At 73.6% G+C, this 55,621-nt stretch carries 51 protein-coding genes and 2 riboswitches (1 of these 53 cut by a window edge); of the genes, 22 read left to right on the top strand and 29 right to left on the bottom strand.

Going from position 1 to position 55,621, the window contains the following annotated elements:
• On the bottom strand, window positions 1-35 hold the 5' end (the start) of the coding sequence (locus ACGFZF_RS09360; RefSeq protein ID WP_393552442.1) for a SpoIIE family protein phosphatase. Its footprint begins 2,116 nt before the window's first position; 35 of the gene's 2,151 nt are visible here — the first part of the coding sequence; its start codon is at window positions 33-35; its stop codon lies beyond the left edge, outside the window.
• Window positions 36-169: 134 nt separating this feature from the next.
• Between ACGFZF_RS09360 and aspS the strand changes: the two genes are divergently transcribed.
• Window positions 170-1,990 carry an aspartate--tRNA ligase gene (aspS, locus tag ACGFZF_RS09355; RefSeq protein ID WP_393552439.1) on the top strand — a complete coding sequence of 607 codons (1,821 nt, stop codon included), beginning with the start codon at window positions 170-172 and terminating at the stop codon, window positions 1,988-1,990.
• Window positions 1,991-2,707: 717 nt separating this feature from the next.
• Here the strand turns inward: aspS and metG are convergent.
• Window positions 2,708-4,327, bottom strand: coding sequence for a methionine--tRNA ligase (gene metG / locus ACGFZF_RS09350; RefSeq protein ID WP_393552436.1), 1,620 nt, complete (start codon window positions 4,325-4,327; stop codon window positions 2,708-2,710).
• Between the two features lie 133 nt (window positions 4,328-4,460).
• Between metG and ACGFZF_RS09345 the strand changes: the two genes are divergently transcribed.
• Together ACGFZF_RS09345 and ACGFZF_RS09340 are read left to right on the top strand one after the other, a co-directional pair.
• Complete coding sequence (locus ACGFZF_RS09345; protein ID WP_393552433.1) at window positions 4,461-5,117, top strand: response regulator transcription factor; 657 nt, start codon at window positions 4,461-4,463, stop codon at window positions 5,115-5,117.
• Window positions 5,114-6,325, top strand: a complete 1,212-nt coding sequence (locus ACGFZF_RS09340; protein WP_393552430.1) for a sensor histidine kinase — start codon at window positions 5,114-5,116, stop codon at window positions 6,323-6,325. Before ACGFZF_RS09345 ends, ACGFZF_RS09340 begins: the two co-directional genes overlap by 4 nt.
• On the opposite strand, the gene ACGFZF_RS09335 is transcribed toward ACGFZF_RS09340, so the two are convergent.
• Window positions 6,322-7,776 carry a VWA domain-containing protein gene (locus ACGFZF_RS09335; protein ID WP_393552427.1) on the bottom strand — a complete coding sequence of 485 codons (1,455 nt, stop codon included), beginning with the start codon at window positions 7,774-7,776 and terminating at the stop codon, window positions 6,322-6,324. The two genes, ACGFZF_RS09340 and ACGFZF_RS09335, sit on opposite strands and share 4 nt — an antisense overlap.
• Window positions 7,777-8,139: 363 nt before the next feature.
• Between ACGFZF_RS09335 and ACGFZF_RS09330 the strand changes: the two genes are divergently transcribed.
• Window positions 8,140-10,179 (top strand): PhoX family protein, encoded by a 2,040-nt coding sequence (locus tag ACGFZF_RS09330; protein ID WP_393552424.1) that lies wholly within the window; start codon window positions 8,140-8,142, stop codon window positions 10,177-10,179.
• Window positions 10,180-10,219: 40 nt separating this feature from the next.
• On the opposite strand, the gene ACGFZF_RS09325 is transcribed toward ACGFZF_RS09330, so the two are convergent.
• From ACGFZF_RS09325 to ACGFZF_RS09295, 7 genes are all read right to left on the bottom strand, one after another.
• A complete protein-coding gene (locus tag ACGFZF_RS09325; protein WP_393552421.1) occupies window positions 10,220-11,200 on the bottom strand; it encodes a hypothetical protein in 981 nt (326 codons plus the stop codon).
• A 165-nt stretch (window positions 11,201-11,365) separates the two neighbouring features.
• Window positions 11,366-12,838 (bottom strand): APC family permease, encoded by a 1,473-nt coding sequence (locus tag ACGFZF_RS09320; protein ID WP_393552418.1) that lies wholly within the window; start codon window positions 12,836-12,838, stop codon window positions 11,366-11,368.
• Window positions 12,839-13,037: 199 nt separating this feature from the next.
• Entirely contained in the window at window positions 13,038-15,005 is a 1,968-nt protein-coding gene (locus ACGFZF_RS09315; RefSeq protein ID WP_393552415.1) for an FUSC family protein, read from the bottom strand.
• A gap of 40 nt (window positions 15,006-15,045) precedes the next feature.
• The gene (locus tag ACGFZF_RS09310) at window positions 15,046-15,285 is read right to left on the bottom strand and encodes a DUF2630 family protein (protein WP_147979735.1); all 240 of its coding nucleotides are present in this window, start codon (window positions 15,283-15,285) and stop codon (window positions 15,046-15,048) included.
• A 296-nt stretch (window positions 15,286-15,581) separates the two neighbouring features.
• Window positions 15,582-16,016 carry a hypothetical protein gene (locus tag ACGFZF_RS09305; protein WP_393552412.1) on the bottom strand — a complete coding sequence of 145 codons (435 nt, stop codon included), beginning with the start codon at window positions 16,014-16,016 and terminating at the stop codon, window positions 15,582-15,584.
• A gap of 7 nt (window positions 16,017-16,023) precedes the next feature.
• The gene (locus ACGFZF_RS09300; protein ID WP_393552409.1) at window positions 16,024-16,449 is read right to left on the bottom strand and encodes a hypothetical protein; all 426 of its coding nucleotides are present in this window, start codon (window positions 16,447-16,449) and stop codon (window positions 16,024-16,026) included.
• A gap of 75 nt (window positions 16,450-16,524) precedes the next feature.
• Complete coding sequence (locus ACGFZF_RS09295; protein ID WP_393552406.1) at window positions 16,525-17,319, bottom strand: alpha/beta fold hydrolase; 795 nt, start codon at window positions 17,317-17,319, stop codon at window positions 16,525-16,527.
• 81 nt (window positions 17,320-17,400) lie between these two features.
• On the opposite strand from ACGFZF_RS09295, the gene ACGFZF_RS09290 reads away from it, so the two are divergent.
• Together ACGFZF_RS09290 and ACGFZF_RS09285 are read left to right on the top strand one after the other, a co-directional pair.
• Window positions 17,401-18,729, top strand: coding sequence for a PLP-dependent aminotransferase family protein (locus tag ACGFZF_RS09290; RefSeq protein ID WP_393552403.1), 1,329 nt, complete (start codon window positions 17,401-17,403; stop codon window positions 18,727-18,729).
• A 137-nt stretch (window positions 18,730-18,866) separates the two neighbouring features.
• On the top strand, window positions 18,867-19,277 hold the full coding sequence (locus ACGFZF_RS09285; protein ID WP_393552400.1) for a hypothetical protein: 411 nt from the start codon (window positions 18,867-18,869) through the stop codon (window positions 19,275-19,277).
• Window positions 19,278-20,245: 968 nt separating this feature from the next.
• Here the strand turns inward: ACGFZF_RS09285 and ACGFZF_RS09280 are convergent.
• Complete coding sequence (locus ACGFZF_RS09280; RefSeq protein ID WP_393552397.1) at window positions 20,246-20,974, bottom strand: DUF4232 domain-containing protein; 729 nt, start codon at window positions 20,972-20,974, stop codon at window positions 20,246-20,248.
• 376 nt (window positions 20,975-21,350) lie between these two features.
• On the opposite strand from ACGFZF_RS09280, the gene ACGFZF_RS09275 reads away from it, so the two are divergent.
• The 3 genes from ACGFZF_RS09275 (at window position 21,351) to ACGFZF_RS09265 (ending at window position 25,119) form a co-directional block, all read left to right on the top strand.
• Window positions 21,351-23,063: an FAD-dependent monooxygenase gene (locus ACGFZF_RS09275; RefSeq protein WP_393552394.1), complete on the top strand. Its 1,713-nt coding sequence runs from the start codon at window positions 21,351-21,353 to the stop codon at window positions 23,061-23,063.
• Window positions 23,064-23,194: 131 nt separating this feature from the next.
• Window positions 23,195-24,256: an ATP-binding cassette domain-containing protein gene (locus ACGFZF_RS09270; protein WP_393552390.1), complete on the top strand. Its 1,062-nt coding sequence runs from the start codon at window positions 23,195-23,197 to the stop codon at window positions 24,254-24,256.
• Window positions 24,253-25,119, top strand: a complete 867-nt coding sequence (locus ACGFZF_RS09265; protein WP_393552386.1) for an ABC transporter permease — start codon at window positions 24,253-24,255, stop codon at window positions 25,117-25,119. Before ACGFZF_RS09270 ends, ACGFZF_RS09265 begins: the two co-directional genes overlap by 4 nt.
• Window positions 25,120-25,180: 61 nt before the next feature.
• Here ACGFZF_RS09265 and ACGFZF_RS09260 read toward each other — a convergent pair whose 3' ends face one another.
• From ACGFZF_RS09260 to ACGFZF_RS09245, 4 genes are all read right to left on the bottom strand, one after another.
• The gene (locus ACGFZF_RS09260) at window positions 25,181-25,552 is read right to left on the bottom strand and encodes a VOC family protein (protein WP_393552383.1); all 372 of its coding nucleotides are present in this window, start codon (window positions 25,550-25,552) and stop codon (window positions 25,181-25,183) included.
• Between the two features lie 107 nt (window positions 25,553-25,659).
• Window positions 25,660-26,085: a universal stress protein gene (locus ACGFZF_RS09255; protein WP_393552380.1), complete on the bottom strand. Its 426-nt coding sequence runs from the start codon at window positions 26,083-26,085 to the stop codon at window positions 25,660-25,662.
• Between the two features lie 67 nt (window positions 26,086-26,152).
• Complete coding sequence (locus ACGFZF_RS09250; RefSeq protein WP_393552376.1) at window positions 26,153-26,776, bottom strand: FMN reductase; 624 nt, start codon at window positions 26,774-26,776, stop codon at window positions 26,153-26,155.
• Window positions 26,777-26,779: 3 nt separating this feature from the next.
• On the bottom strand, window positions 26,780-27,871 hold the full coding sequence (locus ACGFZF_RS09245; protein WP_393552959.1) for an LLM class flavin-dependent oxidoreductase: 1,092 nt from the start codon (window positions 27,869-27,871) through the stop codon (window positions 26,780-26,782).
• Between the two features lie 196 nt (window positions 27,872-28,067).
• Between ACGFZF_RS09245 and cbiE the strand changes: the two genes are divergently transcribed.
• A complete protein-coding gene (gene cbiE, locus ACGFZF_RS09240; protein ID WP_393552373.1) occupies window positions 28,068-29,300 on the top strand; it encodes a precorrin-6y C5,15-methyltransferase (decarboxylating) subunit CbiE in 1,233 nt (410 codons plus the stop codon).
• Between the two features lie 19 nt (window positions 29,301-29,319).
• Window positions 29,320-30,069, top strand: coding sequence for a precorrin-4 C(11)-methyltransferase (gene cobM / locus ACGFZF_RS09235; protein WP_393552370.1), 750 nt, complete (start codon window positions 29,320-29,322; stop codon window positions 30,067-30,069).
• Window positions 30,070-30,219: 150 nt separating this feature from the next.
• On the opposite strand, the gene ACGFZF_RS09230 is transcribed toward cobM, so the two are convergent.
• A complete protein-coding gene (locus tag ACGFZF_RS09230) occupies window positions 30,220-30,294 on the bottom strand; it encodes a 50S ribosomal protein bL37 (protein ID WP_371657075.1) in 75 nt (24 codons plus the stop codon).
• 126 nt (window positions 30,295-30,420) lie between these two features.
• Between ACGFZF_RS09230 and ACGFZF_RS09225 the strand changes: the two genes are divergently transcribed.
• Window positions 30,421-31,095, top strand: a complete 675-nt coding sequence (locus ACGFZF_RS09225) for a hypothetical protein (RefSeq protein WP_393552367.1) — start codon at window positions 30,421-30,423, stop codon at window positions 31,093-31,095.
• Between the two features lie 63 nt (window positions 31,096-31,158).
• On the opposite strand, the gene ACGFZF_RS09220 is transcribed toward ACGFZF_RS09225, so the two are convergent.
• Window positions 31,159-32,286 carry a cobalt-precorrin-5B (C(1))-methyltransferase gene (locus ACGFZF_RS09220; RefSeq protein WP_393552364.1) on the bottom strand — a complete coding sequence of 376 codons (1,128 nt, stop codon included), beginning with the start codon at window positions 32,284-32,286 and terminating at the stop codon, window positions 31,159-31,161.
• 12 nt (window positions 32,287-32,298) lie between these two features.
• On the opposite strand from ACGFZF_RS09220, the gene ACGFZF_RS09215 reads away from it, so the two are divergent.
• Complete coding sequence (locus ACGFZF_RS09215; protein WP_393552361.1) at window positions 32,299-33,036, top strand: cobalt-precorrin-6A reductase; 738 nt, start codon at window positions 32,299-32,301, stop codon at window positions 33,034-33,036.
• A gap of 61 nt (window positions 33,037-33,097) precedes the next feature.
• Here ACGFZF_RS09215 and ACGFZF_RS09210 read toward each other — a convergent pair whose 3' ends face one another.
• Genes ACGFZF_RS09210 through ACGFZF_RS09200 form a run of 3 tightly spaced genes read right to left on the bottom strand, consistent with a single transcriptional unit; the run spans window position 33,098 to window position 36,677 of the window.
• Window positions 33,098-34,600, bottom strand: a complete 1,503-nt coding sequence (locus ACGFZF_RS09210) for a precorrin-2 C(20)-methyltransferase (RefSeq protein ID WP_393552358.1) — start codon at window positions 34,598-34,600, stop codon at window positions 33,098-33,100.
• Window positions 34,597-35,232 (bottom strand): precorrin-8X methylmutase, encoded by a 636-nt coding sequence (locus ACGFZF_RS09205; RefSeq protein WP_356609023.1) that lies wholly within the window; start codon window positions 35,230-35,232, stop codon window positions 34,597-34,599. Before ACGFZF_RS09205 ends, ACGFZF_RS09210 begins: the two co-directional genes overlap by 4 nt.
• Before the next feature lie 14 nt (window positions 35,233-35,246).
• Window positions 35,247-36,677, bottom strand: coding sequence for a cobalamin biosynthesis protein CobG (locus ACGFZF_RS09200; protein ID WP_393552356.1), 1,431 nt, complete (start codon window positions 36,675-36,677; stop codon window positions 35,247-35,249).
• A 52-nt stretch (window positions 36,678-36,729) separates the two neighbouring features.
• Window positions 36,730-36,873, top strand: a riboswitch (cobalamin riboswitch).
• A gap of 33 nt (window positions 36,874-36,906) precedes the next feature.
• Here ACGFZF_RS09200 and cobN point away from each other — a divergent pair.
• The gene (gene cobN, locus ACGFZF_RS09195) at window positions 36,907-40,521 is read left to right on the top strand and encodes a cobaltochelatase subunit CobN (RefSeq protein WP_393552353.1); all 3,615 of its coding nucleotides are present in this window, start codon (window positions 36,907-36,909) and stop codon (window positions 40,519-40,521) included.
• A 198-nt stretch (window positions 40,522-40,719) separates the two neighbouring features.
• On the opposite strand, the gene ACGFZF_RS09190 is transcribed toward cobN, so the two are convergent.
• Both ACGFZF_RS09190 and ACGFZF_RS09185 read right to left on the bottom strand, forming a co-directional pair.
• A complete protein-coding gene (locus ACGFZF_RS09190) occupies window positions 40,720-41,676 on the bottom strand; it encodes a nucleoside hydrolase (RefSeq protein ID WP_393552350.1) in 957 nt (318 codons plus the stop codon).
• A 204-nt stretch (window positions 41,677-41,880) separates the two neighbouring features.
• The gene (locus ACGFZF_RS09185; RefSeq protein ID WP_393552347.1) at window positions 41,881-42,483 is read right to left on the bottom strand and encodes a histidine phosphatase family protein; all 603 of its coding nucleotides are present in this window, start codon (window positions 42,481-42,483) and stop codon (window positions 41,881-41,883) included.
• Between the two features lie 95 nt (window positions 42,484-42,578).
• A riboswitch (cobalamin riboswitch) is annotated at window positions 42,579-42,660 on the top strand.
• Window positions 42,661-42,718: 58 nt separating this feature from the next.
• Here ACGFZF_RS09185 and ACGFZF_RS09180 point away from each other — a divergent pair.
• Window positions 42,719-42,949 carry a CbtB-domain containing protein gene (locus ACGFZF_RS09180; protein ID WP_147980660.1) on the top strand — a complete coding sequence of 77 codons (231 nt, stop codon included), beginning with the start codon at window positions 42,719-42,721 and terminating at the stop codon, window positions 42,947-42,949.
• Between the two features lie 14 nt (window positions 42,950-42,963).
• Window positions 42,964-43,785: a CbtA family protein gene (locus ACGFZF_RS09175; protein WP_393552344.1), complete on the top strand. Its 822-nt coding sequence runs from the start codon at window positions 42,964-42,966 to the stop codon at window positions 43,783-43,785.
• 82 nt (window positions 43,786-43,867) lie between these two features.
• Here ACGFZF_RS09175 and ACGFZF_RS09170 read toward each other — a convergent pair whose 3' ends face one another.
• Window positions 43,868-44,827 (bottom strand): D-2-hydroxyacid dehydrogenase family protein, encoded by a 960-nt coding sequence (locus tag ACGFZF_RS09170; RefSeq protein WP_393552342.1) that lies wholly within the window; start codon window positions 44,825-44,827, stop codon window positions 43,868-43,870.
• 168 nt (window positions 44,828-44,995) lie between these two features.
• Between ACGFZF_RS09170 and ACGFZF_RS09165 the strand changes: the two genes are divergently transcribed.
• On the top strand, window positions 44,996-46,462 hold the full coding sequence (locus ACGFZF_RS09165) for an APC family permease (RefSeq protein WP_393552339.1): 1,467 nt from the start codon (window positions 44,996-44,998) through the stop codon (window positions 46,460-46,462).
• Window positions 46,459-46,899 (top strand): hypothetical protein, encoded by a 441-nt coding sequence (locus tag ACGFZF_RS09160; RefSeq protein ID WP_393552336.1) that lies wholly within the window; start codon window positions 46,459-46,461, stop codon window positions 46,897-46,899. The genes ACGFZF_RS09165 and ACGFZF_RS09160 overlap by 4 nt, the downstream gene beginning before the upstream one ends.
• A gap of 60 nt (window positions 46,900-46,959) precedes the next feature.
• On the opposite strand, the gene ACGFZF_RS09155 is transcribed toward ACGFZF_RS09160, so the two are convergent.
• Entirely contained in the window at window positions 46,960-47,700 is a 741-nt protein-coding gene (locus ACGFZF_RS09155; RefSeq protein ID WP_393552333.1) for a PP2C family protein-serine/threonine phosphatase, read from the bottom strand.
• 144 nt (window positions 47,701-47,844) lie between these two features.
• Here ACGFZF_RS09155 and ACGFZF_RS09150 point away from each other — a divergent pair, with 144 nt between their 5' ends.
• The 4 genes from ACGFZF_RS09150 to ACGFZF_RS09135 all read left to right on the top strand — a co-directional run bounded on the left by ACGFZF_RS09150 (window position 47,845) and on the right by ACGFZF_RS09135 (window position 51,230).
• A complete protein-coding gene (locus ACGFZF_RS09150; protein WP_393552330.1) occupies window positions 47,845-48,144 on the top strand; it encodes a hypothetical protein in 300 nt (99 codons plus the stop codon).
• Window positions 48,145-48,331: 187 nt separating this feature from the next.
• The gene (locus ACGFZF_RS09145) at window positions 48,332-48,814 is read left to right on the top strand and encodes an SAM-dependent methyltransferase (protein ID WP_393552327.1); all 483 of its coding nucleotides are present in this window, start codon (window positions 48,332-48,334) and stop codon (window positions 48,812-48,814) included.
• Window positions 48,815-48,972: 158 nt separating this feature from the next.
• The gene (locus ACGFZF_RS09140) at window positions 48,973-49,749 is read left to right on the top strand and encodes a hypothetical protein (protein WP_393552324.1); all 777 of its coding nucleotides are present in this window, start codon (window positions 48,973-48,975) and stop codon (window positions 49,747-49,749) included.
• 110 nt (window positions 49,750-49,859) lie between these two features.
• Entirely contained in the window at window positions 49,860-51,230 is a 1,371-nt protein-coding gene (locus tag ACGFZF_RS09135) for an FAD-binding oxidoreductase (RefSeq protein WP_393552321.1), read from the top strand.
• 81 nt (window positions 51,231-51,311) lie between these two features.
• Here the strand turns inward: ACGFZF_RS09135 and ACGFZF_RS09130 are convergent, their stop codons facing one another.
• The 5 genes from ACGFZF_RS09130 to ACGFZF_RS09110 all read right to left on the bottom strand — a co-directional run bounded on the left by ACGFZF_RS09130 (window position 51,312) and on the right by ACGFZF_RS09110 (window position 55,426).
• A complete protein-coding gene (locus ACGFZF_RS09130; protein ID WP_393552318.1) occupies window positions 51,312-52,511 on the bottom strand; it encodes a PP2C family protein-serine/threonine phosphatase in 1,200 nt (399 codons plus the stop codon).
• 98 nt (window positions 52,512-52,609) lie between these two features.
• Window positions 52,610-52,846: a hypothetical protein gene (locus ACGFZF_RS09125; protein WP_393552956.1), complete on the bottom strand. Its 237-nt coding sequence runs from the start codon at window positions 52,844-52,846 to the stop codon at window positions 52,610-52,612.
• Window positions 52,847-53,112: 266 nt separating this feature from the next.
• The gene (locus ACGFZF_RS09120) at window positions 53,113-53,463 is read right to left on the bottom strand and encodes a MerR family transcriptional regulator (RefSeq protein ID WP_393552315.1); all 351 of its coding nucleotides are present in this window, start codon (window positions 53,461-53,463) and stop codon (window positions 53,113-53,115) included.
• Window positions 53,464-53,651: 188 nt separating this feature from the next.
• A complete protein-coding gene (locus ACGFZF_RS09115; protein ID WP_393552312.1) occupies window positions 53,652-53,897 on the bottom strand; it encodes a CBS domain-containing protein in 246 nt (81 codons plus the stop codon).
• Between the two features lie 41 nt (window positions 53,898-53,938).
• The gene (locus tag ACGFZF_RS09110; protein ID WP_393552309.1) at window positions 53,939-55,426 is read right to left on the bottom strand and encodes a DEAD/DEAH box helicase; all 1,488 of its coding nucleotides are present in this window, start codon (window positions 55,424-55,426) and stop codon (window positions 53,939-53,941) included.
• Window positions 55,427-55,621 lie beyond the last annotated feature (195 nt).

Here is a 55,621-nt window from a genome sequence, read left to right as displayed (position 1 = left end):
GTCGCGATCGCGGCCAGGACGTCCTCGGTGCGCATTGCCCCACTTTATGGAGAGCGGGCCGCCGGTCGCCACTGAGAGTATTCGGAGGCCGATCCCGGGTGGCCCGGTACCCTTGACGGGCCTGGATCCTTCCGGGCTCCCACAGATTCCGAAGACTGGATGAACGACGATGCATCGGTACAGGTCCCACACCTGCGGCGAGCTCCGCGCCTCTGACGTCGGCACCGACGTCCGGCTGAGCGGCTGGCTGCACAATCGGCGCGACCTGGGCGGCATCCTCTTCATCGATCTGCGCGACCACTACGGCATCACGCAGCTCGTCGCCCGGCCGGGCACCGCGGCCGCCGAGACCCTGGACAAGCTGACGAAGGAGACCGTCGTCCGCGTCGACGGCAAGGTCGTCTCCCGCGGCGCCGACAACGTCAACCCGGAGCTGGCGACCGGCGAGATCGAGATCGAGGCCGCCGAGATCGAGGTCCTCGGCGCGTCCAAGCAGATCCCCTTCACCATCAACGCCGACGACGGCGTCAACGAGGAGCGGCGCCTGGAGTACCGCTTCCTCGACCTGCGCCGCGAGCGCATGCACCGCAACATCATGCTGCGCTCCGCCGTCATCGCCTCCATCCGCTCCAAGATGGTGGCCCTCGGCTTCAACGAGATGGCGACCCCGATCCTGGCCGCGACCTCCCCCGAGGGCGCGCGCGACTTCGTGGTCCCGTCCCGTCTGAACCCGGGCAAGTTCTACGCGCTGCCGCAGGCGCCGCAGCAGTTCAAGCAGCTGCTGATGATCTCCGGCTTCGACCGCTACTTCCAGATCGCGCCCTGCTTCCGCGACGAGGACGCCCGCGCCGACCGCTCGCCGGGCGAGTTCTACCAGCTCGACGTCGAGATGAGCTTCGTCGAGCAGGAGGACGTCTTCCAGCCGATCGAGAAGCTCATGACCGAGATCTTCGAGGAGTTCGGCGGCGGGCGTCACGTCACCTCGCCGTTCCCGCGGATCCCGTTCCGCGAGTCGATGCTGAAGTACGGCAACGACAAGCCGGACCTGCGCACCGACCTGGAGCTCGTCGACATCTCGGACGTCTTCGAGAACTCCGAGTTCAAGGCGTTCGCGGGCAAGCACGTCCGTGCCCTGGCCGTGCCGGACACCGGCGACCAGCCGCGCAAGTTCTTCGACTCCCTGGGCGACTTCGCCGTCTCCCTCGGCGCCAAGGGCCTGGCCTGGGTCCGCGTCGGCGAGGGCAACGCCCTGACCGGCCCGATCGCCAAGTTCCTCACCGAGGAGAACGTCAAGGTCCTCGCCGAGCGTCTCGGCCTGGAGCCGGGCCACGCGATCTTCTTCGGCGCGGGCGAGTTCGACGAGGTCTCCAAGATCATGGGCCCGGTCCGGGTCGAGGCCGCCAAGCGCGCCGGCCGGTTCGAGGAGAACGTCTTCCGCTTCGCCTGGATCGTCGACTTCCCGATGTACGAGCGGGACGAGGAGACCGGCAAGATCGACTTCTCGCACAACCCGTTCTCGATGCCGCAGGGCGGCCTGCAGGCCCTGGAGACCCAGGACCCGCTGGACGTCCTCGGCTGGCAGTACGACATCGTCTGCAACGGCATCGAGCTGTCCTCGGGCGCGATCCGGAACCACGAGCCCGAGATCATGTTCAAGGCGTTCGAGATCGCGGGCTACTCCCGCGAGACGGTCGAGCAGGAGTTCGCGGGCATGCTCCGCGCCTTCGAGTACGGCGCCCCGCCGCACGGCGGCATCGCCCCGGGCGTCGACCGCATCGTGATGCTGCTGGCCGACGAGCCCAACATCCGCGAGACCATCGCCTTCCCGCTCAACGGCAACGCCCAGGACCTCCTGATGGGCGCCCCGACGGAACTGGACGAGGCGCGCCTGCGCGAGCTGAACATCCAGCTGCGCAAGCCGGTCGCGAAGGAGAAGCCGGCCGACGAGCGCCCGGTCACGGACGCGGTCCACCCGGACGCGGCGCGGTAGGACCTGCCTCTGCCTTCGAAGCAGCGCCGGCAGGGCCCGGAATCCACTCGGATTCCGGGCCCTTTCGTGTGTGTGGGGGAGGTGGGGGTGGGAGGGGGTGGGGTGAGGTGGGGTGGGGTCTTGGGGCTCGGGTGCCTCGGGTGCCGCGGGTGCCGCGGGTGCCGCGGGTGCCGCGGGTGCCGCGGGTGCCGCGGGTGCCGCGGGTGCCGCGGGCGGTGGCCGCCCTCTCTCCGAGTGTGGCGGGTTGCGGCGCCGCATCAAGGGCGCTCCTTCGTCGCGTCGGCTTCGCCGATTCCGCTTCGCTCCACCCTTGACCCGTCGCCTCCACCCGCCTTTTCACACTCGGAGGGCGGCCCGGGGGATGGGCCCAAGCGGGGGGCCGGTGGGGCGCGCAGCGCCGTCGGCGGCCGTCTGTCTTGGGGTGGTTCAGCGCGGCCATGGAATGGGGCGGTCGGGCGCGGCTTGGCGGGTGCCGCTCGGTTCCTGGCGGGGGTTCATGCCCCGCTGGTCGATGTCCGGTGGGGGTGAAGCCGAATCCGCCCGCAGGGGGCCGGCGTGGCGGTCGTCGGCGCTGGGATGACGCCAGGGCGTACGTACTCGCGGTAACGCGTCGCGTGAAGCCGTGCATACGGTGCATATCGGGCTTCGGGAGGGCTTGAGGTACGCGGGAACGCGGAAGGAGGGGGTCCCGGGTGGGGCCCCCTCCTTCCGCGTGACTCACTGGTCCTTCTTCGGCTCCTCCAGACGCGGGAAGAGCACCGCGCCCTTCGTGACCGTCGCGCCCGCGGGGAGCGTGCCCCACGTGCCGGCGTCCTGGACCGGCTGGGCGGCCAGGGTGCCCAGGGCGGGCTCGGCGCCGAGGGACTCCCAGAGCTTCTGGGAGGTCTCCGGCATGATCGGGTTGAGCAGGACCGCGACCGCGCGGAGCGACTCGGCGGCCGTGTACAGGATCGTCGCCAGGCGGGCGCGGCCCGCCTCGCTGTCGTCCTTCGCGACCTTCCAGGGCTCCTGCTCCGTGATGTAGCCGTTGACCTGCTTCACGAAGTCGAAGATCGCCAGGATGCCGCCCTGGAAGTCCAGCTCCTCGCCGATCTTCCGGTCGGCCGTGGCGACGGCAGCGGTCAGACCCTCGTGGATCGCCTTCTCCGCGTCGCCGTCGGCCGTCGCGGCCGGCAGGGCGCCCTCGAAGTACTTGCCGACCATGGCCGCCACGCGCGAGGCGAGGTTGCCGTAGTCGTTGGCGAGCTCGGAGGTGTAGCGGGCGGCGAAGTCCTCCCAGGAGAACGAGCCGTCCTGGCCGAACGCGATCGCGCGCAGGAAGTACCAGCGGTACGCGTCCACGCCGAAGTGCGAGGTCAGGTCCTGCGGCTTGATGCCGGTCAGGTTCGACTTCGACATCTTCTCGCCGCCGACCATCAGCCAGCCGTTGGCCGCGATCCGGCCCGGGACGGGCAGGCCCTGCGCCATCAGCATCGCCGGCCAGATCACCGCGTGGAAGCGCAGGATGTCCTTGCCGATGAGGTGGACGTTCGCCGGGAAGGTCTCGTCGAACTTCTGCTGGTTCGTGCCGTAGCCCACGGCCGTCGCGTAGTTCAGCAGCGCGTCGATCCACACGTAGATCACGTGCTTCTCGTCCCACGGCACGGGGACGCCCCAGTCGAAGGTGGAGCGCGAGATCGAGAGGTCCTGCAGGCCCTGCTTCACGAAGTTCAGGACCTCGTTGCGGGCCGACTCCGGCTGGATGAAGTCCGGGTTCGCCTCGTAGAACTCGACGAGGCGCGGGCCGTACTCGCTCAGCTTGAAGAAGTAGTTCTCCTCCTTGAGGATCTCCACCGGCTTCTTGTGGACCGGACACAGCTTCGTGCCGTCCTCGGCCTCGATGAGATCACCGGGGAGCTTGTACTCCTCGCAGCCCACGCAGTACGGGCCCTCGTACCCGCCCTTGTAGATCTCGCCCTTGTCGTACAGGTCCTGCACGAACTCCTGCACGCGGTCGGTGTGACGCTTCTCCGTCGTCCGGATGAAGTCGTCGTTCGCGATGTTCAGGTGCTCCCAGAGAGGCTTCCACGCCTCCTGGACGAGCTTGTCGCACCACTCCTGCGGGGTGACCCCGTTCGCCTCCGCGGTGCGCATGATCTTCTGACCGTGCTCGTCCGTGCCGGTGAGGTACCACACCTTCTCGCCGCGCTGACGGTGCCAGCGCGTGAGCACGTCGCCTGCGACGGTCGTGTAGGCGTGGCCCAGGTGAGGAGCGTCGTTGACGTAGTAGATGGGGGTCGACACGTAGTACGACTTCACGTCGTTCGCCCCCTGCTTCTCGGATCCAGTGGCCGCCATGGTCGAAATCCTAACGGCCTGGCGAAGATCCACTCACATCGTTAAGCGGCCGCGGGAGCACGGAGACGTCCGCGAAACGTTCCCCGGCGTAGAAAGCCCCATGCGGAGCATCGAGGAAACGGACACGCGAGACATGCGAGTACTGGTCGCCGAGGACGAGGTGGTCCTCGCGGAGCTGGTCGCCACCGGACTGCGGCGGGCCGGGTTCGCCGTCGACACCGTCTACAGCGGCGACGCCGCCCTCGCCTACCTGGGGCTGCACGACTACGACGTGGTCGTCCTCGACCGTGACCTGCCGCGTGTCCACGGCGACGACGTGGCCCGCCGGCTGGTCGCCGGGGCGTCCCGGACCAGGATCCTGATGCTGACGGCGGCCGCCGGCCTGGAGGACCGGGTCGAGGGTCTCGACCTGGGCGCCGACGACTACCTGGGCAAGCCCTTCGAGTTCCCGGAGCTGGTGTCCCGGGTACGGGCCCTGCGGCGCCGGGCCGCCCGGCCGCCGGTGCCGCCGCTCCTGGAGAGGGGCGGGCTGCGGATGGACACCGTCCGCCGGACGGCCGCGCGGGACGGGCGGGACCTCGACCTGTCGCCCAAGGAGTTCTCGGTGCTCCAGATCCTGCTGGAGGCGGACGGCGCCCCCGTGTCGGCCGAGGAGCTGCTCGAACGGGCCTGGGACCTGCACGCCGACCCCTTCACGGCCGCGGTGCGGGTCTGCATGAGCAAGCTGCGCGCCAAGCTGGGCGAGCCGGGCCTGATCCGCACGGTGCAGGGTGTGGGGTACGTGCTGTGAGCGGCGGACCGATCGGTTCGGGGTCGACCATCCGCACCCGGATCGCGCTCGTCTACGGCGCCGTCTTCGTGGTCCTCGGCGGCTGCCTGCTCGGCGTGGTCAACCTGCTCTCCCGGGCCGGTACGGAGGGGGAGGCGGAGGCCATCGCGGCGCGCGTCCGGGTGGTGCGGGCGGTGCCCCTCTCCGAGGCGCCCGTGCAGAGCGTCTCCGCGTACCAGCTCAGCGACGACGTCAGCCGGGCCGCCGGCGAGCAGATGCTGATGTGGTCGTGCCTGGCCCTCGTCGTCATGGCGATGTGCGCGGTGGTCGTCGGGTGGTGGACGGCCGGGCGGGTGCTGCGCCCGGTGCACGAGATGACCGCGCGGGCGCGGCGGCTGGCCGAGCGGGACCTGCGGGTGGGGGTCGCGGCCCCGGACGGCGCCGGGGGCAGAATTGCGGCGAGCGGGCCCGACGACGAGCTGAAGGAGCTCGGCGACACCATCGACGCGCTTCTCGGCCGGCTGGAGGGCGCCCTCGACAGCCAGCGGCGGTTCATCGCGAACGCCTCGCACGAGCTGCGTACCCCGCTGGCCACCCAGCGCACCGCGATCCAGGTGGGGATCGACGACTCGTCCGAGGTCAAGCAGGTGCTGCTCGACAGCAACCGGCGCAGCGAGCGGCTCATCGACGGGCTGCTGGTGCTCGCGCGGAGCGAGCGCGGTCTGGAGGAGCGCGAGGACGTGCGGCTGGCGGAGGTCGTCGCGGAGGAGTGCGAGGCGTACGGGGTGACCGTGGACGGCGACGTCGGCGACGGCGACGGCGATGGCGATGGCGATGGCGTGACCGCGGTCGGGGGCGGGGGCGTCGTGCGGGGCAGCCGGGTGCTGATCGGGCAGCTCGTACGCAATCTCGTCGCGAACGCGGTCGTGCACAACGTGCCCGGCGGGTCGGTCGCGGTGCGGGTCGCCGACGGCAGGGTCCGCGTCACCAACACGGGGCCGGTGGTCGCCCAGGGCGACGTGGCGGGGCTCTTCGAGCCGTTCCGGAGAGGGGAGGGGCGCGACCGGATGGGGCCGGGTGCGGGCCTCGGCCTGTCGATCGTCCGGTCGATCGCCGCCGCGCACGGCGGGACCGTGGCGGCGGTGGCCCGTACGGCGGAGGACGGGGGCGGCCTGGCGGTGACGGTGACCTTGCCGGTCACCGCCACCGTCGGGGCGTCGGCGTCCTAGCCGGCGTTCTCGGCCTGCCAGCCGGCGAGCAGACCGCGGTAGAAGGCGGGGTGCGCCGTCTCGACCGGAGCCGGGCCGGCCGGGAAGTGGCCGGTGTGCGGGGCGTCGAGCTTCCGGAGGAAGTCGAAGGCCTTGCCGTCCTCCTCGCCCCAGGCCACGAACTGCCAGTGGATCGGGCGCTCGGCGGCGGCGGCCAGCGCCTGGGCGGCGGCGGTCTTCGACTCCGGGGCGCCGTCGGTCTGGAAGACGACGAACGCGGGCCGCGTCGGGTCGCCCTTCTCGTGGTGGGCGAGGACCTCCTCGATCGCGCGGTGGTAGTTCGTGCGGCCCAGCCGGCCGAGACCCGCGTTGATCGTGTCGATGCGGTTCTCGTCGAGGGTCGCCGGGGTGAGCTCCGCCGTGCCGTCGATGTCGGTGGAGAAGAACACCGCGGTGACGGCCGCGTCCGCGTCGAGGTGCGCCGCGAGGGCGACGGTCTGCTCGGCGAGGCGCTGTACGGAGCCGTCCTTGAAGTACCCGCGCATCGAACCGGACCGGTCGACGACGAGGTACACGGCGGCCCGCGCTCCGGTGAGCCCCTGCTTCTTGAGCGCGGCCCCGGCGGCCTTGTAGGCGTCGACGAGATGGGGCGCCGCGGCCTTGACCCTGGCGAGCGAGAGAGCGGGGGTACCGGTGGCGACGACCACTGCCTCTTCGGTCGCGGCCTCTTCGGCGACGGGCTGTGCCTCGACGGCGATGGGCTGTGCCTCGACGGCGACGGGCTCGGCGGCCTCCGGCTCCGGCTCGGCGGCCTCCGGCTCCGGCTCGGCGGCCTCCGGCTCGGCGGCCTCCGGCTGGGTGGCCTCGGGCTCCGGCTGGGTGTCCTCCGGCTCGACCGCGACCTCGGGCTGGACGGCCTCGGTGGCGTCCTGCTCGGCCTCGGTGGGCTCGGTGGCGTCCTGCTCGGCCTCGACGACGAGCTCAGGCTCCGCCTCCGGCTCGGCCTCGACGACGAGCTCAGGCTCCGCCTCCGGCTCGGGCTCGGCGACGACCTTCGCCTCGACGGCGACCTCAGGCTCGACGGCCTCGGGCTTCGCCTCCGCCTCGACGACCTCCGCCTCGACGACCTCGGGTTCGGGCTCGACGACGACCTCAGGCTCGACGGCGACCTCCGCCTCCGCCTCCGCTTCGACGACCTCGGGGTCGGCCTCGACGGCAGCCTCCGGCTTCGCCTCGACGACCTTCGGTTCCGCTTCCGCCGAACGTGCCTGCGGGATCTGCGGGTTGTCGAAGGCCGCCGCCACCAGGTCCGCGGCGGCGCGCTCGGACGCGCTCTCCCGGCCGGCCGGGGACGGGAGTGTGACCTCCGGGTCCTGCGTGGCGGCCGGCTTCGGCGCCTCTTCCTTCGTCTCCTCGGCCGCCTCGACGTCCGCCTCGGCGGTCTCCGCAACCTCCGCCGCAGGCGGTGTCACACGTTCCGTCTGGGGCGGGACGGAGGTTGCCGGGGTTTCGTTCTGTTCGGCACTGTCGCGTCCGAACACCTTGCGCAGCAAGCTCCGAATGCCCATGGGCGAACCCTTTCGCATGAGTTGGGTGCGGTGTATGTCCGTACTGGGTGCTTCGGGACGTTCATCCCTGGCCAGGGCGGACACGTAAGGTTAGCGGTCTGCCCGGCGCCGCCCACGGCACCCCGCCCCTGGCCGTCGCCCACGGTCGCTCCGGATTCATCCGCCGTTCATTCCCGCGCCGCCGCAGTGCAGATGTGCGCACATAACGTCACCGCCGAACGGATTCCCGACACCATGTCGGCGCGGTGTGCGCCGGAGGAGGACGAAGTGCGCAAACTGCTGCCGCTGATCGGTACCAACCCGCACGGAGGCGGTCGTTCCGCCCTCACCTGCCGGTTCCGCTGTGGCGACGCCTGCTTCCACGAGGTGCCCAACACCAGCGACAACGAGTACGTCGGTGACGTCATAGCCGGTGTCCTCTCCCGTCGTTCGATGATGCGCGCCGCCGCCGTCGTCACCGTGGCCACCGCGGCCGGGACCGGTCTCGCGGTCGGCAACGCGCCGGTGGCCGAGGCCCACCCGCACCGGCCCGGACGCCCCGACGGTGCCCGCGGCCTGCGGTTCGAGGCCGTCGCGCCCAACAAGGCCGACCAGGTCACCGTCCCCTCCGGCTACGCGCAGAACGTCGTCATCCGCTGGGGTGAGCCGATCCTCCGCGGTGCTCCGGCCTTCGACGCCGACAAGCAGACGGCCAAGGCGCAGGCGGGCCAGTTCGGCTACAACAACGACTTCCTCTCGCTGCTCCCCCTCCGGGGCGAGCACGGCCGCCAGGTCCTCGTCGCCAACCACGAGTACACCGACGAGATCCTGATGTTCCGCGGCTACGACGCCGAGAACCCGACCCGCGAGCAGGTCGAGATCGCCTGGGCCGCCCACGGTCTGTCCGTCGTCGTGGTCCAGGAGGAGCACCGCTCCGGCCGGCTCACCCCGGTCACCCGCCACCCGCTCAACCGCCGACTCACGGCCACCAGCGAGTTCCGGCTCACCGGTCCCGCCGCCGGTTCGCCGCTGCTGCGGACCTCCGCCGACCCCGCCGGGCGCAAGGTGCTCGGCACGCTCAACAACTGCGCGGGCGGCACCACCCCGTGGGGCACCACCCTCCACGGCGAGGAGAACTTCAACCAGTACTTCGCCAACGGGTCGAGCGCCACCGACAAGCGGTACGGCATCGGCACCGGTGCCACCGAGCGCAAGTGGGAGCGGTTCGACAAGCGGTTCGACCTCAAGCAGGAGCCGAACGAGGTCCACCGCTTCGGCTGGGTCGTCGAGCTCGACCCGTACGACCCCGACGCCACCCCGCGCAAGCGCACCGCGCTCGGCCGTTTCAAGCACGAGGCCGCGCAGCCGCGTCTGACCGAGGACGGCCGTCCGGTGGTCTACATGGGCGACGACGAGCGCTTCGACTACTTCTACAAGTTCGTCTCCTCGAAGCGGATGAAGAAGGGCGGCTCGCGGGCGGCCCGCGAGCACAACCTCACCCTGCTCGACGAGGGCACCCTCTACGTCGCGAAGCTCACCGGCGATTCGCCCGGCGAGGTCGACGGCACCGGCCGGCTGCCGAACGACGGTGAGTTCGACGGCTCCGGTGTGTGGATCCCGCTGGCCACCGGCGACGTCTCGCACGTGCCGGGCATGACCGCCGAGGAGGTGTACGTCTTCACCCGGCTCGCCGGGGACAAGGTCGGCGCCACCAAGATGGACCGCCCCGAGGACGTCGAGCCGTCCCCGCGCACCGGCCGCGTCTACGTCGCGCTCACCAACAACAGCGACCGCGGCAAGGCGGGCAAGGCCGCCGCCGACGAGGCCAACCCGCGCAACCTGAACAAGCACGGGCAGATCCTCGAACTGGCCGAGCACTGGGACGACCCCGCCGGCGACGGCTTCGCCTGGCGTCTCTTCCTGGTCGCCGGCGACCCGAACGACCCGGCCACCTACTTCGCGGGCTTCCCCAAGGAGAAGGTCTCCCCCATCTCCTGCCCGGACAACGTCGCGTTCGACCCGCACGGCAACCTGTGGATCTCGACCGACGGCAACCAGCTCGGCTCGCACGACGGCCTGTTCGGGGTCGCCACGCAGGGCGAGCGGCGCGGTGAGCTCAAGCAGTTCCTGACCGTCCCGTCCGGTGCCGAGACCTGCGGTCCGATCATCCAGGACCGCCGGGTCCTGGTCGCGGTCCAGCACCCGGGCGAGATCGACGGGGCATCCGTCGAGAAGCCGGCGTCCGTCTGGCCCGACGGCCCGGGCCGGATCGTCCGCCCGGCGGTCGTCGCGGTCTGGCGCAAGGACGGCGGGGACATCGGCGTCTGATCCGGTGCGGGGGTGGTGTGAGAGGCGCGGGGGGCGCCGCTCACACCACCCCCAGACCCTCGCGGAACCGGACGAACTGTTCCTCGGGTTCGCCGGTGTACGCCCAGGGCACCCAGGAGGCCCGGGCGCCGAGCATGCCCAGGAGTTCTCGCGCCACCTCGATCTGGCCCGCGTAGCAGGCCGCGTGCGCCAGGCAGTTGAGGTCCGCGATCTCCTCGGGGGAGACCGGCCGGCCCGGTTCCCGGCCGCCGATCCAGCGTTCGTGGGTCCGGCGCAGTTCGGTGACCGCGAGTTCGTGCTTCCAGTGCTGGTCGAACCCGCGCACCGGGCCCCGGCCGAGCGCTCCGTCGGCGATGTAGCGGTACTCCTCCACCCGGGCGACCTGCACCAGGACCGGCAGGGGCGAGCCGGGCGGGGCCACGCCCGCGGCGTCGCGCGCGAAGTCGTACATCGCGCCGTGCGTGCCGTGCCAGCGGGCGGACCAGTAGCGCAGGAGCTGGGTGTGGCCTTCGGTGTTGTACGGGTCCCGGCGGCGCAGTTCGTCGAACCAGCCGCGCAGTTCACGGCGCGGTACCCCGCCCTCGTAGAGGCGGGCCACGGAGAGCAGCGACACCCAGGGCATCGGGTCGGCGGGGGCGGCGTCCGCGGCGAAGAGGCAGGCCTCCACGGTCGCGTCGAGCTGGGCGCGGTTCACGGGGGAGCCGCGGCCCGCGGCGATGGCCGTGTCGAAGACCCGGACGACCTCGGTGGCCGCCCGGAGCACGGCCGCGTCCGGGTTGTGCGGCTCGGCGGCCCACCACGCCTCGGCCGTGGAGCTGCCGGCGGCGGCGTGCGAGAGGAGCCGCAGCCGGTGGGTGCGCCGTACCCAGTCGTCGCCGGTGGCCCGCAGCAGGTCCCGTACCCCCTGCCAGCGGCCGATGACGATGTCGTGCCGGGCGTCGGTGAGGGCGCGGTCACCGAAGTCGGGGTCGAAGTCGGGTGTGAAGCGGGACGGGCGGGACGGTCGGCGGCGTACGGCCATCGGTCTTCCTCCCTCGGGAGCTTCGGACGGGCGGGCGAGCTTCGGGGTACGGCGGCGGTGTACGGCTCGGGGGCGGGACGTTCCTGCGGGGGCGGTCGTGGTGCTGAGTACGTCGCCGGCGGGCCGGCGGTTCGGTGAAGTGGGCGGTCGGCGGCGGGGTGGTGGTCAGAAGTCGGTGGCGAGGGTCTCGTCCGGACGGCGGGCGCGCGGGCTGCTCGGCGCGAACGGCTCCGCCGCGGCGAGGGCCCGGGCGGCGTCCAGCCGGGCGGGGCGGTAGTACGAACTGCCCTTGCGCCAGTACACGATCATCGGGACCACGCCGACGAGGAGTCCGCCGAGACCGATGACCAGCGAGGGCGTGGACAGTTCGCCGAGCGACTCGGCGAACGCCCAGAACATGAAGGCGGACCCGAGCAGCGGCCAGACGCCGCCGAGGAGGAGGTTGCGCACCGAGCCGAGGAGCATCCCGCGGTAGGCGACGACGGCGGCGAGTCCCGCCAGCCCGTAGTAGAAGGCGATCTGGAGGCCGATCGCGGCGACGGCGTGTTCGAGGATCTGCCCCATCGAGCCGGCGGCGGCCGCCGCACCGAACATCAGGAGCGCCGCCCCGCCGACCGCGACGATCGCCACCCACGGCGTGTTCCAGCGGCGGTGGACCGTCCCGAGCGCGGCCGGCATCGTCCGGTCCCGGCCCATCGCGAACAGGGAGCGGGTGACCTGGATCAGGGTGGTCTCCAGGGTGGCGATCGTGGACAGCAGCACGGCCACGATCAGCAGTTTGCCGCCGACACCGGGCCAGATCTCCTGGCCGAGCACGGCCAGGACGCCCGCGCCGCCGGCCTCGATCTGCTCCGCGGTCAGCAGGATGTTGACGGCGATGGTGAACGCCTCGAAGAGCAGGAAGACCACGCCGACGCCGACGAGCGCGGCCAGCCCGGCGGTGCGCCGGCTGTCGCGGGTCTCCTCGCTGAGGTTGCTGGTGACGTCCCAGCCCCAGTAGTAGTACGCGGCGATCAGCGCGCCGGAGGCGAAGCCGGCGGGGCCGTCGAAGTGGCCGAGGCCCAGCCAGGACCAGTCGAAGGCGACGGCGTGCCCGCGGTGCAGCAGCGCGGCCAGGACGAAGCCGACGAGGATGAGCATCTCGACGCCCGACATGAGCAGTTGGGCGCGGACGGTCAGCCGGGCGCCGCCGAGGACGACCAGCAGCATGAGCAGGAACCAGCCGAAGCCGACGGCGGCCGCCAGCGGTGTGTTCTCGGCGAGGCCGGCGTCGAAGAGGGAGAGGGTGAGTGCTCCGGCGGGCAGCGATCCGGCGACCATGAAGACGGTCGCGGCGACCACCAGGGCCCAGCCGGAGAGGAAGCCGAGGAAGGGGTGCAGCGTGCGGCCCACCCAGGAGTAGCCGGCACCCGCGTTGACGTCGATCCGGCCCAGGCGGGCGTAGGCGAGGACGATGCCGAGCATCGGTATCGCGCAGTAGAGCAGCGCCGCGGGTCCGGCCAGGCCGACCGCCCCGAACAGGACGGCGGTGGTGGCGGCCAGCGAGTAGGCGGGTGCGCTGCCCGCGACCGCCATGACGATGGTGTCGAACGTCCCGAGGACATTGGGCTGGAGCCCTCTGCCGGTGGTGGTGCGCATGGCGGATGTCCTTGGGTGGCACGGGAGGTGGTGCAGGACGAAATGACCGTGTCATCGGGTCGGTTGACCGCTCCGGTGAGCGCGGATCAAGGTGAATCGAGCGCATCGTAGTCGCCCCGATGGAATCCGGTAACGGCGGCGGGGAGGGTTCTCGTGGGTGACCGCCGGTAAGGGCATCCGTACGCCCCATGCGGCGGGTTTAGGTTCCGTCCGGGCCGTTCTCGCCGCGGGGAGTGGCGATCGCGCGGGCCGCCCGGACCTCCTGGCGCAGGGGTGCGAGCACCCCTTCCTCGTCGCCCAGGAGCTCGGCCCGCACTTCCACCAGGACGCTGCTGCTGCGCAGTCCGTCCGCGAGTTCGCGCAACTGCCGTTCGACGGCGGTGACCTCGGAGGGATCCGGTGGCGCGGCGCCGTGCTCGACGCGGACCCGGGCGGCGGTCGTCGCGTCGACGATCCGCTCCACGGCGACGACCAGGGGCCACCAGGCGGCGGCGAGGGTGCCGGTCGGCGGCGGCTCGGTCAGGGCCCGCTGGAACTCCGAGCGCACGGCCGACAGGTCCCGGTACAGGGCGCGCCGGGCCCGGACCCGGACCGCCTGGCTCTGTTGCACCGGATCGAAGGCGCAGGTCACGTATGTGGCCGTGTCGGCGACCGCGTCGGCGAGCCGGTCGCCGATCCGGGTGTGCCAGGACTCCGGCCACAGCAGGTAACCGGCGATCAGGGCGATGGCGCAGCCGATGAGGGAGTCGTAGAGCCGGGGCAGGACCAGGTCGACGCCCTGTTCGTTGAGCAGGTCGGAGAGCAGCAGGATGACCGGGGTGATCGCCGCGGTCTGGAAGGCGTACCCCTTCGCGGAGAAGGCCGGGATCAGTCCCCCGAGCACCAGCATCACCGGCACGTCCCACCAGCCGCGTTCCAGCTCGGCCAGCAGCAGCGCGGCGACGGCGAGCCCGGCCGCGGTGCCGAGGGCGCGGAGCACGGCGCGGGAGAACACGGAGCCGAAGTCGGGCTTCATCACGAACGTGACGGTGAGGGCGACCCAGTACGAGCGGGGCACGGGCACCAGGGAGACCAGCGACTGGGCGAGGCCGATGCAGAGCGCGAGCCGCAGGCCGTAGCGCCAGGAGGGTTCGGACAGCAGGACGGCGCGGGTCGTGCGGCGGACCCGGATGCGCAGGGCGGCGGGGCGGCCGAGCCGGTCGTCGACGTTGTACGGGTCGGGCTCGGCCTCGTGGACGACGGTCGCCGCGTGGCGGAGGGCCTGGTCGACGGCCCTTTCGGAGGGGCGCGCGGCGTCGGGCAGGTCCAGGACGGGAGTGCCGGTGCGGCCCTCCTCGACGGCGTCGGCCAGGTCGCGGACCGCGGCCGGGATCTCCGGGGGCACCGGCCGGTGGAAGCGGCGTGCCGCCAGGTGCGCGGCCGGCGCGGCCTCCACCAGCGGGATCACCACGTTCAGCTGCGCGAGCAGGCGCACCAGGACGGGGGTGCGGCCGTGCTGGCGGGTGCGGCGGGCCAGGACGAGGTCGTAGGACTGGTCGAGCGAGGTGGTGACGGCCCGGCGCTTCTCGTCGTACGTGTCCGAGCCCGCGGCCTCGAACAGCACGGCGACCGCGCGGTAGGTGCCGGCGACCGCCGTGCGTTCGGGGACCCCGCCGCGCAGCGGCCAGCCGAGCAGGGTCAGCGCGAGGACGACGACGCCGCCGAGGGTGAGCAGGAAGGGGGCCTTCCACCAGGGGTCGGGCAGGGGCAGGCCGGCGCCGACGACGGCGTTCAGGAGGAGCAGCAGGCCCGAGACGGAGGCCACCGCGCCGATCGAGGAGATCATCCCGGAGACCAGCGCGATGACGGTGAGGACGGCGACGGCGAGCCAGCCCTGGCCGTGGACCAGGGATCCGAGGGTGACGCCGAGGGCGCCGAAGAGCTGGGGGACGGCGATGTTGTAGAAGCGCATCCGGTACGCGTCGGCGGTGTCGCCGATGACGCCGGACAGGGCGCCCATCGAGACCAGGGCCCCGGACACGGGCTGGTCCAGGGCGAAGCCGACGGCGAGCGGCGCGGCGAGCGCGACCGAGGCGCGGGCGACGGCGGCCCAGGGGACGGGTGCGGGTTGCGGGCGCAGGCCCGCGGTGAGCCAGGGTGGCGGGCTGAGTCCCGCGGGTCGTGCCATTCCTCCCCCTACGGGTCCCGGTCCCTGCCGGTCCTCCACGTCAGTTGCGGTATCCCTCCACCTCCGCCGCCGGGCGGACGGCCGCCGTGTCCGGGTCCTCGCCGAACTCCGCCTTCGCGCGACGCTGGCGCAACAGGTCCCAGCACTGGTCCAGTTGCACTTCCAGCTCGGCGAGCCGGGACCGCTCCTCCGCGAGCAGGCCGCCCACCCGCTCGCGCAGGGCGCGCTCCTCCTCGACGAGGGAGCCGATGTTCCCGAGGATCTGCGCGTCGTCGTACATGGGGTCCATGTACTCAAGCGTGGCCGATCGGCGCCCGGCGTGCAGGTCGAGCACGTCCTCCCCTGCACGGCCGGGCCCGCGCGTCCGGCTCGGCGGGCCGGGGGCGGCTCGTCCCGAGCCGGCGGGACCGGCTCTGACCAGCGGGTCCCCCGGCACGGTGGCTCCCCGGCACCCGCCCCCTCCCGTACGGCCGGTGTGGCGGGGCGGGTGCCGGGGCTGCACGGAGCGGGAGACGGTCTCCTGGAATCCGGCACGGGACGGCGGGCGGCCGGGCCGCCCGCCGTCCCGTCGCGGCGTCAGTGCCGCAGGGCCTGGCCGATCTCGGCCTTCGTGGTGCCGGAGAGCGTCCGGTTGCTGCGCGCGGTGCCGTTCTTCGACGCGCCCGGCGCGACGCCGTCGATGTTCAGGACGACCGCGTCGAGCAGGTTCCCTTCGTCGTCACGGAAGTTGACCCAGACCGTGTAGTCGGCCTGCGTGTCCGTGGGGTTGGTCGCGGTGATCTCGGAGACGGTCCGGTCGCCGTCGGGCTTCGTGGCCCCGGCCTTGACGTCGCCGGTGGCGTTCACCCCGTCCTTGACCTCGTTCATCTTCTCCTGGGCGGCCGAGGCCGCCGCGGCCGTCGCGGTGGCCACGATGTCCCCGGCCGTCTCCTTGACCTCGTCGCATCCGGTGAGGGTGACGACGAGGAGCGCGGACGCGGCGGCGAGGGCCCCGGCTCGGGTGCGGTTCACCGGAGGCTCAGCCCTTCGTCCGTCCGAAGGACTGCGTGTCCGTGGCCAGCGCCCAGATCACGAAGATCGAGATGGCCATGGTGAACAGCGACCACCAGGGCTGGTAGGGCAGCGAGAGGAAGTGGGCGATCGTGTTCAGGGCGGCGAGCGTGATGCCCGCGGCCCGTCCCCATTCCGTGCCCTTGAGGATTCCGTAGGCGGCGAGGACCACGATGATCCCGAGGATCAGGTGGATCCAGCCCCAGGACGTCAGGTCGAACTTGAAGGTGTAGTCGCCGACACGCGTGTAGACGTCGTCCTCGGCGATCCCGGCGATGCCCCAGATGATGTCCATGATGCCGATGACCAGCATGAGGACACCCGCGAACAGCGTGCCGCCGGAGGCCCACGCGCTCTTGGTGCTCGGCTCGGGGGATGCTGTGTTGTGGCTCATGAGCCTCATGGTCCGGCCGGCGGCCCGGGATCACCTGTCAACTGAGCCGAACGGGTGAACGGATCCCGTGCGGGGTCACCGCTCCGAGGGGCTGAGGGTGGCCAGGAACGCCGCCAGGGCCGCGTCGAACTCCTCGGGCCGCTCCAGGTTCGGCAGGTGCGCCGCCCGCTCGACGACCACGAGCGTGGAGTCCGGCAGCGCCGCGTGCATGGCCTCGGCGTCCGCGACCGGGGTGTACGCGTCGTCGCGGCCGACGATCACCAGGGCCGGTACGGAGACGGTGGCGAGCAGGGCGCGGTAGTCGGGGCGTTCGGTCCGGCCGCGCAGGGCGGCCGCCGCGCCTTCCGGGTCGGTCGCGCACATCATCCGGTGGACGTGCGGAGCCGCGTGGGTGTTGTACGGGGCGACCATCCTGTCCAGGACCTCGTCGGCGTATCCGCGCATGCCCTCGGCGAGCAGCCGGTCGGCCAGGGCGTTGCGGGCGGCCTTGCCCTCCGGGGTCTCGGCGCCCGGGAAGGTGTCGGCGAGGACGAGCCCACGGATGCGTTCGGGGAAGAGGCGGTAGCACTCCATGACGATCTGGCCTCCCATGGAGAGCCCGCCGAGGACGAACCGGCCGATCCCGAGACGGTCGAGGAGGGCGGCGAGGTCCTCGGCGAAGGCGGACAGCGGGGTGGTGCCGGGGACGACCGTGGTCGCCCCGTAGCCGCGCAGGTCGGGCACGACGACCCGGTGCGAGGCGGCGAAGCGCTCGGTCTGCGGGCGCCACATGGTGCGGTCGAAGGGATGGCCGTGGACGAGGACGAGCGCGGGGCCCGTGCCCTTGTCGTCGTAGCCGATCGTGAGTCCGTCGATCTCTGCGGAAGGCATGGTCAGAGGCTAGGCAGGGCGCTCGTGTCGGTGCAATAGAATCTTTGCTCTCGGTGCAATGTGACGGGAGAGTGGGTCGCGATGGAGGACTACCGCCGGATCGCCGACCGGGTGGCGGAGCGGATCGCCGACGGCCGGCTGCGGCCCGGCGACCGGCTCCCGCCGCAACGGGTGTTCGCCAGGCGCCACGGCATCGCCGGCTCGACCGCGATCCGGGTGTACGGAGAGCTGGCCCGCCGGGGCCTGGTCGTCGGCGAGGTGGGACGCGGCACCTTCGTCCGGGCGGCTCCGCCGCTGCCGGGCCCCGCGCTCGCCGAGGCCACCGGCGCCGCGCCCGTCGACCTCCAGCTCAACTACCCGGCGGTGCCCGGCCAGTCGGAGCTGATGGGTCCGGCACTCGCGTCGCTCGCGCGGGCCGACGTGCTGCGGGAGGCGACGGGGCGCCCTGCGGCCGCCGCCGGTACGGCTCCGGCCCGGGAGGCCGCGGCAGGCGTCCTCGCCCGCGCGGGCTGGGCGCCCGGACCCGACCGGGTGCTCTTCGCCGGAAACGGCCGCCAGGCCATCGCGGCGGCGGTCTCCTGCCTCGTGCCGCCCGGAGGCCGGCTGGGCGTCGAGGAACTGACGTATCCGCTGGTCAAGGCGGTGGCCGAGCGGCTCGGTGTCCGGCTGGTGCCGATCGCCACCGACGCCGAGGGGATGTGCCCGGACGCCCTGGCCGCGGCGCACCGGGCGACCCCGCTCGCCGCCGTGTACGTCCAGCCGACCCTGCACAACCCGACGGGGACGACGGCGAGTTCGCGTCGCCGATCCGAACTCGCCGACGTACTGGAGGAGTCGGGCCTCACGGCGGTCGAGGACACCACCTGGGCGTTCCTGGAGCCGGACGCCCCGGCGCCGTTGGCCGCACACGCGCCGGATCGGGTGATCCTCGTCGACAGCCTCTCCAAGCGGCTCGCCCCCGGGCTCACGGTCGGCTATCTGGTGGCGCCCGCCCCTCGGCGGGAGGCGCTGGCCGCGGTGTTGCGCTCCGGGGCGTGGACGGCCGGCGGCCTCGCGCTGGCGGCGGCGACGCGCTGGGCCGGGGACGGGACGGTCGCGCGGGTCGCGGCGGCCAAGCGGGCCGACGCGGCGGCCCGCGGGGAATCGGTCCGGCGCCACCTGGGCGCGTACGCGATCCGCACCGCCCCGCACGCCTACTTCTGCTGGTGGGACCTTCCCCGCCCGTGGCGCGCGGAGACCTTCGTCGCGGCCGCCGCCCGTGCGGGCGTGGCGGTGACACCCGGCAGCGCCTTCGCGGTGGGCGGGGCCACGGCGCCCGACGCGGTCAGGGTCGGCCTCGCCTCTCCGCCGCCGGAGATCCTGGACCGGGCGCTGGCCCGCTTGGCGTCGCTGGCCGCCGCGGGGCCCTGAGCGAGACCGGCGGCGGTCCGGGACGTGGCTCCGCGGCGCTGAGCGGTCCGCACGGCCGGCCCTCGGGCCGGGTTGCGCGGGAGGTGGCCCGGGTGTGCCCTTGAGGGTGGAGGGGGCGAGAGGGAAGGAGCCCTGCCATGGCCGCACACGCAGCGGTGCCCGCACGACGGCACCTGAGCACACACGGTTTCGGTCTGCCGGTCACCCTGGGCCTCGCCTACGGCATCTACGCGGCGGCCATCCCGCGCGACGGCGGCGTCCTCACCTGGCAACTGGTCCTGCTCGGAGTGGTCTCCGGACTCGTGCTGGCCGCCGGCGTGTACGCGCTGCGGAGGTGGGGCCACGCGATCCCGCGCGAACCGCACGCGGCGGCATGGGGAGCGCTCGCGGGCATGTCGATCGGCTTCCTCTTCAGCCTCTCCGACGCGAGCATCTGGTCCGCGACCGTCCTCGGCCTGGTCGTGGGGGCGTGCATCACGCTCGCCGCGTTCTACCTCCTCTACACGCACGAGGACGTGCCCCGGCGGCCCGTGCGGCGCACACCGTAGCCACGGCGGCTTCGGCCGTGGGGGGGGCCCCCCGGGGGGGGGGGGGGGGCCCCCCCCCCGGCGGCGGGGGGGGGGGGGGCCCGGGCCGGGGGGGGGGGGGGGGGCCCCCCCCCCGGGCCCCCGGGGGGGGCCCCCCCCGCGCGCGGCGAACCCCCCCCACCCCCCCCCGGCGGCGGCCCCGGGGCCCCGGGGGGGCCCCCCCCCGCCCCCCCGGGGGGGGGGGGGGGGGGCGCCCCCGGGGGGGGGGGGGGCCCCCCCCCACGCCGGTGCGCGTCGCGGTACGGGCTCCGGTCCGGCGGCGGTGGTAGGCGACCGCCACGGCGGCCAGCAGCGGGGCCCAGGCGACGAGCGGCAGGTAGCAGACCAGGAACAGGGCCTCCTGGACCGGGCCTTCCGTGTGCGTGCCGGCCGCGCCCTGCCCGAGCCCCGCGCACGCCACGTAGGTGAACCAGCCCGTCAGCGCGAGGAGTCCGAGCGCCCCGGCCAGCGCAGCCGCGGTCGCCCCGGTCGCGCCGACCCGGCGACCGCCGAGGAACGGCAGCCGCTTCGGGAACACCTCGCCCCAGGGCCGGACCAGGCCGAGGGTGAGGAAGGCCAACAGCTCGCCGACGACCGTGAGCCCGATCTGGAACGTGGCCTGCCCGAGCCCCGTCGCGTCGGTGTGCGCGACGGGCAGGCCGAGCGTGAGGGCGATCCGCCACAGCCCGGAGGGCAGCACGATCAGCGGCACGGAGTGGGCGGCGAGCACGGCCCAGCGGGGTACGTCCGGAAGGGCATTCATCGTCATCGGCATGGCTCAAGACTCGCGCCGGGGGCGGGGTCCGGACGTCGTCCTGCCGTGCGGACCGTCTCCGCCGCCCGGCGGACACGGCCTCGTCCGCGCAGCGGCGACCGGGGCCGTCCGGCCACACCCGTGAGGTGCGGCCGGACGGCCCCGGTCCTGCTTCGGAGCGTCTTTCCTGCGCGGCTCAGAACTCGTCGGCGCCGTTGCGCAGCTCGTAGGTCCAGTAGCCGGTCTTCCACTGCGCCGGGTCGACGGCGATGCCGCCGGCGCCCGGGGCGCGGACCGCGATCACGTCGTCGCTGCCCCGGAGCGTGACGGAGAAGTCCGACACCGGCTCGTTGTCCTCGTGGACGCCGCCGTCCGAGAGCCGCACGAGCGCGTAGGCCGGGTCGCCCGCGGCGAGGACGACCGGGGTCGGGGGCTTGCTCTTGGCGACGGCCGGCACGTTCTCGCGGTGGCTCTCCAGGAACTGGATCTCGGGGAAGCCGTCCAGCCGGCAGGTGCGGCCCGAGGTGTTCTTCGCCGTGAGCACGATGTGGGTGTAGGGAGGCCCGTCCTGACGGTCGGCGCGCAGGGTCACGTCCTTCGGGGTGCACGCCGGCGTGGTCGCGACCTTCGGCCTGGCGGCGGCCTTCGAGGCGCCCGTACCGCCGGACGTGCCCGTGGCGCCGGAGGTGCCGGAGCCGCCGGAGGCGCTCGTGCCCGACGTGCCGGAGCCGCCGGTACCGGACGTGCCCGAGGCGGCGGCCCCGGTGCCCGGCGTGGCGGAGGCGGCCGGTGCGCCGCCGTCCTGCGTGCCGGCGGACCGGGAGGCGCCGGATCCGTCCTCTCCGCCGCAGGCGGTCAGCGTGAGGGCGAGAGCGGCGGTGGCCGCGGCGGCGAGGACGGTGGTGCGGTGACGGAACGTACGCATGGGAACTCCCCCGTGACGTGGTGCGATCGGTGTGGAGGGCGGTGCGCCGGTCGGCCCGGGCTGCCCTGGGCCACACACTGGCCCGGCCGCCGACCCCACCGCCAGGGCAGCCCGCCGATCTGGGACGCGGGAACGTTCCAGGGCACTTGACCTGCGAGAACGGTCGACCCTGGAACGGTGGAACGGGACGGCCGGACGGCTTCCCCGCGGCCCCGCGGGCCCATCCGCGGGGCTCCGCGCCGGCGTTCTCCGGCATCCGTCGCCGCCTCCCCCGCCGTCTCCCGCCCGCTCGCCGGGCGCGCCCCGCCGGGTGACCATGGGTTACGGGACCGGCCGGGGCCGGCCACCGCCAGGGGGAGAGCACTGGGAGGCACCCGTGGCGCACACCCGAGGAACCGACGTACTCGACGTGCTGGTCGTGGGCGCCGGCCCCGTCGGACTGAGCGCGGCCGCCGAGCTCCGCCGCCGCGGGGTGGGCTGCCGGCTCGTCGACCGGCTGCCGGCCCGCCTCCCGTACGCCAAGGCCGTCGGCATCCAGCCGCGCACCCTGGAGATCTGGGACCGGATGGGACTGGTCCGGGCGGTGCTGGAGGCCGCCGTGCCGATGCGCGGCCAGCTGATGTACCTCAACGGGCAGGAGGCGGGCCGGATCGACCTCGTGCTGCCGCCCGAGGTGCCGTACACCTTCGCCGCGCTGCCGCAGTACGAGACCGAACGCCTCCTGGAGGAGTACGTCGCGGGCCTGGGGACGGTCATCGAGCGCGGCACCGAACTCCTCTCGTTCGCCCAGGACGAGGACGGCGTGACGGCGCGGCTGCGCACCGCGGCGGGTGTCGAGGAGGAGGTCCGGGCCCGCTACCTGGTGGGCTGCGACGGCGCCCACAGCAGTGTCCGCAAAGGGCTGGGGCTGTCCTTCGAGGGCGGGGCGTTCCCGGAGGAGTACATGCTCGCCGACGTCGAGACGGACTGGGACCTGCCGGCCGGATACGGCGTGCGCTCGCTGCACCGGACCGACGACGGCGCCACGGACGACCTGCTGGTCTGCATCCCGCTGCCGGGCGTCCGCCGCTACCGCATGTCGATGCTGGTCCCGCCCGAGCTCGCCGCCGGGGCCGCGGACGGGGCGCCGGCCCGGGGCGACGGCGTGGCCCACGGCCTGGAGGGCGCCCGGCGCCCGGAACTGGGACACATCCAGGCCGTCGTCGACCGGCTGGCCCCCCGCCCGGCCGTGGTGTCCCGCATGCGGTGGTCGTCCGTCTTCCGCATCAGCCACCGGATCGTCGACCGCTACGGCGACGGCCGGGTCTTCGTCGCGGGCGACGCCGCGCACATCCACCCGCCCACCGGCGCCCAGGGCATGAACACCGGCATCCAGGACGCCTGCAACCTGGCCTGGAAGCTCGCCCTCGTCCTGCGCGGGGAGGCCGGGCCGGCCCTGCTCGCCGGCTACGACGCCGAACGCCGCCCGATCGGCGAGGAGGTCGTCGGCCGGACCGTGCGGCACGCCCACCAGGGCGTCCAGGCCGACCCCGACGACCCGCGGACGGTGATGCTGCGCGAGGCCCAGCTGCTCGTGACCTATCGAGGCGGGCCGCTCGCCGGACCGCCGTACGGACCGCCCGACGCCCCCCAGCCCGGCGACCGGGCCCCCGACTGCGGCGGTCTGACCACGGCCCTCGCCACCTTCCCGCTGCGCCTGCTGGACGTCCTGCGCGGCCGCACGGGCCACGTGCTGATCCTGTACGGACCCGACACGACCGGACCGGCCGAGGCATCGGCCGCCGCGGCGGGCGGGGCCGCCGGAACGGCCCCGGTGACCGTCACGCTCCTCCCCCGAGAGGCCCCGCGGTCCGACGCCGACGCGGCACCGGCCACCGCACCGCCGGTCACCGCCCCGGCCGCCTCGTCCGTCGCCGCGTACCGCGACGCCGCGGGGGAGTTCGCCCGCCTCTACCGCCCCGACGGGCCGACCGGGTTCCTGGTCCGCCCGGACGGTCATCTCGCCGCCCGCTTCCCCCTCGGCGACACCGCCCAGGCCGTCGCCGCCTACCACGCGGCCCTGTGGGGCGTGGCCGTGGCCCGTCCGTGAGCCCCGGGCCGGACGGCCGGCGCGCCGCCCCGGGTGCGCCCCGGTGAGCCGGCCCCGTCCGCCGTCTGGCGCCGGACGCGAGGGCGGCGGAGACTGGTCGGAGCGGCCCCGCCCCCATCCGGAGGAGACGCATGACCGACCTCGCCATCGAGACCGAGGGCCTGGTCAAGGTCTTCGGTACGAACCGTGCCGTCGACGGCATCGATCTGCGCGTCCCGGCCGGCACCGTCTACGGCGTCCTCGGCCCCAACGGCGCGGGCAAGACGACCACCGTGCGGATGCTCGCCACCCTCCTGCGCCCGGACGCCGGCCGCGCCCGGGTCTTCGGCAAGGACGTGGTGCGCGACGCCGACACCGTACGGAGCCGGGTGAGCCTCACCGGCCAGTACGCCTCCGTCGACGAGGACCTGACCGGCACCGAGAACCTGGTGCTCCTCGGCCGGCTCCTCGGCCGCTCCCGCGCCGGCGCCCGGGAGTCCTCGGAGCGGCTGCTCGCCGCGTTCGGCCTCGCCGAGGCCGCCGGCCGGCAGGTCAAGAACTACTCGGGCGGCATGCGGCGGCGCATCGACATCGCCGCGTCCCTCCTCAACATCCCCGACCTGCTCTTCCTCGACGAGCCGACCACCGGCCTCGACCCGCGCAGCCGCAACCAGGTGTGGGACATCATCCGCACGGTCGTCGCACAGGGCACCACCGTGCTGCTCACCACGCAGTACCTCGACGAGGCGGACCAGCTGGCCTCCCGGATCGCCGTGATCGACCACGGGAAGGTGATCGCGGAGGGCACGAAGGGGGAGCTGAAGGCATCGGTGGGCTCCGGATCGGTGCACGTGCGGCTGCGGGATCCCGAGCAGCGCCCGGCCGCCGAGCGGATCCTCGCGAGCGCTCTGCGGGCCTCGGTCCAGCTCGACCCCGACCCCGTGGCCCTCACCGCCACCGTCGACGGCCACGGCACGGATCTGGGCGCCGCGGAACAGGCCGCCCGGGCCCTGGCGGAGCTGGCGAGGGCCGGGATCACGGTCGACAACTTCGGCCTCGGCCAGCCCAGCCTGGACGAGGTGTTCCTCGCGCTCACCGAGTCCGGGCCGACGGGCACGGCGCCCCCCGCCGCCCCCGCCGCCCCCGCCGCCCCCGCCGCCACCGACGACACGGATCCCGCCGACCCGACCGGCACGAAGGGAACGCCGGCATGAGCACCGTCACCACCGCCAAGGACACCCGGCAGACCGACGCCCTCGCCTTCGAGGCCCCGCGCGCCGACGAACTCGCCGCGCTCCTCGTCGGCCACGAGCGCCCGCCACGGCCCGGCGCGCTGTCCGCCTCCTTGACCTTCGGCTGGCGCGCCCTGCTGAAGATCAAGCACGTGCCGGAGCAGCTCTTCGACGTGACGGCGTTCCCGATCATGCTGGTGCTGATGTACGCGTACCTCTTCGGGGGCGCGCTGGCCGGGTCGGTCTCGGAGTACGTCCAGTTCCTGCTGCCCGGCATCCTGGTGATGAGCGTCGTGATGATCACGATGTACACCGGGGTCTCCGTCAACACCGACATCCAGAAGGGCGTCTTCGACCGTTTCCGCTCGCTGCCGATCTGGCGGCCGGCACCGATGGTCGGCTATCTCCTGGGTGACGTGGTCCGGTACCTGATCGCCTCGGTCGTGATGCTCACGGTCGGCGTGATCATCGGCTACCGGCCGGACGGCGGGGCGCTCGGCGTCCTGCTGGGAGTGGCCCTGCTGCTGGTGTTCGCCTTCGCGTTCTCGTGGATCTGGACCATGTGCGGACTGCTGCTGCGCAGCGAGAAGTCGGTCATGGGCGTCTCGATGATGGTGATCTTCCCCGTGACGTTCCTGTCCAACGTCTTCGTGGACCCGACGACCATGCCGGGATGGCTCCAGGCCTTCGTGAACAACAACCCGGTGACGCATCTGGCGACGGCGGTGCGGGATTTGATGGCGGGCGAGTGGCCGGCGGCGGCGATCGCCTGGTCGCTGGGCTGGTCGGCCCTGCTCGTGCTGGTCTTCGGACCGCTGACGATGCGGCTCTACAACCGCAGGTGACACCCGTGCGGCCCGGTCCGGTCCGCCGGCAGTCGGGCGGACCGGTCGTCCCGTCGGCCGGTCAGGTCCGGCGGGGTGTGGTCTGCTGGACCGACCAGCGGTTGCCGTCGGGGTCGGCGAAGTAGACGAAGGAGCCCCAGGGCTGGTCGTCGATGTCGCTGACCTCGATGCCCCGGGCGCTGAGGTCGCGATGGGCCTCCTCGATGTCGGCGACGACGACCTGCATGTTGTCGAGCGAGCCCGGCGCCATGTCCGTGATGCCCTTGCCGAGGGCGATCGAGCAGGCCGATCCGGGCGGGGTGAGCTGGACGAAGCGGATCTCGTCGCTCACCGGGATGTCGTGGTCGGCGTGGAAACCGACCTTCTCGTAGAAGGCCTTGGCCCGGTCGATGTCGGTGACCGGGACGCCGATCAGTTCCAGCTTGATGTCCATGGGGGCTCCTGGGTGCGCGCGGACTCCCCGCCATCATGCGCCCGAGGGGCGCCCCGCGTCCCACGGACGCGCGGCGCCCCTCGGGCGTGTCCGGCGAACCCGCCGGATCATCCGCCCCGGACGACCACCACGGGGCAGGGCGCGTGCTGGGCGACGTTCGTGGAGACCGAGCCGAGCACCGCGGCCTTGAAGCCGCTGTGTCCCCGGTCGCCGACGACCAGCAGCGAGGCGCCCGCGGCCTGGTCGACGAGGGCCTGGGCCGCGTTGCCGCCCACGACCGTCCGGGTGACCGCGGCGGCGACCTCCGGAGCGAGGGCCTGCTCCAGGGACTCGTCCAGGATCTGCTTCGCGAGCTGCTCGGGGTCGAACTCCGGCGGCACCCCCGGCATCAGCGTCGCCCAGGACGCCGGGTACTCCCAGCCGATCACCGCCTGCAGCGAGTCACCGGTGAGGGCCGCCTGCGCGGCCGCCCATGCGAGTGCCTTCAGGGACTGCTCCGAGCCGTCCACGCCCACCACGATCCTGCCGGCCATCGTCGGCCTCCGTTCCGTTCGTCGTCCGGTACGCCTGCCCCCGATGTCCCCAACGTAACAAAGGGCCTCAATCCAGGCGCAGGTCGGCGAGCTGCCGCTCGAAGGGGACGATCTCGTCGTCCTCCGCCGCGGCGGCCGGGCGGGCCGCCACGGCGTCCGCCAGTTCCTGGCCGGCCCGGAGGATGCGGGACGGCAGGCCGTCCGTGTACTCGTCGCCGCCCGAGCCCCAGTCCTCCGAGGCCGCGTAGACCGCGGTCGGCAGGACGAGGGCCCGCAGGTAGGCGAAGAGCGGCCGCAGGGCGTGGTCGAGCACCAGCGAGTGGCGTGCGGTGCCGCCGGTGGCCCCGATCAGGACCGGCTTCCCGGTGAGCGCCGCCGGGTCGATCAGGTCGAAGAAGGACTTGAACAGCCCGCTGTAGGAGGCGGTGAAGACCGGGGTCACCGCGATGACCCCGTCCGCGCCGGTCACCGCGTCGATCGCGGCCTGGAGCTCGCCCGAGGGGAAGCCGGAGACGAAGTTCTTCGCGATGTCCAGGGCGAGGTCGCGCAGTTCGACCACCTGGACCTCGACGATGTACTCCTGCTCGGTCAGGCGCCGTTCGGCGGCGGTGGCAAGCCGGTCGGCGAGCAGGCGGGTGGACGACGGGCTGCTGAGCCCGGCGGACACGGCGACCAGCTTCAGGGTCTGCATGGCTCACGCCTCCTGGGCGTCGGTGCGGGTGCGGGTGACGGCGGGGTGGAGCGGGGCGGTCTCCGGGACGCCGGCCGGCCGCAGGTTCGCGAACTCCTTGCGCAGCACCGGGACGACCTCCTCGCCGAGCAGGTCGAGCTGCTCCAGGACGGTCTTCAGCGGCAGACCGGCGTGGTCGACCAGGAACAGCTGGCGCTGGTAGTCGCCCACGTACTCGCGGAAGGACAGAGTCCGTTCGATGACCTCCTGGGGGGACCCGACGGTCAGCGGGGTCTCGCGGGTGAACTCCTCCAGGGACGGGCCGTGGCCGTAGACGGGCGCGTTGTCGAAGTACGGGCGGAACTCCCGTACCGCGTCCTGGGAGTTCTTCCGCAGGAACACCTGGCCGCCGAGGCCGACGATCGCCTGCTCGGCGGTGCCGTGGCCGTAGTGCGCGTACCGCCGGCGGTAGAGGCGGACCATCTTCTCGGTGTGCTGCTTGGGCCAGAAGATGTGGTTGGCGAAGAATCCGTCACCGTAGTACGCGGCCTGCTCGGCGATCTCGGGGGAGCGGATCGAGCCGTGCCAGACGAACGGCGGGACGTCCTCCAGCGGGCGCGGGGTCGAGGTGAAGCCCTGGAGGGCGCTGCGGAACTTGCCCTCCCAGTCGACCACGTCCTCCCTCCACAGCCTGTGGAGGAGCGCGTAGTTCTCGATGGCGAGCGGGATGCCCTGGCGGATGTCCTGGCCGAACCACGGGTAGACCGGTCCGGTGTTGCCTCGGCCCATCATCAGGTCCACGCGGCCGTCGGCGAGGTGCTGGAGGGTGGCGTAGTCCTCGGCGATCTTCACCGGGTCGTTGGTGGTGATCAGCGTCGTGGAGGTGGACAGGATCAGGTTCTCGGTCCGCGCCGCGATGTGCCCGAGGAGGGTGGTGGGCGACGAGGGGACGAACGGCGGGTTGTGGTGCTCGCCGGTGGCGAAGACGTCGAGCCCGACCTCTTCCGCCTTGAGCGCGATGGCGACGGTGTTCTTGATCCGCTCGTGCTCGGTCTGGGTGCGGCCGGTGGTGGGGTCGGTGGTGACGTCCCCGACGGTGAAGATCCCGAACTGCATCGTGCTCACCTCTCGCGTTCCTGCATCTGCGTTGTGGTTGAATCTTAAACCATCCGGTCCAACCGCGCACCCCCACGTCCTATTCCGGGACCGCCGGACCGGTTCCGGGCACGGTGCCGCTCCCGGACCCGGGCGGGAACGGGCGGGCCGTGCCCAGCAGGGGGCGCCCGGAAGGGCTCCCGTAGAGTTCGGCGACGTGAGCACCGTTCCCCCACCTGCGATATCGGTCGTCGGAATCGGCGCGGACGGCTGGGACGGACTCCCCGAGAACTCCCGCCGCACCCTGCGCACCGCCGAGGTCCTGATCGGCGGCCCCCGCCAGCTCGACCTGCTGCCCACGGCCGAGTGCCCCGGCGAGCGCGTCGCCTGGCCCTCCCCGCTGCGGCCCGCCGTGCCCGGGCTGCTCGCGGCCCACGAAGGGCGGCGGGTGGCGGTCCTCGCCAGCGGTGACCCGATGTTCCACGGGATCGGCCGCACCCTCACCGAGACCGTGGGCGCCGACCGGCTGCACGTCCTGCCCCACCCGTCCTCGGTCTCCCACGCCTGCGCCCGCCTCGGCTGGCCCCTGGAGGCCGTGGAGACGGTCTCCCTGGTGACCGGCCCGCTCGACACCCTGTCCGCCGCCCTGCACGACGGCCGCCGGCTGCTCGTCCTCAGCGCCGGCGCCCGGACCCCGGCACAGGTCGCGGACCTCCTGCGGCGCAAGGGCTACGGCGCCAGCCGGCTGCGGGTCCTGGAACGGCTCGGCTCCCCGCACGAACGGATCGTGGAGACCACCGCGGACGGCTGGGCCCCGGACGAGGCCGCCGACCCGCTCAACATCGTCGCGCTCGACTGCGTCCGGTCCGCCGGCGCGCCGCGGCTCGGGCTGACGCCCGGCCTCCCCGACGAGGTCTTCGAGCACGACGGCCAGCTCACCAAGCGGCACGTCCGGGCGGCGACGCTGGCCGCGCTGGCCCCCGCACCCGGCGAGCTGCTCTGGGACGTCGGCGGCGGCTCCGGCTCGATCGGCATCGAATGGCTGCGGGCACACCGCTCGTGCCGGGCGGTCGCGGTGGAGCGGTCCGCCGAGCGGGCCGCCCGCATCACCCGCAACGCGGCGTCCCTCGGCGTACCGGCCCTGCGCGTGGTCACCGGCCCGGCACCCGCCGCGCTGGCCGGGCTGCCCACCCCCGACGCGGTGTTCATCGGCGGCGGTTTGACCGCGCCCGGCCTGCTCCAAGCCTGCTGGGAGGCACTGCCGCCCGGCGGCCGGCTCGTCGCCAACACGGTGACGCTGGAGTCCGAGGCGCTGCTGGCGGACCACTACCGCCGGCACGGCGGCGAGCTGGTCCGGCTCGCGGTCGCCCAGGCCGTGCCGGTGGGCGGCTTCACGGGCTGGCGCCAGGCCATGCCGGTCACGCAGTGGTCCGTCACCAAGGGTCCGTAACCAAGGGAGAAGCAGCACCATGACCGTCTACTTCATCGGCGCCGGACCCGGGGCCGCCGACCTGATCACCGTGCGCGGTGCGCGGACGCTCGCGTCCTGCGGGGTCTGCCTCTACGCCGGGTCCCTGGTCCCCCGCGAGCTGCTCGCCGAGTGCCCGCCGGACGCGCGTCTCGTCGACACCGCCGACCTGGACCTGGACCGGATCGTCGCCGAGATCGTCGCCGCCCACGAGGCCGGCCAGGACGTGGCCCGGCTGCACTCGGGCGACCCGTCCGTCTTCTCCGCGGTCGCCGAGCAGATGCGCCGGCTCGACGCGGTGGGCATCCCCTACGAGGTCGTCCCCGGCGTCCCGGCCTTCGCCGCCGCGGCGGCCGCGCTCAAGCGGGAGCTCACGGTCCCGACCGTCGGCCAGACCGTCGTCCTCACCCGCATCGCCCAGCAGGCCACCCCCATGCCGGAGGGCGAGGACCTGGCGACGCTGGGCCGCAGCGGAGCCCTCCTCGTGCTGCACCTGGCCGCGCGCTACGTCGACCGCGTGGTCGACGAGCTGCTGCCGCACTACGGCGCGGACTGCCCGGCGGCGGTCGTGGCCATGGCCAGCCGCCCGGACGAGATCGTGCTGCGCGGCACCCTGGCGGACATCGCCGCGCAGACGAAGGAGGCCGGCATCACGAAGACGGCGGTCATCCTGGTCGGGCGCACGCTCGCGGCCTCCCAGTTCCGCGACAGCCACCTCTACGACCCGGCGCGGGAGCGGCACGTCTGCTGAGCCGGCGTTCCCGGAGGCCCCGGACATCCGGGGCGCCCGTGCCGTCCCCGGTGGTGACGGCGGCCCGTGACGGCGCCCCCGTACGCGCCGGGGCCGGCACGTCGGCGTACGACGTGCCGGCCCCGTGCGGACAGCGGCTCGGGGACCTGCTCAGGTGTTGGGCCGCTTGCCGTGGTTCGCGCTCTTCTTCTTGCGGGCCCGGCGCTTGTTGCCTCGCTTCGACATGGGAGTACCTCTCCGTCGGGGGCATTGCCCTGGCAAGCCTAGGTTCGACGGGTGCGGGCCGCATCCGGTGTCCGCGTCCGCACCGGCGGCCCGGTGACTGTCAGTGCCGTGGGCTTGAATCGGCGCGTGACCGTACACGACGTGGCCCGGCGGCTTCCGGGCATCGGGGTCCTGCGCGACCACTGCCGAGGGCTGGCCATGCTGGAGGCCGTCCTGAGCCCCGAGTGGGCCGACCGTTACTACTCCTTCGACTGCGGCTGGTCGGGCGACGAGGAGATGGCGTCGATGCGGGACGGACAGGGGGACGACTGGTTCCTCGTCTTCTCCCCCGACGGCGCCTACCTGCGCGGCTTCGCCCACGAGTCCCCGATGAGCCCCTACGCCCGGCACACGGAGCCGCGGCCCTGGCCGGGCGTGCTCGACGAGGTGCCCGGGGTGTTCCGGCGGCACCTGGAGGAGCCGGCGTTCGCGGACGAGGACGGGCGGCCGCTCGCCACGGCGTGCCTGTGGCGGGAGACCGGTGACACGGCCTGGCGGGCGGGCGAGGTCGACTTCCCCGCCGAGGCGGACGAACCGGCCGACGGCGCGGACGACCTGTTCGAGCTGCTGGTGGACCGGTCGGCGGAGGCGTACCGCGACTGGGCGGAGGCGTACTACGAGGTCCGGGTCGACCTGGCGGCGGTCCGCCACGTCCTGGCCCTGCGCCCGCTGACGGACGAGGTGGTCGCGGCGCTCAACGCGGACGTGACACTGCCCGGCCTGGCCGGCGAGATCGAGGAGATCGGCTACCCGGTCGGCTGAGCGCGCCCCGCCCCGGCACGCCTGCCCCGGGTCCGCCCCGGCCGCGGGCGGTCCGCCGGTGCGTCAGTCCCGGCCGGGCCCTCTGGTGCCGGACCGCCCCACCACCGTGCCCGCGCGGTCGATGCAGACGACGTCCACCGCGACCGGGGCGCCGCGCAGCACCGCGAGGGCCTCGTCGCGGGCCGTCGTGGCCACCAGGTCGCCGAGCGGGACCCCGGCCGCCTCGCACAGGCGCAGCGCCGCGAGGCCCGTGTTCGCCGTGGAGATCTCCGCGGCCAGGGCTTCGGACGCGCCGCCCGAACGGGCCAGCTCCGCGAGGAACGGCTTGTCGACCTGCGAGCGGGCCGAGTGCAGGTCCAGATGGCCCGCCGCAAGCTTGGAGAGCTTGGCGAAGCCGCCGCAGATCGTGAGGCGGTCGACGGGGTGGCGGCGGATGTACTTGAGCACGGCGCCCGCGAAGTCGCCCATGTCGAGCAGGGCGATCTCCGGCAGTTCGTGGAGCGTGGCGACGGTCTTCTCCGACGTGGAGCCGGTGCAGCCGGCCACGTGGCGCAGCCCGGCCGCGCGGGCCACGTCCACACCGCGGCGGATGGAGTCGATCCACGCCGAGCAGGAGTAGGGGACGACGATGCCGGTCGTGCCGAGGATGGACAGCCCGCCGAGGATGCCGATCCGCGGGTTCCAGGTCGAGCGGGCGATCTCCTCGCCGTGGTCGACGGAGACCGTGATCTCGACGTCGCCCGGGGCGCCGTGCAGGGCGGCGACCTCGGCGACGTGCTCGGTCATCATGCGGCGCGGCACGGGGTTGATCGCCGGCTCGCCGACCTCCAGGGGCAGGCCGGGCAGGGTCACCGTCCCGACGCCCGGGCCGGCCCGGAAGACGACGCCGGAGCCGGGCGGCAGGAGCCGTACCGTCGAGCGGACCAGCGCGCCGTGCGTCACGTCCGGGTCGTCGCCCGCGTCCTTGACGACCGCCGCCATGGCCTGTCCCGCCGTGCGCTCCTCCGCCGCCAGGGCGAAGGCCGGGCGCCCGCCGCGCGGCAGCGTGATGGTGACCGGGTCCGGGAAGTCGCCGGTCAGCAGCGCCGTGTACGCGGCCGTGGTCGCCGCCGTCGCGCAGGCACCGGTCGTCCAGCCCGGGCGCAGACCCGTGTGCTTGAGTTGGGCGTCGCGCCCGCCGCCTGAGCTCATGGATGGACTCCCATGCACGTACTGATACTCGGAGGGACCACCGAGGGGCGGGTCCTGGCCGAGGCGCTCCACCCGGGCGTCCGCGTCACCAGCTCCCTGGCCGGCCGGGTCGCCCGTCCCCGGATGCCGGTGGGCGAGGTGCGGGTCGGCGGGTTCGGCGGCACGGAGGGGCTGGCGGCGTGGCTGGCCGAGCAGCGTGTGGACGCGGTCATCGACGCCACCCATCCCTTCGCGGAGCACATCAGCTTCAACGCGGCCGGTGCGGCCGCCTCCGCCCATGTTCCCCTGCTGGCGCTCCGCCGGCCCGGCTGGGTCCCGGTGGCGGGCGACGACTGGCACGAGGCCGCGTCGCTCGACGACGCGGCCTCCCGGCTGGCCGGTCTCGGCGAGCGGGTGTTCCTGACGACGGGACGCCTGGGTTTGGCGGCCTTCGCCGCGTGCCCCCAGTGGTTCCTGGTCCGCTCGGTGGACGCCCCCGACACCCCGATGCCGGCCCGCGCGGAACTGCTGCTGGATCGGGGCCCGTTCACCCTCGGCGGGGAACGCGAGCTGCTGCGCCGCCACCACGTCGACGTCCTGGTGACGAAGGACAGCGGCGGCGCCGCGACGGCGCCGAAGCTGACCGCGGCCCGCGAGGCGGGGATCCCGGTCGTGATCGTCCGCCGCCCCCCGGTCCCGCACGGCGTCCCGACGGCGGCGACCCCCGGGGAGGCCGCCGCCTGGGTGCTCGGCCGGACCGGGACGGCGTAGGCCCCGGAGCCCCGGGAGGCGTGCCGGCCGACGCGCCTCGGAGACCCGGCGCGCGGGCGCCTCAGCCCTGCGCCGGCTCCGGGTAGCGGCGCGGGGTCCAGGCGATCGTCCGGCCGTCGCCGCGGTCCACGGCGCGCGTCTGCGACGAGCCGATCAGCAGCAGCGTGCGCATGTCGACCTCCGACGGATCCAGCGTCTTCAGCGTGACCACCCGGACCGACTGCTCCGGGCCGCCCACGTCACGCGCCACGACCACCGGCGTCTCGGGGGAGCGCAGGTCGAGCAGCAGCTCGCGGGCCGCCGCCACCTGGTGCGTGCGGGAACGGGAGCCCGGGTTGTACAGCGCCAGGACCAGGTCGGCGGAGGCCGCCGCGCGCAGCCGCTCCGCGATGACGTCCCAGGGCTTGAGGCGGTCGGACAGCGAGATCGTCGCGTAGTCGTGGCCGAGCGGGGCGCCCGCCGCCGCTGCCGCCGCGTTCGCCGCGGTCACGCCGGGCAGGACCCGCACGGGCACGTCCGCGTACCGGGGCTCCGAGGCGACCTCCAGGACGGCCGTCGCCATGGCGAAGACGCCCGGGTCGCCGCCCGAGACGACCGCGACGCGCCGGCCGCGCCGGGCCAGGTCGAGGGCGAACTCGGCGCGCTCGGACTCGACCTTGTTGTCGGAGCCGTGGCGCCGCTGGTCGGGCCGCAGGACCGGCACCCGGTCCAGGTAGGTCGTGTAGCCGACGAGGTCGTCGGCGTTGACCAGCGCGCCGCGCGACTCCGGCGTCAGCCACGGCGCGCCCGCCGGGCCGGTGCCGACCACGACGACCTCGCCCCGCTCCCGGGACTCGGGTGCCACGGCGTCGATCCGCGAGGGCAGCACGGCCACCGAGAAGTACGGGACGGAGTCCGGGTCGATGTCCGCCAGGGCGCCCGTCCGCTCGCCCGCCATCGTCGCGCGCTCCACGTACCGCGCGTCGTCGATGCGGCCGGCCCGCTGCAGGGCCCGGCGCACGGTCGGGAAGGTCCGGCCCAGCTTCATCACGACCGCCGAGTCCGTGGCCGCGAGACGGGCCGTCAGCTCGTCCTCCGGCAGCGTGCCGGGGATGATCGTCAGGACCTCCTCGGCCTCGCACAGCGGCTCGCCGAGCCGCGCCGCCGCCGCGCTGACCGAGGTCACGCCGGGGATCACCTCGGTCTCGTAGCGGTGCGCGAGGCGCTTGTGCATGTGCTGGTACGAGCCGTAGAAGAGGGGGTCTCCCTCGGCGAGGACGGCGACCGTGCGGCCCGCGTCGAGGTGCGCGGCGAGCAGCGCCGACGCCTCCTCGTAGAAGTCGTCCAGGGCGCCCCGGTAGCCGCCGGGGTGGTCCGTGGTCTCCACCGTGAGCGGATACATCAGCCGCTCCTCGATGTGGTCCTCCCGGATGTGCTCCGCCGCGATCGACCGGGCGATGGAGCGGCCGTGGCGCGCCGAGTGGTACGCGACCACGTCCGCCTCGGCGATGGCCTGCGCGGCGCGCAGCGTCATCAGGTTCGGGTCGCCGGGGCCGAGGCCCACGCCGTACAGCTTGCCGCTCATGCCTGGATCTCCTCCTCGGTCGCGATCGCGTTGACGGCGGCCGCGGTCATCGCGCTGCCGCCGCGCCGGCCCCGGACGACGAGGTAGTCGAGGCCGAGGTCCTGGGCCGCCAGCGCGTCCTTCGACTCGGCGGCGCCGATGAAGCCGACGGGTATGCCGAGCACCGCCGCGGGCCGGCCCGCGCCCTTCTCCACCATCTCCAGGAGCCGGAAGAGGGCGGTGGGCGCGTTGCCGATGGCGACGACCGAGCCTTCGAGGCGGTCGCGCCACAGCTCCATGGCCGCCGCGCTGCGGGTCGTGCCCAGTTCGGCCGCGAGCGCGGGCACCGAAGGGTCGGAGAGGGTGCAGACCACGTCGTTGCCGGCGGGCAGGCGCTTGCGGGTGACCCCGCTCGCCACCATCTGCGCGTCGCAGAGGATCGGCGCCCCGGCGCGCAGGGCGGCGCGGGCACGCGAGACGACCTGCGGCGAGTACGCGAGGTCCCGGACGAGGTCGACCATGCCGCAGGCGTGGATCATCCGCACCGCGACCTGGCTGACGTCGGCGGGCAGACCCGCGAGATCCGCCTCGGCACGGATCGTGGCAAAGGACTGGCGGTAGATCTCCGCCCCGTCCTTCTCGTAGTCGAACATCCTGTTGCTCTCGCTCATCTCGTGGGTGTGGACGGGCCGCGGGCCGCAGCGACGGCGTCGGGGAGGTCTGTACGAGGGGTGGGGCGCCCGTCCACCAGGTAGTGGCCGTCGGCGGTGGCGACGACGTCCACCCAGGTGCGCGGGAGGGCGCCGCCGGCCGTGCCGTGCGGGTGCCCGCAGCGCCGCTCGCACCCGGAGAACTGGACGGGGAGTCCGCCGGCGCCCCGGCCCGGGGTCGCGTCCGCGCGGACGTCGGCGAGGGACTTGGCGCACCCGGGACGGCCGGTGCACGCGCCGACGCCGAGCCAGGGCGAGTCCGCCCGCGTGAGCAGACCGGTCTCGGCGAGCGAGGCGAGGCGGGCCTCGGCGGCGGCCCGGTCGGCGAAGCCGGTCACCACGGCGCCCCGCCAGGGGGTGAGCCGCAACTCGCCGACGGCGCCTCCGGCGGGGGCCGGCCCGGGAGCGAGTGCCCTCAACTGCGCGGCGGTCAGACGTCCCAGGTGCAGGGAGACGGAGACGGCGTGGGCGCCGGAGACCGGATGCCCGAAGACTCCGGGCAGCGGCCCGGCGAAGGCGGGGCGGGTGGTGCCGACGGGTCCGGTCCGCGTGGTCGGGGGTCCGGTGGGGGCGTGCGGAGGTGCGGCGGCGGCCCGTCCCGTTGTCCGGACGGCGTCCGCGGGCCGCGCGGGGACGCCCGCGCGGCGCAGGGCGTCCGCGAGGTCGGGCTCGACCCCCTCGGGGAGTTCCTTCACGCGCCAGGCACCCGTGCCCGCCGCCCGCGCGGCGACGAGGAAGGCGTCCGCCGCGGCGAGCGCCGCACGGGCCGCGTCGGCCCGCGCGACGCGGAAGGTCCGGCGTCCCACCCGCACGAGGACGTCGTCCGCCGGGGGAGCCGTCCCGTCGTCCACCGGGGATCCCGTGGCGGGCCCCGCTGAGAACAAGGTCACATCCGCGCCCAGGCCGCCCACGTCTCCGCGGCCGTCGTCGAGAGCGAAGAGGAATCGGCCGGAAAGCGCCGTCGTCCACGCCTCCCCGCACAGCAGCCCGTCGAGCTCGCGCGCCCACAACTGGACGTCTCCGCAGCCGATTCCGTCCGCTCCGGCCAGGGGCGAGGCGATGATGTTCCGGATGCGTTCGTGCGCCGCGGAGGGCAGCAGGCCGGCGTCCGAAAGCAGCTCCGCCAGCTCCGTCCCGCAGCCTTCGCCGAGGCCCCGCAGCTCGACGTTCCCGCGCGACGTGACACTGATCCGCCCGTCGCCCAGCGTCTGTGCCGCATCGGCCAGAACCTGTGCCTGATGCCCCGTCAGAATGCCTGCGGGCAGGCGGAGTCGGGCCAGGCGGCCGTCGTCGGCGGGGTGCAGTCGCAGGGCCCCCGGGCAGGCGTCGCCACGTTCCCGTATGAACGGTTCGCCCCGGTTGGGCGTTGTGGGTGGGGTGGGCGGCATGGCGGCGAGCATACCCACGTCGTTCCGGGCGCCATCCCTGCGCGGGGCGGTCAGGATCTACTATGCAGACGGCATGGGGTCCCAGGACCCCGGGGAGGAAGCCCGGTGAGAATCCGGCGCGGTCCCGCCACTGTGAGCCGGCCCCTGAGACGGGGCCGGTGAGTCAGGAACTCCCGCCGTCCACACGACCACCCGGGGCGCGGAAACCCCGAGGAAGGCCTGCGCTCGCATGCGAATTCTGTTGCTGTCGCACTCCGACACCGACCTGCTCAGCGCCCGCGCGGCCGGGGGACCGGTCGAGTACCGCTTCGCCAACCCCGCCCGGCTTCCCGCCGCCGACCTGCCCGGTCTCCTGGACGGCGCCGACCTCGTCCTGGTCCGCCTCCTCGGCGGCCTGCGGGCCTGGGAGGAGGGTCTCGACGCGCTGCTCGCCGACGACCAGCCGCGGCCGGTGGTCGTGCTCTCCGGCGAACAGGCCCCCGACGCCCAGCTCATGGAGGCCTCCACGGTCCCCATCGGCGTCGCCACCGAGGCGCACGCCTACCTCGCGCACGGCGGCCCGGACAACCTGGAGCAGCTGGCCCGCTTCCTCTCCGACACCGTGCTGCTCACCGGGCACGGTTTCGAGGCCCCGGCCGCCGCCCCGACCTGGGGCCCGCTGGAGCGCACCCCCCGCACCACCGACGGCCCGACCGTCGCCGTGCTCTACTACCGCGCCCACCACATGAGCGGCAACACCGGCTTCGTCGCCGCGCTGTGCGAGGCACTGGAGGACGCCGGCGCCCAGGCCCGCCCGTTGTTCGTGGCCTCCCTGCGCGCCCCCGAGCCCGAGCTGCTCGACCGTCTCCGTGACGCCGACGCGATCGTCACCACCGTCCTCGCGGCCGGCGGCACCAGGCCCGCCGAGGCCCAGGCCGGCGGCGACGAGGAGGCCTGGGACGCGGGCGCGCTCGCCGCTCTCGACGTGCCGATCCTCCAGGCGCTGTGCCTCACCGGCTCGCGCGCCGCGTGGGAGGAGAACGACGAGGGCCTGTCGCCGCTCGACGCGGCGAGCCAGGTCGCCGTCCCCGAGTTCGACGGCCGGCTCATCACCGTCCCCTTCTCCTTCAAGGAGATCGACGAGGACGGGCTGCCGTCCTACGTCGCCGACGCCGAGCGCGCCGCCCGCGTCGCCGGGATCGCCGTCCGCCACGCCCGCCTGCGGCACATCCCGAACGCCGAGAAGAAGCTGGCGCTCGTCCTCTCCGCCTACCCGACCAAGCACTCCCGGATCGGCAACGCGGTCGGTCTGGACACCCCCGCCTCCGCCGTGGCGCTGCTGCGCCGGCTCCGTGAGGAGGGCTACGACTTCGGCCCCGTCGAGGAGGTCCCCGGCCTGGTCTCCGGCGACGGCGACGAGCTGATCTACGCCCTGATCGAGGCCGGCGGCCACGACCAGGACTGGCTCACCGAGGAGCAGCTCGCCCGCAACCCCGTCCGCATCCCGGCCGCCGACTACAAGCGCTGGTACGCGACGCTGCCCGCCGAACTCCGCGCCTCCGTCGAGGAGCACTGGGGCCCGGCGCCCGGCGAGATGTTCCTCGACCGCTCCCGCAACCCCGACGGCGACATCGTGCTCGCCGCGCTGCGCCGCGGGAACCTGCTGGTCGTCATCCAGCCGCCGCGCGGCTTCGGCGAGAACCCGATCGCGATCTACCACGACCCCGATCTGCCCCCCTCGCACCACTACCTGGCCGCCTACCGCTGGATCGCGGCCCGCGCCGAGGACGGCGGCTTCGGCGCCGACGCCATGGTCCATCTGGGCAAGCACGGCAACCTGGAATGGCTGCCGGGCAAGAACGCGGGCCTGTCCGCGGCCTGCGGCCCGGACGCGGCCCTCGGCGACCTGCCGCTCGTCTACCCCTTCCTGGTCAACGACCCGGGCGAGGGCACGCAGGCCAAGCGGCGCGTGCACGCCACCCTCGTCGACCACCTCGTGCCGCCGATGGCGCGCGCCGACTCGTACGGCGACATCGCGCGCCTGGAGCAGCTGCTCGACGAGTACGCGCAGATCTCCTCGATGGACCCGTCCAAGCTCCCCGCGATCCGCGCCCAGATCTGGACGCTGATCCAGGCCGCCAAGCTCGACCACGACCTGGGGATGGCGGACCGGCCCGACGACGACGGCTTCGACGACTTCCTGCTGCACGTCGACGGCTGGCTCTGCGAGGTCAAGGACGCCCAGATCAGGGACGGTCTGCACGTCCTCGGCGGGGCGCCGGAGGGCGAGGCGCGGGTCAACCTGGTCCTGTCGATCCTCCGGGCCCGGCAGATCTGGGGCGGTACGCAGGCGCTGCCGGGCCTGCGCGAGGCGCTGGGTCTGGACGAGTCGGCCGCGACCCGTACGACCGCCGACGACGCGGAGGCGAAGGCCCGCGAGCTGGTCGAGGCGATGGAGGCCGCGGACTGGTCGGTGGACGCGGTCCCGGCGGTCGCCGGGGCGTACGGGCCCGAGGTCGCCGACGTGCTGCGGTTCGCCTGCGAGCAGGTGGTTCCGCGGCTGGCCGGGACGACCGACGAACTCACGCACGCCGTCCACGCGTTGAACGGCGGCTTCGTGCCGGCCGGCCCCTCGGGCTCGCCGCTGCGCGGCCTGGTCAACGTGCTCCCGACCGGACGCAACTTCTACTCCGTCGACCCCAAGGCCGTTCCCTCCCGCCTGGCGTGGGAGACCGGCCAGGCGCTCGCCGACTCGCTCCTGGAGCGCTACCGCGCCGACAACGGCGAGTGGCCGACCTCGGTCGGGCTCTCGCTGTGGGGCACGAGCGCGATGCGCACCGCCGGCGACGACGTCGCGGAGGCCCTCGCCCTGCTCGGCGTCCGCCCGACGTGGGACGACGCCTCCCGCCGTGTGAACGGCCTGGAGCCGATCCCCACGGCGGAGCTCGGCCGTCCGCGCATCGACGTGACGCTGCGTATCTCCGGCTTCTTCCGTGACGCGTTCCCGCACGTCATCGGGCTGCTCGACGACGCGGTGCGGCTCGCCGCCTCGCTGGACGAGCCGGCCGAGTCGAACTTCGTCCGGGCGCACACGCAGGCGGACCTGGCCGCGCACGGGGACGAGCGGCGCGCCACCACCCGGATCTTCGGCTCGCGGCCGGGCACCTACGGCGCGGGCATCCTGCAGCTGATCGACTCGCGCGACTGGCGCACGGACGCGGACCTCGCCGAGGTCTACACGGTGTGGGGCGGTTACGCGTACGGCCGGGGCCTCGAAGGCCGCCCGGCCCGGGCGGAGATGGAGACCGCGTACAAGCGGATCGCCGTGGCCGCGAAGAACACGGACACGCGCGAGCACGACATCGCGGACTCCGACGACTACTTCCAGTACCACGGCGGCATGGTGGCGACCGTCCGCGCGCTCAAGGGCACGGCCCCCGAGGCGTACATCGGCGACTCCACCCGTCCGGAGACGGTCCGCACGCGGACGCTGGTGGAGGAGACCTCCCGCGTCTTCCGCGCCCGGGTGGTCAACCCGAAGTGGATCGAGGCGATGCGCCGCCACGGCTACAAGGGCGCCTTCGAGCTCGCGGCGACGGTGGACTACCTGTTCGGCTACGACGCGACGACGGGCGTGGTCGCCGACTGGATGTACGACAAGCTCACCGAGACGTACGTCCTGGACCCGGAGAACCAGGCCTTCCTGAAGGAGGCCAATCCCTGGGCCCTGCACGGCATCGCGGAACGCCTGCTGGAAGCCGAGTCCCGCGGCATGTGGGAGAAGCCGGACCCGGAGGTCCTGGACCGCCTGCGCCAGGTGTTCCTCCAGACGGAGGGCGACCTGGAGGGCGGCGACGAGGACTGACGCCCACCACGGGCCGCGACGGGCGCGAGCCCGCCCCGGGTCGCGATCCCGGCCGCACGCCTGTGCGGTCGGGACGGTTTCCGGGGCTCCCCGTCCGTTCGGCGAGGGGCTCGCGGCCGGTTCGAGGGCCTGGCGGGGCAGGGAGCGGGACGTCTCGTGGTGACGGCCGTGCGGCTCTCCTCCGCGGAAAGCGAGACGCTACGTCTCGTTCGCTCGGGTGCCGAGTACCCGGACCGCCTCGACGACCAGATCCCAGAACCCGGGCACGTCGACCTCCATGCCCACGTCGACGTGCGGCGCGACACCCGTCACCCCGTCCAGGTCCACCACCGTCGCCCCTCGTGTGTACGTCCCGGTCAGCTCCACGGACACCGCGGCCCGCACCAGGCTGACCAGCGACGGGTCGATCAAGTGGGCCACGGTCAGCGGATCGTGCAGCGGCGGCGCGTCGAAGCCGTAGACCTCGCGGTAGGTGGAGGCGAAGAAGGTCAGCAGCTCGACGCAGAGCCGGCTGAGCGGCGTGTCCAGGGCCGCGATACGGGCGACGACATCGGGGGTCGCGCGGACCTGGTGGGTGGCGTTGAGGCCGAACATCGTCACCGGGAGCCCGCTGGTGAGGACGATGTCCGCCGCCTCCGGATCGCACAGGATGTTGAACTCCGCGGCCGGTGTGGTGTTCCCGCGGCCGGTCGAGCCGCCCATCAGCACGATCCGCTCGATCCGGGGGGTCAGTTCCGGATGGGCGAGCAGCAGCGTCGCGATGTTCGTCAGCGGCCCGGTCGGCACCAGGGTCACGGGCACCGGGTGTGCGAGCAGGGTGTCCCGGATCAGCGTGAGGGCGTCGCGCGGGTCCAGCGGGACGCGCGGCTCGCCCGCACCCCAGCCGGGGCCGTCGAGTCCGGTGCGTCCGTGGATGTCCTCGGCGAGCCGCGGCCTGCCGTGCAGCGGACTGTCCCGGCCCGCCGCGACCGGCACGTCGTCGAGGCCGGCGGCGTCGCACACCCGGCGGGCGTTGAGGGTCGTCTTCTTCAGGGACTGGTTGCCGGCCACGGTGGTGATGGCCAGCAGCTCGACGGCCGGGTGCGCGGCGGCCAGCAGGATGTTGAACGCGTCGTCGTGGCCGGGATCGCAGTCGAGGATCACGGGTACGGCCATACCGCCACCGCCCCACAGCTGTGCCCCGCCGTCACCGGCCCTCGCTCGCCCGTCGCCCGTCGCAGGCGCATGGGTCCTCCGCTCGGAACGTCCGCAGACCGCCCTGCGGCTCCGCGCACCAGTCAACAGCCCGAAGACGGGTGGCGCATGTCGAACCGGCGATTGCCCGCCCGCCCCGGCCCCGCACTGCCCCGGTCGGCCTGCTCAGGCGGTGTCGCCGGCCGCCCCGGTGAACGGCCCGTCGAGGCGCAGGTTCCAGCGGCCGGAGCGGCCGCTGAGGTGCACGCCGGCCAGCGGCCGCACGTCCAGCCGCCAGAAGATCCGGTCGTCCGCGCCGAGGGCGTGGACCACTGCCGCCCGGACGACGTCGGGCTCGGCCACGACGAGCACCCGGTCCGCCGGGTGCGGGGCGTCCAGCCAGCCGCCGACCCGCTCGCGCAGCGCCCGCAGGGACTCGCCGCCGTGCGGGGCGGCGTCCGGGTCGGAGAGCCAGGCGGCGACCGACTCCTCCTCCTCGCCCACGAGCCCGTCCAGGGTCCGGCCCCGCCAGCGGCCCATCGCGCAGCCGGCGAGGGCGTCCACGGGAGCGGCCGCCGGGAACCCGAGCGCCTCCGCCGTCTCCCGGCACCGGACCGAGGGCGAGACGAGGACCCCGGCGGCACCGACCGTCCGGCCCGGTGCCAGTGCCCGGCCCAGCTCCTCGGCCCGGGTCCGGCCGGCCGCCTCCAGCGGTCCGCCGTCGTCGAAACGGGCCTCGCGCAGCGCCGCGTTCACGGCGGGAGCGATCAGCGTGACGCGTACGGTCATGGGTGACACATCCCTCAGGCTTCCGTGCGCTCTTGGCCGCGAGGGCCACGCGCGGTACGTTCTCCGCGACATTTCCATATCGACGACAGCACGACGGAAGCCGGTGCAACTCCGGCACGGTCGCGCCACTGTGAGCCGTGTCCGCCCGAACCAGGGGCGGAACGCGGTGAGTCAGACCCGAACGCTGTCGTCGCGCACCACCGTATGGGACGCGAGTTCCCGAGGAGGTACCACCATGGCCGAGGCCCTCGCCTCATCCGCCGTCTCTTCCACCCCCACCGTCGCCCTTCCGGCATCCCTGCCGGTCCGCGCCGTGCTGCCCTGGGCCGCGTTCGCCGGAATCCTGATGCTGGTCGCGCTCTACTTCGTCGGCGCCGAGCAGGGCGCCCTGTCCGTGTTCGCGGGCAGCGACGTGCACGAGTGGGTGCACGACGGTCGTCATCTGCTCGGCTTCCCCTGCCACTGAGGGGCGCCACGCACATGAACACCGCAACCGGTTCCACCGTGGGAAGACTGCTGCTCCGCGGCATGCTCGCGGGTCTGCTCGCCGGACTGTTCGCCTTCGCCGTCGCGTACGTCGCCGGTGAGCCGTCCGTCGACGCCTCGATCGCCGTCGAGGAGGCCGCGGCCGCCAAGGAGGCCCACGCCGACCACGGCGCGACGTCCGGGCACGCCGCCGAGCACGCAGCCGAAGAGGAGGAGGAGCTCGTCAGCCGGGACGTCCAGTCCACGGCCGGCCTCGCCACCGGCGTCCTCGTCTACGGGGTCGCGCTCGGCGGCATCGCCTCCCTCGCGTTCTGCTTCGTCCTCGGACGGGTGGGCCGCTTCACCCCGAAGGCGACCGCGGCGCTCGTCGCCGCCGCCGCCTTCACGACCGTCTACCTGGTGCCGTTCCTCAAGTACCCGGCGACCCCGCCGGCGGTGGGCAACCCGGACACCATCGGGAAACGCACCACGCTCTTCTTCCTGATGATCGCGTTGAGCGTGCTGCTCGGCATCGCCGCAGTCGTGGCGGGCCGCCGTCTCGCGCCGCGCCTCGGCAACTGGAACGCGACCCTGGTCGCGGGCGCCGGCTTCGTCGCCGCGCTCGTGATCGCCTGCGCGGTCCTGCCGGGCAACGAGGACGCGGTGCAGGAAGGCTTCCCGGCCGCCGTGCTCTGGGACTTCAGGCTGGCGACCCTGGGGATCCAGCTGGCGTTGTGGGCGGCCTTCGCGGTCGTCTTCGGCCTGTTCGCGCAACGACTGCTCACACCGCGCGAGGAGGCACCCGCCCCGGCGGCCCGGACGGCTTCGGCCGTCTGAGCCCCCACCACCGGCGCCGGTGACGGCCCCGTACCCTCCCCGTCCGCGGAGGGTACGGGGCCGTTCCCGTCTCCCCGGTCCCTCAGTCCAGTTCGCGGATCGGCGCCCCGGCCAGCCATGCCTCGATGTCCTCGACCGCCCCGCCGTGGAACCGCGCGTAGTTGGCCTCCGTGACGTAGCCCAGGTGCGGCAGTGCGAGGACGTTCGGCAGCGTGCGCAACGGGTCGTCGGCCGGGAGGGGTTCGGTCGCGAAGACGTCGAGGCCCGCCCCCGCGATCCACCCCTCGCGCAGTGCCCGCAGCAGCGCCTCGCCGTCGACGAGGCCCGCGCGGGAGGTGTTGACCAGACGGGCCGTGGGACGCATGGCGCGCAGCTCGTCCTCGCCGACGATGCCGCGGGTGCGGTCCGAGAGCACCAGATGGAGCGAGACGACGTCACTGCCGGCCATCAACTCCCTCTTGTCGGCGGCGCGTCGGACACCGTGCTCGGCGGCACGCTCGTCCGTCAGGTGCGGGCTCCAGGCGAGGACGTCCATGCCGAAGGCGAGTCCGACCCGGGCGACCCGGCCGCCGATCCGGCCGAGGCCGAGGAGCCCGAGGGTCCGTCCGGCCAGGTCGGTGCCGACGGTGGACTGCCACGGGCCGCCCTCCCGCAGCCCCTGCGCCTCGGTCCGCACGTGCCGGGCCAGCCCCAGGATCAGCGCCCAGGTCAGCTCGACGGGCGGTTCGGCGCTGCTGGCGGTGCCGCAGACCGTGATCCCGTGGCGGGCGGCCGCGGCCAGATCGATGGAGGCGTTGCGCATCCCGGACGTGACGAGCAGCCGCAGCCGGGGCAGCCGGTCGAGCAGCTCCGCGTCCATCGGGGTCCGCTCCCGCATCACGACCACGATCTCGCAGTCCTCCAGGGCGGCCACCAGCGCGTCCCGGTCGGCCAGATGCTCGCGCAGGACCCGGACGTCGACGCGGTCGGCGAGCGTGCTCCAGTCGGCGGAGGCGAGGGCGACGCCCTGGTAGTCGTCGAGTACGGCACAGCGCAGCTTCATGGCGCCCATGATCGCCCACAGGAGCCTACGGCAGGGGGCGCGGGCGCGCGCGGTGGTACTGCGGCACACGGGTGAGCGGCCCGACCCGACAGGACAAACCACGGAGTGGGCCGAAGAATTGCCCTGATTCGTCCCGATCCAGGGAACGTTCCGGAGAGCGGAGAACGCATGAGTTCCATGGACGTCCCCGCCGAGGTGCCCCGGCAGGTGACCCACGCGGCCGCCGCCCGCACACCGGCCAACCCCACGATGACCTGGGTCACGCTGGCCCTCATGACCACGGCGTCCGTGGCCAGCCTGCGCGCCGCCCCGACGATGGCGGTCTACGGCCTGGCGTGCGTCTTCCTCTACCTGGTCCCGGCCGTCGTCTTCCTGCTGCCGACCGCCCTGGTCTCCGCCGAACTCGCCTCCGGCTGGACCGGCGGTGTCTACCGCTGGGTCTCCGAGGGCCTGTCCAAGCCGCTGGGCTTCCTCGCGGTCTGGTGCCAGTTCGCGATGACGATCTTCTACTACCCGAGCCTGCTGGCCTTCGTGGCCTCCACGATCGCGTACATCATCGACCCGGCGCTCGCCTCCAACGGGCTCTACACCGCCATCGTGATCATGGTGCTGTACTGGACCGGCGTGTGGGTCTCCTCGCGCGGCACGAAGGCCCTGGCCGGACTGGCCAGTTGGGGCCTGGTCATCGGCACCCTGATCCCCGGCACGGTGCTCGTCGTGCTCGGCATGGTCTTCCTCGGCCAGGGAAACCCCTCGGCCGCGCCCATGAACGCGAACCACCTTCTCCCGCAGTGGACGGGTCTGGCGAGCCTGGTCCTGATCGTCAACAACTTCCTGTCCTACTCGGGCATGGAGATGAACGCGGTCCACGTCTCCTCGCTGAAGGACCCGCCGCGGGAGTACCCCAAGTCGATGTTCCTGGCGGTCGTCCTGGTCCTGCTGATCTTCATCCTGCCGGCGCTCGCGATCAGCTGGGTCGTCCCGGCCGACCAGCTCAGCCTCACCGCGGGTGTGATGCAGGCCTTCGAGGCGTTCTTCTCGTACTTCGACGTCGGCTGGATGACCCCGATCGCCGCCGTCATGCTGATCTCGGCCTCCCTGGCCGGCATGCTCACCTGGCTGGCCGGACCCTCGAAGGGCCTGCTGGAGATCTCGCGCAGCGAGGGCTACCTGCCGCCGTTCCTGCAGAAGCTCAACAAGTACGGAATCCAGCAGAACATCCTCGTCGCCCAGGGCGTCGTGACCTCCCTCATCGCCCTCGCGTACGCGTTCATCCCGAACGTGTCGAGCGTCTACTGGATCTTCTCGACGATCACCACGCAGGTGTACCTGATCGTCTACCTGCTGATGTTCGCGGCCGCCGTGCGGCTGCGGAAGACCCAGCCGGACCATCCGCGCGGCTACCGGGCCCCCGCGCTCGGCCTGATCTGCACCGTCGGCTGGCTGTCCTCGCTCGCGGCGCTCATCATCGGCTTCGTCCCGCCCTCGCAGTTCGGCGGCGGCAGCATCTGGTCGTACGTCCTGTTCATCGGCTGCGGTCTGGGCGTCCTCGGTCTGCTGATCCCGTGGCTGTTCCTCCACTTCCGCAAGCCCAGCTGGCGTACGGCCGCGGCCGACGACGGAGGTGCCTCATGAGTCCCACCCGGTTCGCCTCCGAACACAAGTGGATCTACGTGGGCGCGATCGTCCTGCTCGTCGGGATGGTGGTCGTCGGCCTGATCCAGTACAGCGCCGTCCGGCGGACCAACCAGACGGCGAAGAAGGCCGACGAGCTGAACACGAAGCTGGTCGAGGCGGGCTTCCCCGCGCCCGACACGGACATCACCGAGCGCCTGCTCGGCACCGACGGCGGCGTCGTCTGCGAGGACCCGGGCAGCACCCTGAACAACGCCCTGTGGAAGATCCACCAGCTCTCCAACGGCGCGACGGGCCCGGGCATGCGACCGGTCATCGCCGACAGCACGGCGGTCGAGATCGAGCGGATCGTGCTCCAGGTGTACTGCCCCGACAAGGTGGACGAGTTCGAGGACGACCTCGGCGACCTGAAGACGGACGACACGGTCCGCAGGTGAACGCGGGCCGCGCGGGCGCCCCACCCGCGCGGCCGGTGGCCGGGCGGGTGCGGCGGCCCGCTACGCGCCGATCCGGATCAGGGCGAGCGTGATGTTGTCGGGCCCGCCCGCCTCGATGGCGGCCTTCCAGAGCTCGAAGGCCGCCCGGCCGTCGTCGTGGGCCCGCAGCAGCCCGTCGAGGACCTCGTCCGGGACCGGGTCGGTCAGGCCGTCGCTGCACACCAGGAAGCGGTCCTCCGCGGCCAGCGGGCGCTCCTCCACGTGCGGGGTGACGGCGCTGAAGACACGGCTGCCGCCGAGGGTCTGGGTGACGAGGGACGTGGTGCGCCGGCCCGGCTCCGGCGGCGGGCTGTCGTCCACGCTCAGCCTGCGCAGCCGGTCCGCGCCGGCGTCGTACACCCGGCTGTCGCCGACGTTGAAGACCAGCAGCGAGTCCGGCAGGACGACGACCCCGGCGACCGTGGTCCCCATGGTGGCCTGCTCGGGGTCGTCGCTCGCGGCCTCGTACACCGCGCGGTTACAGGTGTTCAGCGCGTGCCGGACGGAGTCGGCGCCGCCCAGCGACGTGCCCGCCCGGGCCAGCCGGCCGACCACCAGGGCGCTGGCGACCTCACCGGCCGGCTGCCCGCCCAGGCCGTCGGCGACGGCCACGACGAGCGGCGTGCCGAGGGGGAACAGGAAGGTCTGGGGGTTCTCGGTCACCGTGCCGCACAGCGTCCAGGGACCGATCACGAGACTGTCCTCGTTGTGCTCGCGGACCAGCCCGGCATGGCTCAGCGCGGTGACGGCTGTGTACGGCACCTCGAACCCCGCTCTCCGTCGCGGCGGGCATGTCCCTCACCCCCATTGTCCCGCCGGAATGCGGGGCGCCGCCCACCGGAGCACGCTGGTGCTGGAGCCGCCGGTCCGCCGACCGGCGGCCCGGCCACGAAAGGACTGCCGCAGATGTTCGCGAGGCTGAGCACCTACCAGGGATCCCCGGTTCCCCCGGCGGGGGATCTGACCGCCAACGCCGAGACCGTCGTCGGTCGGGTCAAGGACCTGCCCGGCTTCCTGGGCGTCTACTACCTGGTCGACCGGCCCTCGGGGAAGGCCAGGACGCTGACCCTGTGGGCGAGCGAGGACGCGCTGCGCCAGAGCGAGGAACTGGCGTCCCTGATCCGCGAGGAGGTCGCCACCCGGGAGGGCCAGCGGATCCTCTCGGTCGAACGCTTCGAGGTCGGCTTCAGCCACCTGAAACCGTGACGGCGGCTCCGGCGGGGTGCCCGTCCGGCCCCGCGTGCGGCGCCGGCCCGGCCTCCCGGTCCCGGTCCTCGAAAGCGGCGCCGCGGCCGCCCCTCCGAGGCGATCATGGTGAGGACCCGCGGGCGACCCCCGCCGTCCCGCGCCGCGACCAGGCGCCGGGCACCGCTCCTCACGAAGGGCAGCACCGATGGACGAGAGCACCGAACCGACCGGCCTGACGACCCGCGCGGTGGGACGGGTGATCGGCGGCCGGGAGGAGGTCCGCGACGACGAGTGGGGCGCGATCTCCGCCGTGATCCGGCTGGACGCGGCGCGCTTCGGCCCGGAGGCGCTCGCCGGTCTCGACGCGTTCTCGCACGTCGAGGTCGTCTACCACTTCGACCGCGTGCCGGAGGAGAGGATCGAGACCGGGGCGCGGCACCCGCGCGGCAACACCGACTGGCCGCTGGTCGGCATCTTCGCCCAGCGGGGCAAGAACCGCCCCAACCGCATCGGCGTCTCGCGCTGCCGGCTGCTGCGCACGGAAGGCCTCGACCTGCACGTCCAGGGCCTGGACGCGGTCGACGGCACCCCGGTGCTCGACATCAAGCCGTACATGACGGAGTTCGGCCCCCAGGGCGACGTCCGGCAGCCCGACTGGGCCACCGAGATCATGCGCCACTACTACTGACCGGGGACCGGCGGAGCCGGGCCGATCGGCCTTTCCCGCAAAGGGGTTGGCGTTCCGACGGCCGCCCGGGACGGGGCGGGCGGAACCCCTCGGGACACGGCGTCCGCTCCGTCGGCGCCTCCCCGGGATCGCCGGGCCACGCGGCTAGCCTCCGCGACATGCTCCGTATCGCCGACACCCGCACCGGCCGCCTCGTCGAGGTCCCCTCCGCGCGCCGCCACCTGCTGCGCCTCTGCGTGCACCTGCCCGCCGCCCCGGACGGCCCGGGCGCCGCGGACCTCCGGGTGCCGCTCGTCGGCGACCTGCTGGCGCGCACCGCGGAGCTGCACGGGCTGCAGGCCCACACCGTCCTCACCGCCGCGGGCCCGGGGTGGTCGCCGGAACGGAGCCGGGACCTCGACCGCGCCCTCGCCGCGCTCGGCGTCCACCCGCCCGCCGTGACCGGCACGCCGCCGACGACGGACGCCGCCTGCGCCGCCGCCGACGTGCACGTCCACGCGCGGGGCGAGGTGCCCGACGTGGCCGGCGGGGTGCCGACCGAGGTGGGTTCCGGCGGCGCCGTGGCGCCGGGGCTCCTGGACGCCGCCCCGGCGCCGGGCCGTGATCCGCTCGCCGTCCGGCTGCTGCTGCTCGGCCACCCGCACGCCGCCCCGGTGACCCTCGACGAGGCCGCCCTCGACGCCGCCGGGCGGACGCTCGTCCACTGGCGCCGGCAGGTGGCTGAGTGGGCGCGCGAACCGTCCCGGCCGGTCCCCGCCGAGGTGCTGAGGGACGCCCGCGAGAGGCTCGCCGACGATCTCGGCGTCCCCGCCGTCCTCGCCCTGCTCACCGCCGTTGCCGAGAGCGCCGACGTGCCGCCCGGCGCCCGGTTCGAGACCTTCGCCCTCCTCGACCGCGTCCTCGGCCTGGACCTCGCCCGCGAGGTCGGCAGCTGAGGGAGGTCCTACCGATCCTGCCGGCACCCCCGCGCCCGCCGCCCCTCTCCCCGGTTGAGGCCGTGGCTCATCGGCGTAGCGTGAAGGAGGGGCACGGACGAGGAGCAGTGATGGGCAGGCTCTCGATCGACCAACTGCGTGAGCGGGTACGCGGGATCGTCGTCACCCCGGAGGACGACGGCTACGACACGGCGCGCACGGTCCACAACGCCATGATCGACAAGACCCCGGCGGTGGTGGTGACCTGTGCCAACGCGGGTGACGTCATCGCGGCGGTGGACTTCGCCCGGGAGAACGGGCTCGATCTCGCGGTGCGCGGCGGCGGCCACAGCGTGCCGGGCTTCGGCACCTGCGACGGCGGAGTGGTCGCCGACCTGTCGGCGATGCGCGGGGTCCGCGTCGATCCCGTGGCGCGGACGGCCCGCGCGGAGGGCGGCGCGACCTGGGGCGACCTCAACGCGGCGACCCACGCCTTCGGACTCGCCACGACCGGCGGGATCATCTCCACCACCGGGGTCGGCGGCCTCACCCTCGGCGGCGGCATCGGCTACCTCGCCCGCGGCCTCGGCCTGAGCTGCGACAACCTCATCTCGGCGGACGTCGTGACCGCGGACGGCCGTCTTCTCGTCGCCGACGAGAAGGAGAACGAGGACCTCTTCTGGGCGCTGCGCGGCGGAGGCGGCAACTTCGGCGCGGTGACGTCCTTCGAGTACCGGCTCGCGCCCGTGAAGGACATCTACGGCGGGCCGATGCTCTTCGAGCTGGAGCACGCCGGCACGGTGCTGCGCGCCTTCCAGGAACTGATCGCCGACGCGCCGGAGGAGTTCGGCGGCTTCCCCGCGTTCCAGATCGCCCCGCCGCTCCCGTTCATCCCGGAGGACCGGCACGGCGACACCTTCGTCCTGATCGTGTCCTGCTGGTCCGGCCCGCTGGACGAGGGGCCGCGAGCGGTGAAGCCCTTCCACGACATCGCCCCGGTCGTCGCCGAGCACGTCGGACCGATGCCGTACCCCGCGCTCAACAGCGCCTTCGACGCCCTCGTGCCACCCGGCCTCCAGCACTACTGGAAGGCCAACTTCGTCACCGAGCTGAGCGAGGACGCGATCGAGGCGCACCTGCGGCACGGGCCTCGGGTGCCGGCCGTGAACTCGACGGTGCACATCTACCCGATCAACGGCGCCTGCCACCGGGTGGCGCCGGACGCCACGGCCTTCGCCTACCGCGACGCCTCGTTCGCCACCGTCATCGCCGGCATGTGGCCCGACCCCGCCGACAACGAGGCGAACATCGCCTGGGTCCGCGACTACTACGCGGCCACCGCCCCGCACTCCGAGGAGGGCGGCTACATCAACTTCATGGCCGACGACGACCAGAGCCGCATCAAGGCCAACTACAAGGGCAACTACGACCGCCTGGTCGACGTCAAGCGCGCCTACGACCCGGGCAACCTGTTCCACCTCAACCAGAACATCAAGCCGTAGGCGGGCGGCGCGGGCCCGGCACGGCGACCCGGGCCCCGCGTGTCGCGCGGGACACCGCCGGGCGCACGCCGCATGTCGCGCTCACCCGCGCCACTCGAACAGGACGAGCGTGGCGTCGTCCGAAGTCGTCTCGCCCCGCGCCCGCTTGAGCGTGTGGGACAGGTCCCGTGCCACCGCGCGGACATCCCGGTCCGACCTCTCCAGCTGGTTCACCCAGGCGATGAGCTGGTCCTCGCCGAACTGCTCCTGACCGCTCTCGTGTTCCTCGCTCAGGCCGTCGGTGAAGCAGAGAACGCGGTCTCCCGGCTCCAGCGTCACCTCGCTGACCTGCGGCTGCGCTCCCCCGAATCCGACGGGGAGGGTCGTGGGGCTGTCCAGCCGGTGGACGACGCGATGGCCGCGGATCAGCATCGGAGCGGGGTGGCCCGCGTTCACCCACTGCAGGCTCCCGGTGCTCGTGTTCAGTCGCATCATCTGCGCGGTCACGAAGTGGTCGGGGGCGAACTGCTCGGCCACGGCCCGGTCCATGAAGAAGTAGATCTCGGACAGCTCGACGCTGATCCGGCGGGCGTGGCGGTAGGCGCCGATCGCCACCGTGGCCATGGTGGCCGCGTCCAGCCCGTGACCCATCGCGTCGATCATCGCGAGGTGAAGGGTGTCTCCGTTCAGCGCGTAGTCGAAGCTGTCGCCCGCCACGTCGTAGGCGGGCTCCAGCAGTCCGGCGACCGCGACGCGCGGCGTCACCATGGACACCGGCGGCAGCAGGGACCACTGGATCTCCGCGGCGACGCTCATCGGCTCGCTGCGCCGGGTCCGGAAGAACAGGTCGGTGTACTCGCTCCTGGTCCGCATCATCTCGGCGACGATGGCCGCGACCCTCCACAGGATGCGGCGGTCCTCCTCGTCGACGGTGTCCAGGGTGACCGCCAGGACGCCCGCCTGACTGCCGCCGTTCAGCAGCGGCAGATGGACCCGTACGCCGTCGGCCACCACGGTCTCGAGGGGGAGCGAGGTGAGGAGGCAGCGGCCCGCGTCGGAACCGTCGACAGCAAGCGGACCACCGCTCGCCAGTCCCTCGCCGGCCAGCGGGACCAGGTACTGCTGGCCGTAGTCCTGGAGCAGGATCCACGGGTCGCGGCCTCCCAGCCTGGCCACCACGTCGGCGAAGAGGGGACCCAGCAGGTGGGGAGGCAGCTCGTGCGCATCGTCCAGCAGCAGGCCCAGCAGTGCCTCTCCGAAGCTCTCCGAACGGTCCGGACTCCCACCCTGTCCGATGGTCATCCAGTGCCTCCTACCCGGCGGCGGTCCGGCGCTGTGGCTTCCAGGATGCGCCTCCGCCACCGGTCACGCCACGTGGCCGACGCCGCCGGTGACGGCCGTCAGGACTCCTCGGCGTGCGGTCCCTCGCCGGTGCCGGGCCGGCTGGTGGCGAGCCAGGAGCGGGCGGGGCCGGCCGCTGCCTGGGTGTCGACGGTGAGGTGGAGCCGGGTGCCGCCGCCGGGGGCGGGGTAGCTGCGCTGTTCGGTGCCCGAGAAGCAGCGGCGCAGCACTTCGGCCACCGCCCGGGCCGTCTCCGGCGAGGCGGCGACGATCCGGACTTCCGCGTGCCCGGCCATCGGCAGGGACTCGGTTTCGTAGGGGTCCACGGCGGGACCGTCCTCTCGGAGGGGTCGCGTCCGGGCCGACAGGCCGGCGGGCCTTCAGGACGTTTCCGGGGATCACGACGGCACGGAGGCCGGGAGGGTGGGAACTCCCGGTTCGTCCACTGTACGTCGGCCCGTTCGTCGAGGGCCGGGCGACGGGAACGGCCGCTGGAGGGCCGTCGGTGGCGTCGGCGCGCGGGTCAGCGCCTCACGCGGCCGGGCGGCCGGTCGCGACGGGCTCAGCCGTCGCTGTCGGTGCCGTCGGCTCGCCGGGCCGCTTCGGCGCGGCGCAACTCGGCGTTGATGCGCTGGGCCTCCTCGAGCTGGTCCTCGAGGATGACGATGCGGCAGGCGGCCTCGACCGGTGTGCCCTGGTCGACGAGCTCCCGGGCACGGGCGGCGATCCGCAGCTGGTAGCGGGAGTAGCGGCGGTGCCCGCCCGCGGAACGGAGCGGGGTGATCAGGCGGGCCTCTCCGATGGCGCGGAGGAAACCGGGTGTGGTGCCGAGCAGTTCGGCGGCCCTGCCCATCGTGTAGGCGGGGTAGTCATCGTCGTCAAGGCGGCCGCCGAGCGAGTCGTCCGCTGTCATCTGCACCTCTTCCGGGGAGCGCGTCAGGGCCCTGGTGCGTCAGACACCGGGGCCCCGAGGGAAATTCAACACCATCCGCCGCTCCCGCCGCCCCGCCGACCGCGTCGGGACAGCGGTGAGGGCCCGACCGGAACGTGCCGGTCGGGCCCTCGCCGCATGGTCCTCGGCCCTCGCGGCCGTTTCGTCCGTCAGGCGGACACGGGGGTGCCGAGGGCGTCGCGCAGGCGGACCCGGTCCGTGTAGGCGGCGCTGTCGCGGATCGCCGTGAGGTGGGCCATGGTGACCAGGCCGGAGCACTGGTCGTCCTCGTCGCAGACGATCAGGTGCTCGGAGCGGGCGCTGGTCAGGACCGAGATCGCGACCTCGACGGTCATGTCGTCACGGACCTGCGGCGCGGGCTCGACCGTGGTCGTGTGCGTCGGGGGCAAGGTCAAGAGGTTCCTCCTGCGGGGACGGATCGGAGTGCCGGACGCGTTCAGGCGGCCGGACGCCGTGCGGGCGCCCGCCGTCCGGCGGGGGCCCGGCGCCGGCCTCGGGCGGCACCACCGCGCGAGGAGGCGGCGCGGTCGGAGCGTTCGGCCGCCGGAGCGGTGATGACGACGGGGACGCCCGAGGGGGCCTGGGCGCCGGTGATGCGGGTCAGCGCCTCCTCGCCGGAGCGGACCTGGGTGGTCACCGGGGTGATCCCGGCGGCGGCCATGAGCCGCGTCATCCCGCGACGCTGGTTCGGGGTCACGAGGGTGACGACGCTGCCGGACTCGCCGGCGCGGGCGGTGCGGCCGCCGCGGTGGAGGTAGTCCTTGTGGTCGGTGGGCGGGTCCACGTTGACGACGAGGTCGAGGTTGTCGACGTGGATGCCGCGGGCCGCGACGTTGGTGGCGACGAGCACGCTGACGTGCCCGGTCTTGAACCGCGCGAGGGTCCGCGTGCGCTGCGGCTGCGACTTGCCGCCGTGCAGGGCCGCGGCCCGTACCCCACTGCTGAGCAGGTGGCTGGTGAGCTGGTCGACGGCGTGCTTGGTGTCCAGGAACATGATCACGCGGCCGTCGCGCGCGGCGATCTCGGTGGTGGCGGCCTGCTTGTCCGCGCCGTGCACGTGGAGCACGTGGTGCTCCATCGTGGTGACGGCGCCCGCGGACGGATCGACGGAGTGGACGACCGGGTCGGTCAGGTAGCGGCGCACGAGCAGGTCGACGTTGCGGTCGAGGGTGGCGGAGAACAGCATGCGCTGGCCGTCGGGGCGCGTCTGGTCGAGAAGCGCGGTGACCTGCGGCATGAAGCCCATGTCGGTCATCTGGTCGGCCTCGTCGAGGACGGTGGTCGCGACCTGGTCCAGCCGGCAGTCGCCGCGGTCGATGAGGTCCTTGAGACGGCCCGGCGTCGCCACGACGACCTCGGCGCCGCCGCGCAGGGCGCCGGCCTGGCGGCCGAGGGACATCCCGCCGACGACGGTGGTCAGGCGCAGCCTCACGGCGCGGGCGTAGGGGGTGAGGGCGTCGGTGACCTGCTGGGCCAGCTCGCGCGTCGGGACGAGGACCAGGGCCAGCGGCTGGCGGGGCTCGGCGCGCTGACCGGCCGTACGGGCGAGCAGGGCCAGCCCGAAGGCGAGGGTCTTGCCGGAGCCGGTGCGCCCGCGGCCGAGCACGTCGCGGCCCGCGAGGGAGTTCGGCAGCGTCGCGCCCTGGATCGGGAACGGCACGGTCAGGCCCTGTGCGGTGAGCGCGGCGAGCAGTTGGTCGGGCATGTCGAGGTCGGCGAAGGCCTCGACGGCGGGCAGCGCGGGGGTGACCGTCCGCGGCAGGGCGAACTCGCCCTGGACGGTGGTGCGGTGACGGCCGCGGCCGCCCGGGTGACCGGGCCCGCCGGAGCGGGCGGGGGCCTTTCCGCCGAAGCGGCCGGCACCCTGGGAGGCGCCGCCGTGGCGCGTACGGGTGGATCGTTCGTCTGTACGTGTGCGGTTCATGCGGAACCTTCCTCGATACGGCGCATATCAAGGAATTCCCGCCGCGTGTGCCGCGCGGAGAATTGCAAGTACGGGCCGAATGAAATGCGATGCGAACCTGGCCGGTGGCGCTCATGTGCGGGCTCAGGCGCGGGTGATGGCGCGGTGGGACCGGGGATTCCTCGGAATCGACCTGCAGTCGGGACCGCTGCGGGA

Origin of the sequence: Streptomyces sp. NPDC048338 (genome assembly GCF_043201055.1) — a bacterium.
Classification (GTDB): domain Bacteria; phylum Actinomycetota; class Actinomycetes; order Streptomycetales; family Streptomycetaceae; genus Streptomyces.
Note: the sequence above shows the minus strand (reverse complement) of the source record. Positions and strands in the feature narration are given on the sequence as shown.

Coding starts and splice junctions, on each gene's coding strand:
- ACGFZF_RS09145 (WP_393552327.1), top strand. CDS start 48,332: ATGGACGAGAGCACCGAACCGACCGGCCTGACGACCCGCGCGGTGGGA.
- ACGFZF_RS09260 (WP_393552383.1), bottom strand. CDS start 25,552: ATGGACATCAAGCTGGAACTGATCGGCGTCCCGGTCACCGACATCGAC.
- cobM (WP_393552370.1), top strand. CDS start 29,320: ATGACCGTCTACTTCATCGGCGCCGGACCCGGGGCCGCCGACCTGATC.
- ACGFZF_RS09190 (WP_393552350.1), bottom strand. CDS start 41,676: ATGGCCGTACCCGTGATCCTCGACTGCGATCCCGGCCACGACGACGCG.
- ACGFZF_RS09295 (WP_393552406.1), bottom strand. CDS start 17,319: ATGCCTTCCGCAGAGATCGACGGACTCACGATCGGCTACGACGACAAG.
- ACGFZF_RS09130 (WP_393552318.1), bottom strand. CDS start 52,511: ATGACCATCGGACAGGGTGGGAGTCCGGACCGTTCGGAGAGCTTCGGA.
- ACGFZF_RS09120 (WP_393552315.1), bottom strand. CDS start 53,463: ATGACAGCGGACGACTCGCTCGGCGGCCGCCTTGACGACGATGACTAC.
- ACGFZF_RS09255 (WP_393552380.1), bottom strand. CDS start 26,085: ATGGCCGGCAGGATCGTGGTGGGCGTGGACGGCTCGGAGCAGTCCCTG.
- ACGFZF_RS09310 (WP_147979735.1), bottom strand. CDS start 15,285: ATGTACGACGACGCGCAGATCCTCGGGAACATCGGCTCCCTCGTCGAG.
- ACGFZF_RS09165 (WP_393552339.1), top strand. CDS start 44,996: ATGAGTTCCATGGACGTCCCCGCCGAGGTGCCCCGGCAGGTGACCCAC.
- ACGFZF_RS09265 (WP_393552386.1), top strand. CDS start 24,253: ATGAGCACCGTCACCACCGCCAAGGACACCCGGCAGACCGACGCCCTC.
- ACGFZF_RS09140 (WP_393552324.1), top strand. CDS start 48,973: ATGCTCCGTATCGCCGACACCCGCACCGGCCGCCTCGTCGAGGTCCCC.
- ACGFZF_RS09270 (WP_393552390.1), top strand. CDS start 23,195: ATGACCGACCTCGCCATCGAGACCGAGGGCCTGGTCAAGGTCTTCGGT.
- ACGFZF_RS09320 (WP_393552418.1), bottom strand. CDS start 12,838: ATGCGCACCACCACCGGCAGAGGGCTCCAGCCCAATGTCCTCGGGACG.
- ACGFZF_RS09110 (WP_393552309.1), bottom strand. CDS start 55,426: ATGAACCGCACACGTACAGACGAACGATCCACCCGTACGCGCCACGGC.
- ACGFZF_RS09160 (WP_393552336.1), top strand. CDS start 46,459: ATGAGTCCCACCCGGTTCGCCTCCGAACACAAGTGGATCTACGTGGGC.
- ACGFZF_RS09125 (WP_393552956.1), bottom strand. CDS start 52,846: ATGGCCGGGCACGCGGAAGTCCGGATCGTCGCCGCCTCGCCGGAGACG.
- ACGFZF_RS09185 (WP_393552347.1), bottom strand. CDS start 42,483: ATGACCGTACGCGTCACGCTGATCGCTCCCGCCGTGAACGCGGCGCTG.
- cobN (WP_393552353.1), top strand. CDS start 36,907: ATGCGAATTCTGTTGCTGTCGCACTCCGACACCGACCTGCTCAGCGCC.
- ACGFZF_RS09245 (WP_393552959.1), bottom strand. CDS start 27,871: ATGCAGTTCGGGATCTTCACCGTCGGGGACGTCACCACCGACCCCACC.
- ACGFZF_RS09135 (WP_393552321.1), top strand. CDS start 49,860: ATGGGCAGGCTCTCGATCGACCAACTGCGTGAGCGGGTACGCGGGATC.
- ACGFZF_RS09345 (WP_393552433.1), top strand. CDS start 4,461: ATGCGAGTACTGGTCGCCGAGGACGAGGTGGTCCTCGCGGAGCTGGTC.
- ACGFZF_RS09325 (WP_393552421.1), bottom strand. CDS start 11,200: ATGGCCGTACGCCGCCGACCGTCCCGCCCGTCCCGCTTCACACCCGAC.
- ACGFZF_RS09170 (WP_393552342.1), bottom strand. CDS start 44,827: ATGAAGCTGCGCTGTGCCGTACTCGACGACTACCAGGGCGTCGCCCTC.
- ACGFZF_RS09285 (WP_393552400.1), top strand. CDS start 18,867: ATGGCCGCACACGCAGCGGTGCCCGCACGACGGCACCTGAGCACACAC.
- ACGFZF_RS09250 (WP_393552376.1), bottom strand. CDS start 26,776: ATGCAGACCCTGAAGCTGGTCGCCGTGTCCGCCGGGCTCAGCAGCCCG.
- ACGFZF_RS09220 (WP_393552364.1), bottom strand. CDS start 32,286: ATGAGCTCAGGCGGCGGGCGCGACGCCCAACTCAAGCACACGGGTCTG.
- ACGFZF_RS09175 (WP_393552344.1), top strand. CDS start 42,964: ATGAACACCGCAACCGGTTCCACCGTGGGAAGACTGCTGCTCCGCGGC.
- ACGFZF_RS09180 (WP_147980660.1), top strand. CDS start 42,719: ATGGCCGAGGCCCTCGCCTCATCCGCCGTCTCTTCCACCCCCACCGTC.
- ACGFZF_RS09205 (WP_356609023.1), bottom strand. CDS start 35,232: ATGTTCGACTACGAGAAGGACGGGGCGGAGATCTACCGCCAGTCCTTT.
- ACGFZF_RS09215 (WP_393552361.1), top strand. CDS start 32,299: ATGCACGTACTGATACTCGGAGGGACCACCGAGGGGCGGGTCCTGGCC.
- ACGFZF_RS09210 (WP_393552358.1), bottom strand. CDS start 34,600: ATGAGCGGCAAGCTGTACGGCGTGGGCCTCGGCCCCGGCGACCCGAAC.
- ACGFZF_RS09315 (WP_393552415.1), bottom strand. CDS start 15,005: ATGGCACGACCCGCGGGACTCAGCCCGCCACCCTGGCTCACCGCGGGC.
- ACGFZF_RS09300 (WP_393552409.1), bottom strand. CDS start 16,449: ATGAGCCACAACACAGCATCCCCCGAGCCGAGCACCAAGAGCGCGTGG.
- aspS (WP_393552439.1), top strand. CDS start 170: ATGCATCGGTACAGGTCCCACACCTGCGGCGAGCTCCGCGCCTCTGAC.
- ACGFZF_RS09290 (WP_393552403.1), top strand. CDS start 17,401: ATGGAGGACTACCGCCGGATCGCCGACCGGGTGGCGGAGCGGATCGCC.
- metG (WP_393552436.1), bottom strand. CDS start 4,327: ATGGCGGCCACTGGATCCGAGAAGCAGGGGGCGAACGACGTGAAGTCG.
- ACGFZF_RS09150 (WP_393552330.1), top strand. CDS start 47,845: ATGTTCGCGAGGCTGAGCACCTACCAGGGATCCCCGGTTCCCCCGGCG.
- ACGFZF_RS09280 (WP_393552397.1), bottom strand. CDS start 20,974: ATGCGTACGTTCCGTCACCGCACCACCGTCCTCGCCGCCGCGGCCACC.
- ACGFZF_RS09200 (WP_393552356.1), bottom strand. CDS start 36,677: ATGCCGCCCACCCCACCCACAACGCCCAACCGGGGCGAACCGTTCATA.